This is a genomic window from Novosphingobium naphthalenivorans NBRC 102051 (assembly GCF_001590985.1).
Taxonomy (GTDB): Bacteria; Pseudomonadota; Alphaproteobacteria; order Sphingomonadales; family Sphingomonadaceae; genus Novosphingobium; species Novosphingobium naphthalenivorans.
The window spans coordinates 1-50657 of record NZ_BCTX01000036.1; the positions used below are offsets into that span (position 1 = coordinate 1).

The following is a 50657-nucleotide window of genomic DNA, read 5'->3' on the forward strand; positions in this document are numbered from 1 at the left end:
CAGTAAGACTAAGCACATTGTGCCGCCGGATCGAGACGCACCTTGCGAGCCATTTCCCTGAAATCCGCTTCGTCCTTCGCAGCGAGCGATTTACCGGTGGCCGCAAGATCACGGCCGAAGTTCTCGACGCCCCGGGTGATCTGTCCACGCGCGAAGCGCAAGAGACATTCATCACGACGGTGCGCGATCAGATCGAGCGCTTCGGCTTTTGCCGCACCAACCCGCTCCAGGATTACTGGAACTGCTCGTTCTATGCCGAAGTGGCCATCGGGCAGGCTTACTGGGCGGCGCTTGCGGCCCGGCGCGGGAAGGCCAATCCGGTCGATAATCTCGTCTCGCTCGCCGGCTTCAAGAAGCGCCTCAAACCCGGCGACACCCTCACTCTCGTGCACGCGCCCTTCAACCATCGCGCGCTGGGCGCGGCGCGCAAGGTGATCGAGGTCCGCTCGCGGGATTTCGTGTTCGAAGGGCGCAGCTACTGTGATTTCCCGCGCGCCGCCAATTTTGCCTGCGATGGACGCCTGGTGCGGATCGCGATCGGGAATGAACACGATCCGGATGCTCACCTGCTTTACGAATGGCAAGCCATCGACGGGTGACGCCGTGCGGGACAGGTCCTGCAAGAATGCAGCGAAGGGGAGGAGGTGGGGAAGGGCGAGTGCGGGGCCAGCGCCGCTCCGGCTCATGTCCTATTCCCATACGAGGAGCCCTGTCATGACCACATTCGCCCGTATCATCGAAAACCCTTCTGACGCGCCCGTCAGCACTGGATACCGCGTCGACATCTCGCGCGGCCAGAATATCTCTCGCGTCTCATCCGAATGGTTCTCGCGCCCCGACGATGAACGCTATCTCTCGCTCACCGAACTCCACGCCAGCGTGCGCCGCCGGGCCGACCAGGCGACGACGCGGATCGTCGAAAGCAGGCAGGTGCGTGTCGAGGCGCGCAGCGAGGACCCGGAAATGCTCACGCTGATCGCGCCGGGCGACGATACGCCGATTGCGCCGACCAACTGGTCCTTCGGGCAGCTCGCGAGTCTGGTAGGCGCCCCTGCTTCCTATCTGCGCACGCTGCCGGCAGCGCTTGCCGGGATCAACATGCAGCACGGATTACTCTCCCATCGCGGCGAACAGGTGAAACTGCTCCAGACCGATACTGGCCGCACCGAACTGCGCGCGGTCACCGGCCCTGACTATGGCCGCATCTGGGATCACGAACTGGTGAGCGCCGTAATGCGCATTGCAGGCAACGGAACTGGCGATACCCGCTGGAAGGTCCCTGGTGTGCTCGACTGGGGCTCGATGGTTTACAACCCCCATGTCGATGTGAGCAGCGAAACAACGACGCTTTATGCCTCCGACCGCGATGTCTTCCTGTTCCTGGTCGATGACACCCATCCTATCGAGGCCGGCAAGCTTCCCAATGGCGAGCCCGATTTGTTCTTTCGGGGGTTCTATGCGTGGAACTCGGAAGTCGGCGCCAAAACCCTTGGAATTGCGACGTTTTACCTGCGTGCAGTGTGCCAGAATCGCAACCTTTGGGGCGTCGAAAACTTCGAGGAAATCAACATCCGCCACTCGAAGTTCGCCGCCAATCGCTTCGCGCATGAAGCCGCACCCGCCCTCGCGCACTTCGCGGATTCCTCGCCCAGGAGCTTTGTCGACGGCATCAAGCAGGCCCGCGAGCGCATCGTTGCCCGCAAGGACGAGGACCGCGAGGACTTTCTGAGGAAGCGCGGTTTCTCCAAGACCGAGACCGGCAAGATCATTGCCAGCGTGCTCGCCGAGGAAGGTCGTCCGCCCGAGAGCCTCTATGACTTCGTGCAGGGGATTACCGCCCACGCGCGGAGCAAGACCAATCAGGATGCGCGGCTCGAGATCGAGGGCAAGGCGCGCAAGATCCTCGAAAAGGTCAATTGAACCGCCACGTGCCGGCCACGCGATCGTCGCATCGGCCGGCACGTCCCCATTTTCATTATCGTTGGAGGTGCCTGTGGAATTCGGGCGCTATCTCGTGCTCAGCACATCGCATGTGTGCCTGAGCACAGCCGACCGGCTCGATGCCTGGGCCGCGCTCGACCGCTCGCTTCGGCCACTGGCCGTCGCATCGACCCATGAAGGCTGGTTCGTGGCCAGCCGCGAAATCCCCGAACCCTACTGCCGGAAGGTTCCCCTGGAGCTTCTGGCGGCCATGCGCTTCGCCCGGGATCTGGGGTGCAGTTACCTGCTGTTTGACTGCGATGCCGACACCATTGATGCCCTGCCGGTGTTTCCGTGGTGACTCCGGCCCTGCGTTTGCCAGGAGCGCGAGGCACAGTGTGAGCGGTGAAACCATTACAGCCCTGCCGGCATGCATGACAACAAACCCACATTTCTGTAAATGGTCGTTTGTAGAAACTTGCGAGGCCCCCCATGAGTCGGCTCACCATCGATATCTCCGAGCAGCAGCACCAGAGCCTGAAGGCCCTGGCGGCCTTGCAGGGCAAGACGATCCGGCAGTATGCGATCGAGCGGCTTTTTCCGGCCGATGGTGACACCGATCAGCCTTGGGCTGAACTGAAAGCGCTTCTGGGCGAACGGATCGACCAAGGCCTTGCGGGCGGTATTTCAGGCAAGAGCATTGGTACGATACTTGATGAGGAGCTCGGCGAGGATCGCCGGGATTGACGATCAGCCCGTTCGGGCGACATTGATGATCGCGGCGAACCCTGGATTGGAGAAGCTCCATGCACAATGCCGATACCGGCTGCACGCTATCGCCGCGCCGGGCAGAACTCACAAATTTTGATCGGGCTTATAATGTTGCCCTCCGCGCGCGCCAGCAAACGGGTCTGCGCCAGTTTATCGTCAGGACCGGCAATCCATTTCAACCGATCCGCACAAGTTGTCTGGCGCCTGGCAACGACGAAATCATTCTCGCGCTTGTCGCATGAAGCGGCGGCCATTCGCCGCGCCTGCTGCCGTCAACCATTGCCGCGTTGGGCGGTGATCTGCGACGCATGACAAGAGGTGTAAATTGTGCCATGTATTCTAAATTATGTCACAATGTTGATCATCAGCCATATGGGCCTGCGCTATGACAATCCAGATTTCGATAACACCCAGCGGCAGGCTGAGCTTGCCCGCCGATATCCGCAAGCGGCTTGGCCTTGCAGGTGGCGGCTCGCTGATCGTCGAGGAAACCCCTGACGGCGTGATCTTGCGCACTGTCGCCCAGTCGGTCGCGCACGCCCGCGCGCTCGCCCGAAAATATACCGCTGACCGGCCTGATGCCTCAGTCGATGCGTTTCTCGCAAACCGGCGTGAAGACAGCGGGGCATGAGCGCATTCATTCTCGATGCGTCCGCGCTCCTGGCCATGCTCCGGGAGGAGCCTGGCGGTGACAAGGTGGCCGAAGCGCTTGGCGATGCGCGCATGAGCGTGGTCAACTACGCGGAAGTCGTCAGTCACTTCATTCACAATGGTATGCCCCCACACAAAGTGGATGACATGCTGCATCCCTTGCCAATCTCCCTTGTTCCGGCTGATGCCGATATCGCGCGGCTTGCAGGGCACTTGCGTGCCTTGACTGCTGACGCCGGACTGTCTCTGGGCGACCGCTTCTGTCTGGCCCTGGCCTCGATTGAGAATGTGCCGGCCTGGACATCGGACCGACAGTGGAGCGCAGTTGCCGAAAAGGTAGGTGTTGAAGTGGTCTCCATTCGGTGAAAGCGGATGGAACGGGCCGCCGACCCTATCGTCGATCCGCCAGCGATAGCCTTGGTTTGGCCAAGGAACTGGAAGCAACGCGTCAGGTGCGGCTCCATGCGCTTCGCGCCGAGATCGAGCATGGCGCCACCAGCGGCCCCGGCATTTCCGGCGATCAGGTATTCGCGAACGCCCGCAAGTGCATCGCCGGCATCGCCGCCGGCGCTACGAACAGTTGATCGATCTGCAGCCTTCTTCTGCGCCGCGACGCGGAAACACCAGGATAGCATCTGCCATATGTTAAGCCTTGATCATTGCGGAGGATCGCCGGACAGGGGGCGCATGGTCTTGCCGCGAATCAATTGCTGGACGTTCCGTGCTCACACTGGCGCACACGGTGCGCTGCGCTTGAAAGCCATGGTTTGATGGCGTCGCACCATCCTACCTATCGCCGCCTTACTGGCCTGCTGCGCCTCAACGGCCGCAGCGCCGTTCTCGAAACGGGCGATGGGGATTTGATCTTCCTCGTTTCCGAGGACGATCTTGCCCCATTCCATGACCAACAGGTTGTCGCCGAGGGCCAGATGGCCGGACCAGACCGCCTCACGTTGACCTGGATTGCTCCAGCTTCAGCCTGACCTCGGCATGCACCGTGTGATTGGAAACTGAGGTGCGGTGATCCGGAACGCGACCGGATAGCCCCTTCATCCCCCAGGCGCTGATCAGTTCCGCCTTCGCCGCGAACCAGCAGTGCGCTCAAGTTCGGCCGCGGAAACTTCGAGATCCACAGCAAGCTGGGTGAGGGCGCGTGCTGCGCCCAGCCGCATCATGCCGTCGTCTTGCGCGCCTGAACACCCGCGCGCTGCGCGCTTGCGCGTAAGGTCCGCCACGGTGCGAAGCGTTTCCGAGTCCATAGCGGAACAATACCCCTGAAATAGGGAGCGAGCCAGTCCGCCCAGGTTGGCGGACGGCGTGGCGCGAGAGGGAAGGGTGTTGCGCCCGGCCACGCAAGGATGAGGCCGCTACGGCGGGATACAGAGGAGAGGAGGTCCGGAGAAGGTGTCGCGAAGAAATGGTTCGAGAGCGACATCATCAAGGAGTGAAGATCATGAACATTGGAGAAGTTCGCAGCGTCAATGGCCGCCTTACCGGGGCCATCGCCACCCGCACCATCGACCTGCCGCGTATCGGTTTGCGCAAGGTCGAGAGCATGAGCGACCGAGCGCCTGCTTACGAGATCCTGGCGCTCAACGTCGCCCGGCGCTGGGTGCAGATCGGGGCGCTGTGGGAGGCCTTTTCAAAGAAGACCGGGGAAGCGTTCCTTGCCGGATCGGTCGATGATCCGGGCCTTCCCGAACCGCTGCCCGTCGCGCTCTTCCCGACCGAAGATGGCGGCTACACCATCGCCTGGCGGCGCGAGACCATGCGGTCCGAGTTTGCCGGTGGCTTCGGCGGGATGCAGCGCTCCTACGACGAGCGTGGGCAGGAAGGCTTCGGTGGCAGCACTGCAGGAGCCGATGGCGCGCTGATGGCCGCCGGTGCCGATGAGGGCGACGAACCGCTGTTCTGATCCTGCACGAACAGCACCTTGCGAAGGCCGGGGCGCAATCAGCGCCTCCGGCCTTTTCTTGTTCAGATCCCGAGATGTGAAAGGCCTTGCCATGAACAGCACACCGCCCACGCGCAGCGTCGATCGCTTCGCCGACCTCAAAACCCTCTATGCCGAAATGACCGCTACCCCGGAATTCCAGGCGGCGTTCGGCGACCCGCTTGCTGTTTCCATCACCCAGCCGGGCGAGGAACCGGGTGAACATGATATGCCCGAACCCTTCGCGGCGCAGGCCGAATGCGGCGGTGTCATCGCCGCGATCTTCGACCTGTTCACCGGCACTCGGCTCGAACCGCTCGCCCCCGAAATTGCCTGGGGTTTCGTCAACAGTTTCCACTTCGTTGCCGGAAAACTGGAACGGCGCGAGGACGCTATTGCCCTCGAACTGGGTGATCTGGCGCGCCATCCTGACATGAGCGAGGTCTACAACAACGAGCTCGAAGAGAAGCAGCTGCTGTGCCAGTCGCTCGCCGAGCAGCGCGCCGCTATCGAATGCATGCGCGATTACGCGGCGGAGATGTACCGGGTGCAGTCGGGCTGGCCCTGGTCTCCGGCGCGCGGCAGCAAGGCCTCCTCGGCCTCGTCCGCGAGCCAGATCGCGGCGCTCGATTTCCTGCGAGCCCGCGAACTGGCCGCGCGCGAGAAGCACAGTCCCAAGGGACCTGTTGTCGTGTTTTCGGGTCCCGCCCAATGGCACGACTGGGAAACGCTGTGGGCGCGGCTCGACGAGATCAAGGCGCGCGTGCCGCACATGACATTGGTGACGACCGGACAGCGGAAGGGCGCCGATGCCATCGCGGCGGCCTGGGCCGCGCGCCCGGAAAACAGCGTGCCGCTGGTTGCCTACGGGCTCTACGGTTCGGGCCGTAAGACGGCCTTCACCCGCAACCGCAAGCTGGCGGAACTGAAGCCGGTCGAAGCGCTGCTGTGCGAAGGTTCAGGCCTTCAGGCGAATCTCTATCAGGTTCTGCGCGAGGCCCATGTTCCGATCCATGCGTTCCGCAAGACGGACCAGATCGATGACACCGCTGTCCCGTGTATGCGGGCATGACGCCGGCCTGATCATCCGGGGCAGGGCCTTTGGCCTGCCCCATCATATTCCCAGGACAGGAGGTTCGCATGGCAATCCCCGAACCCTATCGCCGCAATTTCGAGACGCTCCTTCGCGCTGCGGCCGATGGCAATCTCGCACTGCTGGAATGTACCGATGCCCTGACCGGCGTTCCTCGCTACGTCGTCACGGCCGTGGGCCGCGACGGAGACGATTTCGTTATGACGCCCTTCGGGCATCTCCATGACGGCAACCCTTTTGACGCCTACCTTCCGCCTGATCCGGGCGATGGCCCACTACCACGAGCATGACGAGGGCAGCGCGGACAGGATTGGTCCGCGCGACTGAACCGAACAATTCGGGCTGGCCGCACTCCTCGCGCGCCAGCCCATTTTTGTGCTGCCGGGGAATTCACACCTTCCGCTGATCCCACCGGTAAAGACGCACCCGCGAACCATGCAAAAGCCCCGCCATGGGCATCGAGCCCATGCCAGGGCTCGGGCGTATGGGGCAGGCGCCCGTGTATTATTCTCTCTTCCAACAAGTCCAAGTATGGCACGGGGTCAGCCCCGGCCTCAAGGATCGACGGCCCCTCCAATTTGCTGCGCAAATCGGTTCCTCCGTCGCCCGCTTCGCGGCCGGGCTGCGCCCGGTCCTTGACCCCGGCGCTCGCAGCCCGTGCCCGAGGGGAAGCCTCTTTTCCTGAATTCAAGGAGGCTACGATGAACACCAAGCGCACCATTCGCGACTTTTCAGAAATCGCCGATCTCATCGCCGCGGAAACCATGACGCCGGCGGATGGCTTCTCCACCGCTTTCGAAACCGGCCTCGATGCGAGCCGCATGGGTATCGCCGAAGACGAACTGACCTGCGACATGCCGGATGCCATGCAGGCCCAGCTCGCCACAGAAATGCTGGTCGCCACGCTCTTCGATGTGCTGCGCGATACCCGCATCGAAAGCCTTGCGCCGCGTCTGGCCTGGGGGATCGTCAACTCCTTCCACAAGGTGGCTGAACAGCTCGACGGCGAAGCCGACCGGGCGGCGATGAAGGTTCGCGATCTCGCCCGCGATGCCGATGGCAGCGAGGTGCTGATGGGCGAACTGGAGGAAGCGCAGGTGCTCTGCCAGTCGCTGGACGAAGCACGCGAAGCGGTGGCCTGCATGCGCGATCACGCGGCGGCAACCTACCTTGCCGAAAGCGGGCGGCCATGGTCCTCCCCGAGGGGCTCGCTGGTCTCCTCCAAGCGCACCGCCTCGGTGGTCGCCGCGCAGGACTTCCTCGCCGCGCGGCGGATCCGCAAGGCCGAGACGCACGCACCGAAAGGTCCGGTGGTGGTCTTTTCCGGAGGACAGGTGTGGGAGGATCACGAGCTTCTTACCGAAGCGCTGGATGCGGTGAAGGCGCGGGTCCCGAACATGGTGTTGGCGACCACAGCACAGGACAAGGGCTGCGATGCGATCGCGGCGGCCTGGGCGGCGCGGAGCGGCACCATGCTCATCGCCTTCACGCTCGACCGGCGTCTCGGCAAGCGGGCGGGGTTCGCGCGCAACGAGCAACTCCTGGCCCTGCGTCCGGTTGAAGCGATCGTGTGCGAAGGCTCCGGGCTGCAGTCGCATCTTGCCCGTGAGGTGAGGGCCAAGCGGATACCGGCGCACTTCTTCGCGCTGAAGGACCAGCGCTCCAATCGGGCCGCAGCGTAAGAGGGGAGCAAGGACCGGTCGGGCTTCGGCTCGGCCGGTCTCTCTTTTTGCCAGCGAGGATATCGCCCCCGCTCAGGGACCCGAAGCCTTACGGCTTCGCGCCCGTCGCGGGGCCGATGCGGAGCCACGAGTGTGGCTCCGGCCTCCTGCGCGTGGCTACGCCATGCTCGTCGCTGGGCCATCCCTGCGGGATGACTTGGTATTCGTGGGAGTACCCGGCTGGGACGAGGTGCTTGCCTCCGGGAGGGCGCGAAGGGCGCTCACGGCAGCCGCGCCGCCACACCGGACCGCGGCGACAAGCAGGTCGCGAAATTCCCGTTCGGTGAGGACCTCGACGGGCAGCTCGGTGACGATTTCGGCGTATTTGCCGCGCAGGGCGCGGCGGGTCTTTTCCACCTCTTCGGCCATCATGCGCTGGCGTACTTCGAGGTCGGCGAGGCGTTCACGGTCGGTCTTCCTGGGCATGTCCATCGCTCCTTCGATGGTCTACCCGCCGTCTCCATTATCGGCCGCCAGGAGGCGGCCTGCAATCCCTGGACGGGGAGGTCATCATGAAATCGAAGCTTCCCCTATGTGGCACCATGATCAGCCTGCCGGTGTCCCACCGGCGAAAGGACAAGGCCCCCTTCGGGGGAGCCGCGCCCCTTCCGGGACGTGGCGACGCAGCGAGAAATCGCTGCGCAAGAAAGGACGCACGGACGTGGCCGTTTTGTAATGCACCGTACGCACGGGTGCTGCGCGCGTTTTCTCGGCTTGTTCAGTGGGTTGCAGCGGGTGCCGTGTCATTCGCTGGACCGGGTTGGCGTCATACCGGTAGTATCGCGATTGAGCCTCTCCTCGCGAACCCCTTGGGCTTCCTCGTTTTTCCGGCGTGTGCCACGGCGGACAGCGGCATTTCTTGAGTTTTCTGCCGGTTTGCGGTAGAAAACTCCTGCTTCATGACATTCTAACGCCGGGCTTCGCACAGCGGAGCAATGGCATGCACAGAATAAGCGTCCGGGTGGACGACACCCTTTTCCGGCAGCTTCAGCGCCGGGCCTACGGAGCAAACCTCACCTTGTCTGAGTTCGTCCGCCAGGTTCTGGGCGAGGCGGCCGATCCCGATGGGCGCTACATCTATTCCTCGCAGGACGAGGTTCTGGCGACTTCGATCCAGATACTGACCTTGCTCGCGACTTCGATCGGCGCCCGCGCGCCCGAACTTCTCGAGCGGGGGATGCTCGATGCCCGCGCGATCCTCGGCGAACGGGGCCTCCTCGATCCGGAGCAGGACCGATGAAGGGGGGCATGTCAGGAGGCCGGCGGCACCCAAAGCGTGCGGTTCGGTTGTCGCCGGCTGCTCCACAGTTCGGGCACGGCGCTATCCCCGAACCAGTCCAGCCGGGGCTGCGTTTCGGCGCTGAAGCGCTCCCTTTTGCGCAGGAGGGAAGGCGCTCATGAGCATCTTTCGCAGCGATACCCTCGGGAGTTGGACCCGCGGAGGGCAGTCGATCGTCCATAATGTCCGCATGACCACGCAGGTCTTTTTCCAGACCGTAATGGCCGGGCTGGGATTGTGGGTGATCCTGACGGTGTGGTGGGTGCTGGAGCATATCAGCGACTATCAGCGCTTCGTGCTCCTCAAGCTTCTTGAAGCGAGTATGAAGGTTCAGGCGGCACCCGGAACAAACGACCCCGTCCTCTTCAAGACGCCCGCCGGCTATCAGTACTGGACCTCGGCCGATTGGCTGCTGGCATCGCCGATCGCGGCGAAGACACTCCATGCCTTTGAAGCCGAATGCATCCGGGGGGCCATATTGTCGGGAGCAGGTTCGCTCGTCGTGCTCGCCTGCGCCTGGTATGCCTTTACCCGCACGGGCAGGGGGCTTGGCTCGAACGAATACCTGCGCGGTGCAAAATTCGGAACGGTCAGGCAGGTCAGACGGGTGCTCTCCAAATTCGAGCGAGGAAGTTTTCGGATCGGCGGTGTTCCGGTGCCCGATGCCTTCGAACCGGAGCATATCCTGCTGTGTGGAGCCCCCGGCACGGGTAAGACGAACATCATCGTCAAGATGCTCGAAGGCATTCGCAAGGAGGGCAAGCGCGCGATCGTCTACGATACGGCAGGGACCTTCGTCGAGAAGTTCTACCGCCCGGGAAAGGACATCATCCTCAATCCGCTCGACGCCCGCACCGCGCACTGGTCGCCGTGGGGGGACGTTCCGCGCGAATATCACTACGACCAGATGGCGGAATCGACGATCCCCGACAAGGCGGGCGATCCCTTCTGGGCAAGGTCCGCGCGCGGGACCCTGGTCGCGGTCCTGAGGAAGCTTGCACGCGAAGGTGAGATGCTGGTCTCGGTGCTTCTCGACCGCCTGCTGCGTTCCCGGCTCAAGGATCTTGTCGCCTTTGCTCAGGATACCGAAGCGGCCGCATTCATCAGCCTCGAAGGGGACCGGACATCGGCCGGAATCCAGGCTGAACTCGCTTCCGTAATGCGCAGCTTCTCCTACCTCGACGACACACGCACCGGGCTATCGATCCGCGACTGGGTTACCAACGAGGAGGGAGACAACTGGCTCTTCATCACCGTCAAGGCCGACCAGCTTCCTTCCTTGCGGCCGCTCATCACCGTCTGGATCGACATCGCGATCTCGGCAATCATGAGCATGGCGCCGGATCACCGGCGTCGTCTCTACTGCGTGGTCGACGAACTCCCCACCCTGCAGAAGTTGCCGTCCCTGTCGGACTTCCTTGCCCGCGCACGCAAGTACGGCGGCTGCGGTATCCTCGGCTTCCAGTCCTACCCGCAATTGGAAGCGACTTATGGGATCCAGGATGCCGCGGCGATCACGGGCTATTGCTCGACCTGGGTCGCGCTACGGGCGAACGACACCCCCACAGCCAAGCACGTTTCGGAAAACCTGGGGCAGGTCGAACAGATCGAGGCAAACGAAGGCATGTCCTACGGCGTCAACGACATGCGCGACGGGGTGAACCTCTCGCGCATGCAGGTGACGCGCCCGCTCGTCATGCATACCGAGGTCACCAACCTGCCCAATCTCTCGGGGTATTTGCGCTTCGGCCGGGACCTGCCGGTGGTGCGCTTCAAGGACAAGTTCAATTCCTTGCCGACGATTGCCCAAGGCTTTGTGGAGCGTAACGATCCTCCCCTGCGCGACGGAGAAGGTGCTGCGATCATTGCTGCCCTGCGGGCGGCGGAGAAACCAGATGCGTGCTCCGAACCCGGTGAAGCGGGCACTGCGAATGGCAAAGCAGAACGGCGTGAGAAGCGACGCAATCCAGGCGGGAAGTCCGGCGATGCAGGTGGGCAGCCTGATCTATTCGAGAACGCCCCTCCTTCGGATGGCCTGCCTTCCCCCGAACCTGTTCCGCCCGTGTCGCCGGATAACGGCGAGGTGGTCCCGGACGGCAATCCGGACCAACCACGCGAAGTGCAGGACTTCACACTCGGCGCGAAGCGCGGCCGTCCGCGTATCGAGATCAATGTCTATAATCGTTCTGGCGGACCTTCGCGCAAGGCCCGGCCGGCATGATCCATCCCCGCCGTCTCAAGGGCACTTCGGGCAATATCGCGCGCTACTATACGGTGGGCGACTATTACACCAAGGGTGGTGCCGAGCCCAGCCAATGGGGAGGGCGCCTCGCGCCCGAGCTTGGGCTTGAGGGCAAGGTCGATCCGCATGTCTTTGCCGAACTGCTTGCCGGGCGCGTGGCGGGCCAGCAGCTTGGCCGGCATCGCGGGGACGGGGAGATCCAGCACCATCCCGGATGGGACTTCGCGGTCAATGCGCCCAAGTCGGTTTCGATCATAGCGCTCGTCGCGGGCGATGACCGGATCATCGCCGCACACGAACGCGCAGTGACCACGGCTCTCTCCTATCTGGAAGAACATGCTTCGCTCCGCCGGCGCGAGGACGGTGAGATCATCCACGAGACAACCGGAAGACTGCTGTTCGCCCGTTTCACCGAGCATGCGAGCCGGGACCTTGACCCGCACCTTCATACGCATGTTGTCGTCCTCAACATGACCAATCGTGAAGTGGGCGGCCCCATGGCGAGCCTCGAGACCCGGGCCATGTTCGCCGAGCAGATGGTGGCGGGACAGGTCTACCGCAACGAACTCGCGCGGGACCTGCGTGAACAGGGCTTCGAAATCGAATTCGATCCGCGCCGGGGCCTCTTCGAGATCGCTGGCGTGCCCAAGGACTTCATCCGCGACACCTCGCAGCGTTCCCGAAAGATCGATGCTCACGCCCAGGAACATGGCCTGGCAGGGCAGGCCGCGCGCAGGGCCTCGTTCTACGAAACGCGCGGAGCCAAAGTGAAGGTGGGGCTCGGCGACCTGAAAGAGCAATGGGCCGAGCGCGCAAAACCTTATGTGAAGGATCTGGCTGACCTTGGTTCCCGAGCGGCAGAACGGGAACGAGAGGGGCTGCAGCGCGATCCTATGGCAAGCCGGCGCGCGGCCCTGTTCGGGATCCGCCAGGCAGAAACCCGCGAGGCCGTCTCCAACCTGGGCTCACTCTACCGTCATGCGCTGGCAAGCCATGTCGGGGAGGTCCGTCTCGCCGAAGTGCGGCCACTCATCGGTGAGCATGAAGCACGGCGCAAACTGTTCGCGGTGCGCGAGCCGACCGGCGATCATCCCCTGACCCGGGGGCGCACAACGCGGCGCAGTGCACGCCTCGAGCAGGCCTTGTCGCGCGAACTCGCCCTTGCACTGGATGATGGCCGGCCCATTGCTTCGTCCGATCGCCTGCTGGCACGGCTCGAACACGCAGGGCTCAATCCGGCGCAAGAGCAGGCGCTGGTCATGCTCGCGTCGTCGCGCGATCGTGTCATGGGTCTCCACGGCGTCGCCGGTGCAGGCAAGTCGACCTTGATGCGAACGCTTGCCGAGGCGGCCGAACCTGGAACGCGCTTTCTTGCTCTGGCGCCGACGTCCTCGGCCGCCGCCAATCTAGGCGACGGGGCACGCGTTGATGCCAGAACCGTGGCCAGCCTGTTGGCAGGCGGCGGGCACGGGATCACTCATACCCACGTCCTGCTGGTCGACGAGGCGGGGCAACTGGGGAACCGGCAGGCTCAACGCCTGCTCCAGATAAGCCGGGAGACAGGCGCGAGGCTCATCCTGCTGGGGGACAACCGGCAGACTGGCGCGATCGAGCAGGGCAAGCCGTTCTGGCTCCTTCAGCGCCTGGGACTTCCGACTGCGGAGCTGACGGAATCGATGCGGCAGGAAACGCGCACGATGAAGGCCGCGGTGACCGAAGCCCGGGCAGGAAACTACGCCGCCTCACTCGAAAGGCTCGACAAGGTGGTGAGCGGGGCAAGCGCTGAGCGCCTGGCGAGGGGACTCGTCGAGGAATGGACCCGGCTGGGGCCGGAGACGCGCGCGACGACCAATATCCTCGTGCTCGAGAACGAAACGCGGCTCCTGGTCAATGCAAAGATCCGCGAAACCCTCAAGTCTGAGAGTGCGATTGCGGCCGAGGATACCCGCCTCTCGGTGCTCACCCCCGCAGGCATGACCGCCCAGGAAAAGCACTTCGCGCGCTTCTATTCTGGTGGGCAGGTTGTCACTTTTGCTCGCGATTTGGCCGGTCCGGGCATCGCCCGCGATACCGAGTACCGGGTGGCCGGTCTCAGCCAGGATGCCAATGGCAGACAGGTCGTTCGCCTTGTCGATGAGAATGGCCGGATGATCCGGTGGGATCCGCGCCTGGGGCAAGCGCGTCACGTCAATGTGTTCCACCGCCAAGAGCGTGATCTTGCGCAAGGCGACCGCATCCAGTGGAGGCTCGTCAACCGCGAACTGGACCTGAAGAATGCCGAGCGCGGTTCGGTCGAGAAGCTGGAAGGGAGCCTGGCCACCATCCGCTGGGACCGCGGGGAGCGCGTCCAGACCATCGACCTATCCCTGCACAAGACCTGGGACCACGGTTATGCCGAAACCGTCTATTCCGCGCAGTCGAAGACCTATGCGCGGGTCTATGTCCTGGCGCCGGTCAATTCCGCACTGGTCAACGGCCAGAACTACTACACGGCGATCACCCGCGCGCGTCTTGGCGTGAAGCTCTGGACCGAAAACGAGAAGAAGCTGGTCGAGAAGTTGGAAGCGCGATCCGGGGAGAAGACTTCGGCGCTGGAAGGGCTCGGCCGGCTCGATCGAGATGCCGCGCGCGCTCTTGGCGATCGTCATGCGGGACGCCTAGCGCAGGCGCGTGACGATCAGCAGCGCTTGCGACAGGACCGGCGCGACCAGCTGCTGGAACGCCAGCTTGATCAGCGCCGCTCCTCGGAGGGATTGAGTGAGCATCTCGCAGAAGGTGCGCGCGGCATTGCGGAAATCATGGATCGTATCCTGAAAGCGGCACTTGATCGCCGTGCCAGCTCCGGGCGCCGTCATGTTGATTCGGGCAGGAGCCAAGCTTCACCGCCCGCCGATCAAGATCACCAGAAATTCAACGATCGATCCGGTTTTGACCGCTGATACCATTGCTCAACCGTGAGGGAGTTCGCACATGACCACCAATTTCCTTGGGTCCACGCTATTCGGGCAGGCGCCTCGGCTTTGGCTGCCCGCGTCGGCGTTCATGCTTATTGCCACGCCGGTGCATGCCGCGGTGCGTAAGGCCGATGAAGCCCGTATTGCCGGTTGCATCCACGACGCTGCTGCGGGCCGTCCCTGGCTTGAAAAGACCCTCTGGGGCCTGCGCGATCAGGAGGCGGGCTGGATCGGTGCCGAGGTCCGCAACACCAATGGCACGTATGATCTTGGCCCCTTGCAGATCAACAGTTGGTGGGTGCCGAAGATTGCACAGCTAATGGGCAGGTCAGGCCCTGAGGTCCGCAATTGGCTCCGCTTCGATGCCTGTTTTAACGTGGAAGCGGCCCGCTGGATATTTCTCGCGGCGCTGCGTGATACAGGAGACTTTTGGCGGGCGGTCGGGGTCTACCACAGCCCGACAGCCTGGCGGCAACGACGCTATTCGCTGAGCGTGGCGAAGCGCATGCAGCAAAGATTTGGCAAGGATTGAATAGCCCCTAGTTTTCTAGGGTCCGGACCCAATAACTGGATTCCCACCACGACAGGATTGTGATTCATTGCCTCTGCGAGGAGGCGGTGAGATGTCTGATTTCTTTTGGTTTTCCGATGCACAGTGGGCTCGGATCGAGCCGCTTTTGCCAACGGATGTTCGCGGCAAGCCACGCGCGGATGATCGTCGAGTGTTGAGCGGGATTGTCCACGCGCTTCGCTGCGGCGGTCGCTGGGCGGACTGTGCTGACGTCTATGGTCCGAAGAAGACGCTCTACAATCGGTTCGTCCGCTGGTCGGAGCGCGGCATCTGGGAAGGCATTTTCAGCGCGCTGGCGGGAGCCGGCGGCGCTCCAGATCGACTGTTCATCGACAGCAGTTGCATCAAGGTCCACCGCTGCGCCGGCGGTGGAAAAGGGGGGCCTTGGCTCATGGTATCGGCCGCACCAAAGGCGGACGCAACACCAAGCTCCATGCCGTCTGCGACGCGAAAGGCCGCCCCGTCGTCCTGCTCCTGACGCCCGGCAACGTCCACGATTGCAAGGTCGCGCAGCTTTGCATCGAGGCGATGCCGCCATCCACCCAACTCGTCGCCGACAAGGGCTATGACAGCCAAGCTCTGCGCGAGTGGCTCGACAAGCGCGGCACCGAGGCCGTTATCCCGCCGCGCAAGAACCGCAAAATCCAGTACGACTACGACAAGGCCATCTACAAGCAGCGCAACGTCATCGAGCGCATGTTCTGCCGCCTCAAGGACTGGCGCCGCATCGCCACCCGCTTCGACCGCAATGTCAAAAACTTCATGGGCGCCATCGCCCTCGCCGCCGCCGTCATCTGGTGGCTGTAACGAGTCATCGTGTAATTGCGGCTGCTTCCCTCGGACCTCGGTAGAGGCGCACACTTCTGGTTGTCGAATCCTGAAGGAAGGAAGCAGCCATGAAGCATTATGCCGGACTGGACCTGTCGATGGAAACCACGCAGGTCTGCATTGTTGACGAAAACGGCCGAAAGCTTGTGTCGGAAAAGGTGGAGAGTTCTCCGGAGGCGATCGCCGCGATACTGAAGCGCGATGGCCCCATCGAGCGTGTAGTGATCGAGACGGGGCGCATGTCGCCGGCGATCTGTCTTGGCCTGCGCGAACTCGGCGTGCCGATCGTGTGCATCGATGCCCGGCAGGCGCACCAGAGCCTGAAGGCGATGAAGGCGAACAAGACCGACCCGCATGATGCCGCTGGGCTCGCGCAATTGGCGCGGACGGGGTTCTACAAGGAGGTGCACGTCAAATCCCCGGCAGCCCATGGCGTGCGCAGCGTGATCACCGCGCGTAGCCACTTGGTCGAAGCACGTGTCCGGCTCGACAACACGATCCGCGGTCTTTGCGCCACGTTCGGCTATCGTCCCGGTACCGGTCAGGGGAAGGCATTCCTCGAGCGCATCATGCAGGCTGCCCACATTCCCGGCTTGGGCGAGGCCATCGCGTCCCTGCTGGCGGTACGCGCTGAACTGGTCGAGCAGATCAAGGCCATGGATTGCCGGCTGCGCATCATCGCCAGCCAGTCGCAGGCCTGCGAAATCCTGATGACCATACCTGGCGTGGGCGTGCAGACATCGGCCGCCTTCGCAGCTGCGGTCGATGAGGCGGGGCGCTTCCGACAATCACGCAATGCCGGCGCCTACTTCGGCCTAGTGCCCAGACGCCATCAATCGGGCGAACTCGACTGGACGGGCCGGATCACCAAGCAAGGCGACGGGACCGTGCGCAAGTTGTTGTATGAAGCCGCCAACTCGATCCTGACCCGAAGCCGGGAAACCTTCGCGCTCAAGACGTGGGCTATGAAGATCGCCAAGCGTCGCGGCCTGAAGAAGGCCCGTGTCGCCCTTGCTCGCCGCCTTGCGGTCATCATGCACGCCATGCTTCGCGACGGCACTTTGTTCCAAGCATGAGATAGAGTAGCATCTGTTTGCCAGCGGTGAAGCGTCAAAGCTGATCCGAGGGCGGTGTCCCGCGAGGGAACGCAGGGACGAACGATCTGCGAAGGTAGTCAGATGGGCGGAAAAGCCCGCATCGAGTCAATGCAACGTTCGCCTCTGTGAGACCCGATACAGCACGACCAGCCTGCGGCTCGGCCAGTGCGGACAGATCCATGAAACCCTCAAGGGATCACACCGCCTAGCTCTGCAATTACAGATCCGGACCCTAGACGCCTTCCGCTTTCAAAAACTGCTGCCGTTCAAACTCGACGGGCGACAGCATCCCGTTCCTGACCTGCTTGCGCACCGGGTTGTAGAACATCTCGACGTAATCGAACACGTCCTGTCGGGCTTCCTCGCGTGTTTTGTAGGTCCGGCGACGGATGCGCTCACGCTTGAGCGACGAGAAGAAGCTCTCGGCCACAGCGTTGTCGTGGCAGTTGCCACGTCGGCTCATCGAGTGCTTCAGATTGTGAGCCCGGATGAACGCAGCCCAGTCCATGCTGGTGAACTGCGAGCCCTGGTCCGAATGGATCAGCACCCGCTGCTTTGGTTTGCGCCGCCATACCGCCATGTGCAGTGCCTGCAGCACCACATCGGTGGTCTGCCGGCTCTGCATCGACCAACCCACTACCCGACGGGAATAGAGATCGATCACGACGGCCAGATAGGCAAAGCCTTCCAGGGTGCGGAGTGGAGTAGGAAGCGCATAAGCGCTTCCCCTCCCCGAACCGTACGTGCACCTTTCAGCGCATACGGCTCTCCATTCAACCTTGGCCCATGGCCATGGCGACATCATGATAGCGAGAAGTGACGGTGTTTCGGAGTTCGTCCCTGAAGATGTAGGGATTTCGCTCCGGGTTCCGCCACCGGAACTGCATCTTCTGGCTGGTGACCAGTCGTCGCAGCGCCTTGCCGACGGCATTGCCCTGATTGCTCCGGTCGTAAATCAGCCACGTCTTTGCTTGGCCGATTGCCGGCACGCGGTACCATTTGCGCATCAAGGGCTTGATACGGGATCGGTACTTCTGCGCCAACCAGTGCGCCATTTTCCAGAACACGACGGTGTCGATGCGCCGGAATGTGCGCGCCGTGAAGTCGGTGAACTTATAGAACGCAGCCCAGCCCACCAGTTGGCGGTTCAGGCTGTCGATCATGTCCACCGCGGCAACCTCATGATTGCCGGAGAGCGCCTCGACCAGTCGGCGAGCGAAGGTCTTGGCTTTCTCCTTGGGTATCGTCGAGACCACGGACATGCGTCCGCTCGATCCCCGCCTGCGGATAATCCGGTGCCCGAGGAACACGAACCCGTCGTTGACGTGGGTGATATGGGTCTTGTCCATATTCAACGTCAGCTTCAGGCCGTCTTCCAGAAAGGCCCGGCATTCCTCGCGGATGGCCTCGGCATGTGCCTTGGTGCCCTTGACGATGACGACGAAGTCGTCGGCGTAGCGGCAGTAGGCGACAGCAGGTTTCCATTGCCGGTTCTCGCGAACCGTGATGGGGCGTCCCTGCTGGATGCCGAAGTTCCATGCCCAGCGATCCTTTCGCGCCTTGGCGCTCAGGTATTTCGCCTCCAGCCACGCATCAAACTCATGGAGCATGATGTTGGACAGGAGCGGCGACAGCACGCCGCCTTGCGGAACACCTTCACTTGAGGCGACAAACAGGCCACGGTCAATGTGGCCTGCCTTCAGGAACCGCCAGAGCAGATCGACGAACCGATCATCCCGGATACGCTGCCGGACGCAGCGAAGCAGAAGCCGGTGGTGGACGGTATCGAAGTAGCTCGCCAGATCACCTTCGATGATCCAGCGGCCCCGCGTTCCGGCGCCAGTATCCTGCAACTGTATCTTCACTGTCCGGACAGCGTGATGCACGCTGCGCTCCGGCCGGAAGCCGTAGGAGAGGCGATGGAAGTCGCTCTCCCAGATCGGTTCCATGGCCATCAGCATCGCACGTTGGACGATGCGGTCTGTCAGGGTCGGGATACCCAGTGGACGTTTCTTGCCATTGGCTTTCGGGATATAGATTCGCCTGACCGGCTGCGGGGCGTAATTCCCCGTCAGCAAATCCGTCCGCAGACTGGCCAGATGTTCTGCCAGTCCAGCCTGCATCCGTTGCTTGTCCATTCCGTCGATGCCCGGGGTTTTGGCGCCGCTAGACGCCAGCACGATCCGGGCCGCCTCGGCAAGCCACGCCCTGTCAGCAATGAGCCGGAGTAGGCGGTCGAACCTGCGGTTCGGATCGCTCTCGGCCCATGTCGCGAGCTTGTGCTGCATTTCACTGATTATCAAAGGTCTTCACCTCGTTTGGTCAGGTAGTTTGCACTTCAAGCAGATTGAACTGTCCCCCTTCGCCATGTGACAGGCTTTCCCTGTCGCGGACTACTACGGGGACTCCGCCAGCATGGTGGACATCGGGGCCAACTCCCTTGGCATTCCATCATGCCTTCCCTCGTTCATATGCTGGACTTTCGCGCGCTGGGGAGGCTGCCGGTCGCAGTCCTTGTCCTTGCGTCCCGCAAGTCGATGCCGATGCCATGGTCTGGCTGCATTCTCTCCATGGCTCCCTGCGGGCGACCTACATGTACGCCCGCATTCGGATGCCGCCGACATACGTCTCCGGCGCCATCATCAGCATTCCGCCTGTTAAGCCGTGTAGGCGAAGGCGACATTTCAGCCCTCGGATGCGGATTAACCGGTTCGTGTTCCTCAACCTTCCAGCGCTACAGCCTCGGGGACCATCTCGGCGTAACGGCTTCGCCTCAATCCCCTTTACCTGCGGGCTACGTCACCCTGCCAGTTGACAGCAGGTCACCGCCGCTTGGGCTCATGCCCCCTCACAGCAGAGGGCAAGGCATTCGTTCAATTCCTCCTTTCTCTTTTGCATTCCAACATACGCCTCCCGGACCATCCGGGACGAGGCGCACTGTAGGTGATGTCTGTCACCCAGGCCCGATCTGGCGCAGCCACGTCGAACTGGCGATCCAGCGTGTTGTCGATTACCAAGGAAGGTTTGCCGCCATAGCTGCCGGGCCGCCGCTTGTAGCCGACCTGCGCCTTGATGCCCGCCAGCCTGGTCAACCGCGCAACACGGTTGGGGCAGCAGGTCTCGCCGTGATCCAACAGGTCATCGTGCAGCTTGCGGTAGCCATAGACCTTGCCGCTGTCGTTCCAGGCCTGTCGTAGCAGCTCCGTCTGCCGAGCATCTTCCCGAGCCCGCTGGCTCAGCGGGCTCTTCTGCCAGGCGTAGAAACCACTGGGCTGGATGCGCAGGCACCGACACATCGACCGAACCGGGAACTGGCCACGATGCTCGGCAACAAACGCGTATCTCACTTTGCATCCCTGGCGAAATACGCGGTGGCTTTTTTTAAGATGTCGCGCTCCTCGGTCACCCGGGCCAGTTCGCGCTTCAACTGGCGGATCTCGGCATCCTTGCCGGCATCGCCAGACACCACCTTCGCCAGTTGCCGCTTCCATGCATACAGCGAATGCTGACTGACGCCGAGACGCTCAGAAACCTCCGCTACCGGATACCCTCGCTCGGTGATCTGGGCCACCGCATCACGCTTGAACTCATCACTGAAATTGGGCTTCCCCATCGTCGTCTCCTGTCCTCAAAATTAGGATAGAAGGCGTCCAGAAATCTAGGGGCTACTCAATCTTCGCCAGCGGATCTGGATCGTGCCAGCTGAGCGTATGAAGGCTGAGCGTGAGCATCGGGTGCCATTGTCCGAGGCAGCGCTTGAAATTCTCAAGGCCACGCCTGCGAAGTCGCGGTCCGGTTTGATCTTCAAGAATTCGGCGATGGGCAATGCCCTCAGTATCATGGCGATGCCCATGCTGCTGCGACGGATGGGCATCGAGGAAACCGTGCACGGTTTTCGCTCTACCTTTCGGGACTGGGCATCGGAGACTACCAATTTTCCGAATGAAGTATGCGAGATGGCGCTGGCGCACACCATTCCGGGCAAAGCGGAGGCCGCTTATCGAAGAGGAGACCTGTTCAACAAGCGCCGTAAACTGATGGACGCTTGGGCCAAGTATTGCGGCTGCAGCGCTGATTCGCTCGCCAAGTGATGTTGAAGGCCCGGTGCATTTAGCAATGTGCCGGGTCTTCAATTGTGTGCTTTGGGGGTTAGACAGCGGGGTTAGACCTGCGATCTGGATCGTTTGTTCGGCTTATTGATGTCAGTAGAAAAATGTTCAGGACGCTTGCCTGCTTGAAGCGGGCGATGAGGCGCCGCCTCAATAGACGCCCCATGAGGCGTATTCGTCGTAGTTCGGGGTCTCGGTGGCATTGACGACTTTGTCGACCGGGACCAGGATCACGGCGGGCTTTCCGCGCGCCAGCGCTCGGGCGATCGCTGGGCCGATGTCCTCTTCGCGCTCGACATATTCGCCGTAAGCGCCGAATCCTTTGGCGACCATGTCCAGTCTGACTCCGTCGCCCCAGTGTGCCTCCGTTTCGGGAGAATTCGGACCGAGCGTTCGGCGATAGACACCGACTCCAAGCCCTCAGGCGTAGTCGCAACTCACTACGCAGATCACCGGGGGCTGCTTGCGAACGGCTGTTTCGAGTTCGGAAATGTGGAACATGAACGAGGAGTCGCCCGTCAGCAGCATCACCGGCCTCTGCCGCTCTGCGGCGAGGGCAGCGCCGATCGCATAGGGCAATCCGGTCCCGAGATGTCCGAGGTTCTGGTTCCACAGCACGTCGCACGGTCGCGCCTGCGAGTAGGTCCAGGTAAAGATCGTGATGGCACCGCCGTCGCGCACCATGATGCCGTTGTCGGGGAATGCGATTGTTGCCTCGACTGTAGATTTCCACTGAGAGTTGGCCCGGGATTTCCATCGAGAAGTGGCTCGGCGCGATAGATGCTGCGCAGGGAAGCTGCGATGGCCTTCCGGTCCGTCCACAACGCAAAGCCCATCGAGTTACGGATCAGATGCACAATGCAGGTCTGGACCACCGTTTGCGGGAACACGGCGTTGATGGCATCGGGGAAGCCCTTCAATCCGTCGACGACGGCAATGAGGATGTCGGCCACACCCCGGTTCTTGAGCTCGTTCATGACGCGCATCCAGAACTTCGCCCCCGCGGTCTGCTCGATCCACATCCCGAGGATTTCCTTGGTCCCGTCGGGCAGGATACCGAGCGCGATGTACACCGCCTTGTTACGGACAAAGACCTCATCCCGGATTTTGACCCGGATCGCGTCGAAGAAGACCAGCGGGTAGCAGGCATCAAGCGGCCGTCCTTGCCATTCAGCGACGGTTTCCAGCACGGCGTCGGTCACCGTCGAGATTAGGTCCGGCGACACATCGATGCCGTAAAGCTCCTCCAGGTGTCCCCGGATCTCACGCACCGTCATGCCGCGCGCATACATCGAGATGATCTTGTCGTCGAAGTCCGGGAAGCGCCGCTGGTATTTGGCGATCAACTTGGGATCGAACGTGCCCTGCCGGTCACGCGGAATGTCCAGCGTCAGCTTCGAAGAACCGGTCAGCATCGTCTTCTTCGAGGTGCCGTTGCGGCGATTGCCGATCCCCACCTCGGCTTCCGATTCGAGATGATCGTCCAGTTCGGCGGCAAGCATCCGCTCCGAAAGCGCCTTCTTCAGTTCAGCAATCAAGCCGTCCTTGGCAAACAAATCCTGCGGATCACGCCCTGACAGCAACTGATCCAGTAACTCCTTGTCGATCGCCATATCGATGGTCCTTTCCATTCCATCTATATGACCTCGCGCACAAAATTACTGACAGGCCCCGCTCAGGTGTCGCTTCATTCGCGGAAAACCCGCAGAAACTGCGAAAGGAGGCACGATTGTCGAGCGCTTCGGCCAGCTTCATGTCGAACAGGTCGTACCAGATCGAAAGAAGCAGGGCCCTGAACATCGCTATTGGAAGGCAGGAGGCTCCCCCTTGGCAGCCCGATAGAGAGGATCAAGAAGCACCGCGACCGAGTTCCAGTCGATCAGCCTGCCAAGCTCGTCGAGCGTTGATGAGGGCCGCGTCCGTCCGGCAAAACCAAACTGCTGCTGACCGATCGAACGCTGCGCCATGGCCACCCCTCATCCTTGGAAAGCCGATAGAATCAGCGTTCAACGCTCCTGTCTACGCCCATCCGCGCAAAGGTCTCATTAGCCATCCAGATCCGAATCTGTTCCATTAACACCTCGCTCAAGTGAGTCCTAGAGCGAGGTCACTTGGGCGCCTCGCGATGTGTGAGTGGAGCGCCACGTTGCCGTTCCACCATAGAACCTTCTTGCCAGAGCACCTTGCAAATGACCGTTTCATATGCGGATTCTAGAAGGCCGCGTCCGATTTCGCGGTGAATGTGAAAGACACAATTCACCGCAATGCGAGGAAGGCGGTGAATGTCCCAATGACGCGGCATCTTGGCGCCTTGGCGGGAGAATTAATCCATCAGCCCGTGCGCGGCCTCGGGCTCGACCGACCAGGTCTGGCCCTTGGACAGCAGCTTGCCGAGATCGGCGGTCTTGCCTTCGATCAGCTTGGCGCGTTCGGCCACGACTTCGCTCTCGAAGGTCGGGCGCGGATCGTCGTAGATCACGCCGAGCGCCATCGGGAAGGCACCGAAAGGCATTTCCACCAGCATGTGGGCGAGGCCGCGGTTCTTGACGTTGTGCACCGCGACGCCCGCCGCCTGCCAATCGCCATCGGCCACGTCGACGACCTTGAGCGAAAGCGTATCGCAATCGAGCGCAAGGCCCTGTGTGCCCTTGGCGAACAGCAGCGGCTCGCCATCGCGGCACCAGACCTGCGTATCATCGGCGACTTTCTTCTGGGTGAAGTCGTCGAAGCGGTCCTTGTTGTAGACGATGCAGTTCTGGAAGATTTCCACGAACGCCGCGCCCTTGTGGTTGTAGGCCGCGATGAGAACCTCGGGCAGGTCCTTCGAGATGTCGTAGCCGCGCGCCACGAAGCGCGCGCCCGCGCCCAGCGCGAAGGCGCAGGGCAGCGCCGGACGGTCGACCGAACCGATCGGGCTGGTCGGCGAATTGGTGCCCACACGGCTCGTCGGCGAGTACTGGCCCTTGGTGAGGCCGTAGATCTCGTTGTTGAACAGCATGATCTGGCAGTCGAGATTGCGGCGCAGCACGTGCATCGTGTGGTTGCCGCCGATCGACATGCCGTCGCCGTCACCCGTCACCAGCCAGACGTCGAGGTCCGGGTTGGCGAGCTTGATGCCGGTCGCGAACGCAGGCGCGCGGCCGTGGATGGTGTGGAAGCCGTAGCTTTCGACATAGTACGGGAAACGGCTGGAGCAGCCGATGCCCGAGACGAACACGGTATTCTTCGGATCCGCATTCACCATCGGCAGCGTGCGCTGCACGGCTTTCAGGATCGCATAGTCGCCGCAACCGGGGCACCAGCGCACTTCCTGGTCGGTTTCCCAGTCCTTGAGCGTGGTCTGGATGGGGGTCATGTCGTTCATGGTATTCGGTCCCCTCAGGCCAGCTTGGCTTCAATCGCCGCTTCAAGCTCGGCAATGGTGAAAGGCTGGCCGCTGGTCTTGGTGAGCGGCTGGGCATCGATCAGGAACTGATCGCGCAGCACGGTCTTGAACTGGCCGGTGTTCATCTCGGGCACGAGCACCTTGTCGAAGCCCTTGAGCAGCTCGCCCAGATTTTCGGGCAGCGGCCAGATATGGCGGACGTGGACGTGCGAGACGGAAAGGCCCTTCTTGCGGGCGCGGCGCACGGCCTGATGGATCGGGCCAAAAGTCGAGCCCCAGCCGACCACCGCCAGCTTGCCGGTGTCCTCGCCCAGGCACACGTCCTGCGCGGGGATCGCCTTGGCCACGCCGTCGATCTTGGCCTTGCGGGCATCGGTCTGGGCCTGGTGGACTTGCGGCGCATAATCGATGTTGCCGGTGTCGATGGCCTTCTCGATGCCGCCGATGCGGTGCATCAGGCCGGCGGTGCCGGGCTTGATCCACGGGCGCACGCCGCGCTCGTCGCGCTTGAACGGCAGGACATGGCCCTCGCCATTGTTGCTCTCTTCGAGGAACGTGACCGGGAACGGCGTATAGCTCGCCGGATCGGGCACCTTCCACGGCTCGGAGGCATTGCCGATATAGCCATCGGTCAGCAGGATGACGGGCGTCATGAACTGCACCGCGATGCGGCAGGCCTCGATCGCGCAATCGAACGCATCGCCTGGCGAGCGCGCGGCGATCACCGGTATCGGCGCATCGCCGTTGCGGCCATAGACCGCCTGATAGAGGTCCGACTGCTCGGTCTTGGTCGGCAGGCCGGTCGACGGGCCGCCGCGCTGCGAATTGACAATGATCAGCGGCAGTTCGGTCATCACGGCAAGGCCCATTGCCTCACCCTTGAGCGCGATGCCCGGGCCCGACGACGAGGTGACGCCGAGATGGCCGGCATAGCTGGCGCCGATCGCCGCGCAGATCGCCGCGATCTCGTCTTCCGCCTGGAAGGTGGTGACGCCGAATTCCTTCATCTTCACGAGGTTGTGAAGGATCGCCGAAGCCGGCGTGATCGGATAGCCGCCGAAGAACATCGGCAGGTGCGCGAGCTGCGCACCTGCGACCAGGCCGAGCGATACGGCTTCCGCGCCGGTGATCGTGCGGTAGAGGCCGGGTTCGGACGGAACCGGATCGACGTGCAGCTTCTTGAGCGGCCCGGCCAGTTCCGCCGTCTCGCCATAAGCATGGCCCGCATTGAGCGCGGCAATGTTGGCATCGGCCAGGATCGGGTTCTTGGCGAACTTGCCCTTGAGCCAGTCGATCAGCGGCTGGCGGTCACGATCGAACATCCACAGCGCAAGGCCAAGGGTCCACATGTTCTTGCAGCGCAGCGCTTCCTTGTTGCCGAGGCCGAAGGGCTTCACCGCTTCCAGCGTCAGCGCCGAGATGTCGAACGCCAGCACGTCCCACTTGGCCAGACTGTCGTCGTCCAGCGGACTGACCTCGTACTTGGCCTTTTCGAGGTTGCGCTTGTTGAACTCGCCCGTGTCGATGATCACGAGGCCGCCGGGCTTGAGCGCGGGGACATTGGTCTTGAGCGCCGCCGGGTTCATCGCCACCAGCACGTCGGGCGCGTCGCCCGCCGTGGTGATCTCGCTCGAACCGAAATTGATCTGGAACGCCGAGACACCGAACAGCGTGCCCTGCGGCGCGCGGATCTCTGCGGGAAAATCCGGAAAGGTGGCCAGATCGTTGCCGGCCAGTGCGGTCGATAAGGTGAACTGACCGCCAGTGAGCTGCATGCCGTCACCCGAGTCGCCCGCGAAACGCACGACGACGGCTTCGGGGGAAGTTTGGCTTTCTTGACGATTCACGGAATTCATCAACATAAATCTGTGGTCTCGGGCAGAGCACAGGTCATTGCCTATCTTCTGACGGCATGGCCCGCGGCAGGTTCGATATGTTTGGAGCGATTCGGAAAAGCGTTTACGCTCGGAAATCAAAAAAACAAACACTTGTTTTCTTTTTGGTGTGCGATTAATGGTTCATCGGATTGATCAAACAAGGAGAGGTATGCATGGGCAGATTGTCGGGAAAAGTTGCGATCATCACAGGCGCGGCGCAAGGTATGGGCGCATCCCATGCCAAGGCTTTCGTTGCTGAAGGGGCCAAGGTCATTCTGACCGACATCAACGTCGAGGCAATTCAGGAACTGGCCTCAAGCCTGGGAGATTCCGCAATTGCCGTAAAGCAGGACGTCTCGAAGCAGGCGGACTGGGACGAGGTCATAGCGAAGGGTGAGGCCGCGTTCGGCTTGGTCAATGTGCTCGTCAACAATGCCGGCGTGCTCGGCAAGATCGCAACGACGCTCGATTTCAGCGAAGAGGATTTCAACTGGGTCTGCGCGATCAACCAGACCGGCGTGTTCCTTGGCATGAAGGCCGTGATCCCATCGATGATCAAGTCCGGCGGCGGAGCGATCGTCAACATTTCCTCCATCGCGGGCCTGGTGGCAATCTACGGCGCGCCCAACGCGGCCTATGTCGCAAGCAAATTCGCCGTTCGTGGCATGACAAAGCAAATCGCGGTCGAATACGGAAAGCAGAACATCCGCTGTAACTCGATCCATCCGGGTTACATCAGGACGCCGATGATGGCGGCCGCGACCGACGAAGAGGGGGGCGAAGCCCTGAGCATGATCCCGCTCGGTCGCCTGGCGGAATGCAGCGAAGTTTCCAATCTTGCGATATTCCTGGCATCCGATGAATCGTCATTCATCACGGGCATGGAGCATGTCATCGATGGCGGGATGACCGCTCTCTGACAACTGTCGAGGTGGCATGCCGGATGATCTTGTAATTGCCAGATAAAGTACCCCGGCATGGCGCACTGCCATGCCGGGGTCAGTCTGGGTGGAACTGCCAATTCGATTTCAGGCCTTCTGGAATTCCACTTCCATCAACCTGCGCATTTCGTGTTTCTGGACTTTGCCGGTGACGGTCATCGGGAAGGATTTTACGAAGCGTATGTACCTGGGGATCTTGTGCCGGGCGATCCTGCCCTTGCAGAAAGAGCGGAGCGCATCGGCATCTTCGGGGCAGTCTGCCCGCAGTGACACCCGCGCGCAGAGTTCCTCGCCGAATGTGTCGTCGCTCACGCCAAAGACATGGACATCGAGAATGTCCGGGTGGCGGCGCAGGAAATCTTCTATCTCCTTGGGGTAGAGGTTCTCACCGCCGCGAATCACCATGCCCTTGATCCGTCCGACTATCCGTAAGAAGCCATCGTTATCCAGCGTGCCAAGGTCTCCGGTGTGCATCCAGCCAGCGGTGTCCAGGGCCCCTGCCGTCGCATCGCGATCGTTCCAGTAACCGGCCATGGTGTTGTAGCCACGCACGCAGATCTCGCCGGGCGTGCCCAGCGGCACGGTTTCGCCCGAGTCCGACACGAGCTTTACTTCGATGTTGGGTTGCACGGTACCGACCGTTTCCATTCGCTGGTCGATCGTATGTCTTGGCGATGTCTGGAAACTGACCGGTGCCTCGGTCATGCCGTAACAGATGGCTAGATCGGCGACGTGCATGCGCTCCATGACGTTTCGCATGAGGGGAGGCGGGCAAAGCGAACCGGCCATGATGCCTGTCCGCAAGGCGCGTAGATCGCGCTGGGCAAATTCTGACGATTCGAGCATCGCAAGATACATGGTCGGCACGCCGTAGACCGCCGTGCAGCGTTCATTTTCGAGGGCCACCAGCGTTGCGTACGGATCGAAGGCTTCGCCGGGAAGGACAATTGCCGCACCGGTGGTGACGCAGGCAAGCACGCCGGTGACCATTCCGAAACAGTGATACAGCGGAACGGGAAGGCAGAGACGGTCGGTTTCGGTAAGCCCCAGCGCCTGTGCGGTGAACCACCCGTTCTGAAGGATGTTACGATGGCTGAGCGTCACGCCTTTAGGCTGGCCTGTCGTGCCGCTGGTGAACTGGATGTTGACCGGTTGCAGTTCGTCCATGGCCGCTTCGGACCGATCAAGTGCTTGGCGCGAACTGGCCCTCCCTATTGCGCGTACTTCATCCCAGTTCGCAATACCGGGCAAGGCCGGAATTCCGAAGCCAATGGCCACCTGCAAATTCGGAAGCTTACGAGATCTTTCATGCAAGGCCAGTTCGGGCGCAACCTCAAGTAGCATACCGGCGAAGTCGCTGGACTTGAAGGCCGGGCCGACGATGATCCCCGTGCAGCCAGCGGCCTGCATGGCATAGCGGAATTCCGTGACCCGGTACGCGGGATTGATGGTCACAAGGATCATGCCTGCCTTGGCTGTCGCGAACTGCGCGATGATCCATTCGGCACAGTTAAGCGCCCAGAGTGCGACTCGATCGCCTGAGGCCAGGCCGAGGGCGAGAAGTCCCTTGGCCAAGTGTTCGGCTTCCCTTTCCAGATCCGCCCAAGAGTATTGGCCGCCCTGAGCAAGCGAAACCAGGGCGTCGCGCTCGGGCCAGAGGATGGCGGACCGAGTCAGTGCGCTGCCAAACAGTCCGGGCGAAAAAAAGGCTTCGCTGCGCCCTTTTACGTGGCTGGCGGCTGCCATCACACCCTTGCAACCCTTATGGCAGCGGGCGCGCTTCCTGCCGGGCTACGGCATGTCGCCAACTGTGCTTGCGAGGCACGGCTCCGCCCGATTGCCGGGCTTGAGGAAAATCCGAGGGCCACTAATCTACCTCTTGACCAACGCGTCTCGCGATGACAAAAACAAATGATTGTTTGCCGGGTTTAACTGGCGGGATGAGGAATTGCAATCATGAATGACGGCGAGTCACGGAATGACACGTATCCTAGGGCAACCCGGGAAGAGATGATCGAGCGCTTTGGCCGCGACCTGGTCAATGATTTCGACCTCGACGATCCGCGCTTCAACGACCAGTTCAACGAAACGCTCAACTACATGGTCCGCAAGTGCCCGGTCGCGCATTCGCAAGTTGGTCGCGGCTATTACGTTCTCACTACCCAGGACGATGTCCGCGCGGCGGCCCAGAACTGGAAGACATTCAGCGCAGCGAAGGGATACATGCCCAATCGTCCCGACGGCATCCCGTACCTGATACCCGAAGAGAGCGACCCGCCGTTGCACACGCGCTGGCGCCACAAACTCAATCCGCATCTCAGCCCCAAGGTCTGTGCCGCGATGGACCAGCCGGTGCGAAACGACGTCAACGAGCTGATCGATCGGTTCATCGAAAAGGGCGAATGCGAATTCATCAGCGAATTTGGTGCACTTCTGCCGGGCTGGGCATTCTTCAAGAACGTGCTGGGCGTGCCGCTCGAAGATCTTCCCGCCCTGGTCAACGGTGTTGAGGAAGGGACCTTCGCTCCCGATCTGGACGAGCGCGCTAGACATTTTAGCGGTGTCTTTGACTATCTCGAAAAGCACCTCAAATGGCGTTCTACACAGCCTGCGCGCGGTGATCTCATCGATACGATCCTGGCGGGGGTGACCTATGACGATGGCACCGAGGCGCCTTGGGAGCACAAGGTGAGCGTCCTGGTCGACCTTACTTTCGGCGGCATTGCGACAACGACTTTCGTCATGGCGTCGGCCCTGCATCACCTGGCAACGCACCGTGACCAATTGCAGCTCCTGCTCGATGATCCCTCGCTGATCGAAAACGCGGTCGAGGAATATGCCCGCTACTTCCCTCCGGTCGTCGCGCTCGGCCGCACGACCACTTGCGATGTGGAGGTCGCCGGAACGCAAATCAAGGAAGGTGAATTCGTGATGCTAGGCTATGCCTACGCCTCGCGCGACCCCCGTCACATGGACGAGCCGGAAAAGATTGATGTGCGGCGGCAGGGCATACCGCATTCGACCTTCGGTGTCGGTCCGCATCGCTGCATCGGCTCGAACCTGGCTCGCGTGGAGCTTCGGGCTACGCTGGAAGAATGGCTGAAGCGCATCCCGGACTTCCACGTCAAGGAAGGGACGGCCCCGACCTACGTCACCGGGTATCTGCGCTCGATGCGTTCGCTCCACCTGGTGTGGTGAGACCATGAGTCGACTTGCCCCAAAATTTGCCGACTACAAGGATCGGTATGGCAATGTGGCCCTTGAGCGAGATGCTGACGGCATTCTGCTCATGCGGTTGCACACGCGCGGCGGCTCGTTCGTGTGGAGCGAAGAGAGCCACGAAGAGCTTGGATACTGCTTTGCCGATGTCGGAGCCGATCGTGGAAACCGGGTCATAGTGCTGACGGCTACGGGCGATTCCTGGTGCGAAGAGATCGACTTCGCCAGCTTCAAGCTGAACAACCCTGCGGAATGGGACCACACTTTCTTCGATGGACGCAAGTTGCTCAACAACCTGCTGGACATCGAAGTGCCGATCATCTGCGCTGTCAACGGACCCAGCCGCTTCCATCCCGAGATTCCGGTCATGTCGGACATCGTGCTGGCATCGGAAACGGCGCTGTTCCAGGACGCGCCTCATTTCATGGGCGGCATCGTGCCTGGCGATGGCGCACACGTGGTGTGGACGCATCTCCTCGGGCCGAACCGCGGCCGCTATTTTTTGCTCATGGGGCAGGAACTCAATGCTGCCAAGGCGCTGGACTTCGGGGTTGTTGGCGAAGTGTTGCCTCAGGGACAGGTGTTCGACCGGGCGATGGAAATCGCCAGGATGTTTGCCGCCAAGTCCGATCTCGCCCTGCGCTATACCCGGGTGGCCCTTACCCAGCGTTACAAGCGCCTGATGGACGAAGGGCTGAGCCTTGGTCTTGGCCTCGAAGCGCTTGGGGTGATCGATCTGCTTTCGAGATCGAAAGCCTGAGCTAAAATATAGAATAAGGACTGGAGACGAACTCATGAAAGTGCATATCGACGAAGTGAATTGCAGTGGTCATGGGCGTTGCGCCAAGTATGCTCCGAACGTGTTCCGTTTGAACGACGAAGATGGCTACAACGCTGACCGAGGTCAGACGATCGAGGTTCCTGCCGGCGAAGAAGCCAACGCCAAGCTCGGCGTGAAGAGCTGCCCCGAGCGCGCGATCACGATCGTCGAGGACTGACGGGCGCCGAGCGCCGTCTTCCTGTACCTGGCCGTTCTTCAGGCTGATGAGCGGCCAGGCGCAGGTGCTGCTTTTCTTCGGCTTGTTGCGGAGACGTGCGAAGAGATGGCGCATCCACCGCCGCATTCACACTAGAGAGCGGTATTGCCGCACCGCGCCGGTTTTTGCGCCGGCAAGTGATCGACAGGATCGATCGACAGAGTGCTTAATGGGAAGGGATCGAGGATGAGCCGGCCAATATTTGTCGCGATGACGAACAGCGTGTCACCTGAACGTGACGATGAATTCAACCACTGGTACAACGAAGTCCATGCGAACGATCTCCTCTCGCTGCCCACCATGCGATCGATGACCCGATATCGCGCACTCCAGCAGATTACGCCCGGAGGCCAGGAACCGCACCACAAGTACCTTGCGATATACGATCTCGACGATCCGCAGGCCGCCTATCAGGCACTTGTCGAAAGGCGTTCCACCTTCACGATGACCGATGCGATCGCAGATCCCCTGCTGGTCAGCTATGTGCCATTTTTCACCAAGACCCGGGATTGAGGCAGGGCTCAGGTTCCATGGTGGATTGGAAATCTCTCGAACCGTATCCCGTCGTCCATGATGAGAAGGTCAGGTGGAGCGATACGGACGGCAACCAGCACGTCAACAACGTGGCTTTTTCGTTCTTCTACGAGGCGGGACGGGCGACGATCGTCTTGGAGACGCCCAATCTGCTTGAGCCCGACTGCTTCTTCGTCATCATTACGACCACGATCGATTTTCTCGGTGAACTGCACTACCCCGGCACAATCCAGGTGGCGAACGGCATCGAGAAGATCGGTAACAGCTCGATGCAATTGCGTCAGGCGCTGTTCCAGAACGGCAGGTGCGCTTCGATCTCGTACAGTACGATCGCGCAAGTGAACACCAAGACGCGCAGCGGCCATCCGCTGTCCGCTTCGACCCGTGCTTACCTCGAAAGCGTCAAGATACGCGGCACCGAATAGGGCGGAGGTGGCCCGGATGTTCGAGAGGATGAAAAATCCCCTCGAACATCTGGGCTGAATCATGCCTCTGTAGGCACGGTAAGCGGCCAGAGTTCGGAATCGTCCACGATCAGGACCGCGACGTGCACGAAGCCGTGCATCCGGTCGATATGGCCTTCGCCCGTCTTGTCCTGGGCAAGGCAGATATCGCCCTCCCGGAAGACCTGAACCCGCCCCGCGCCCCCGCCGACTTCAAGCTCGAGCGCGCCAGACAGGACCAGCACGAGATTGTTGACGATCTCGGGGTGCCAGTCGATGAAAGTGTCTTCCGCCATGCCGATGAAGCGGAAGCCGACCAGTGGCGTGGTCGCGCTCCATGCGCCGGGCGTGCCGAAAATTTCGGGAAAAGCGTGGAAGTAGGATTTTTCGTCTGGCGCCCGGACCATTCGCTTGAAATTACATGGTTCATTTTGGCGAGGGTGGGTCGATGCGTGGTCCACCGGCCTGACCTTCGCCCCGGGCCAGTCGGGCTCGACAAGGACCTGCACCAACCGGCAGTCCCCATTGGGCATGATCGCATCCCACGCGGCATCCTGCGTGGTCAGGAAGAGGTCACCGGGCAAGAGCGACACCGTGCCCCGGTTCACAGTCTGGGCTGCCAGTTCTCCGGATATCACGAACGTCAGGAGCGGCTCGTCGAGGCCGAGCGCGGGCGCCGCCATGCCATCAGGCAGGTGAAGCGTGCGCATCCCTCCCGACGTCGCAAACGCCTCGGCAAGGGCAGGCCCATGAACGGCGCGGTGGCGGAAGGGTTCAGGGTCAATCACCCCGGATGCCCGGGGAATGCGCAGTGGCAAGCTGCTGGCCTGCAAGTCAGTGCCGTCCGACAGCTCAAGACGCAATGATAGCATGTGCAATTCCTGTCCGCTGCAGCAGCGCTCCGGGCAGTCGCCCTATTTCCGGTTGTAGACCGGGGTGCGCTTCTCCAACCCGGCGTTCACACCTTCACGCAGATCGTCGCTGTACGTCAGCGTGGCGACGGCCCAGAAGGCATTGTTCATCGTACCCTGCAGGTCCGTATGCCAGCTCTGGCGCAGCTGCTGCTTGGTTGCCTCGATAGCGAGGCGAGGCCGTTCGGCAATCCTGGCGGCCAGGGCTACGGCTGCCGGGATGAGCTCGTCCGGCTCGACGACGTTGTTCACCAACCCGATATCAAGCGCGCGCTGGGCGTCGATCAGATCTCCGGTCAGCGCCAGCTCCGCCGCCATGCCACTTCCTACCAGTCGCGGCAGGAAATAGGAGCCGCCATTGCCCGGCGTCAGGCCGAGCTTGATGTAGGTCTCGCCCAGCTTGGCTTTGCTTGAAGCTATACGGATATCGCAGGCCAAGGCAAAATCCAGACCGCCCGCAGTAGCACCACCGTTGATCGCGGCAATGACTGGAAGGCGGCTCGTCGCCAGCTTCTGGGTCACCGGATGCAGCACGCGGGCGTTGTATGGTTCCTGCGAGGCGGCATGCTGCGTTTCGAGGTAACGCTTGAATTCTACGAGATCGGCTCCTGCGCAGAACTGCTTTCCGGCGCCTGTGATGACAAGTACGCGAACTGAAAAATCGGCCTCGATGGTGTTCATGGCATGGAGCAGGTCGGAGACCAGTTCCGGCACCACGCCGTTGCCGCGGTCTGGCCGGTTAAGCGTAATCAGCGCAACGCCATCGGCGGGATACTCAAGGATAATTGTGTCGTAGGTCATGGCCGTTCCGCCTAGAGACGTTCAAGGATGGTCGTGATCGCCAGGGCGTAGGCTCCATCCATGAACCCGCCGCCGTTCACGCTCATGGCAAGACGAGGACTGTCGACTTGCCGGGCATCAGCCTCGCCGCGAAGCTGCGTCACCAGTTCATGGATCTGTGAACACCCTGTGGCGCCCAGCGGATGGCCGCGACTGAGCAGGCCGCCACTGAGATTGACCGGATATTGGCCACCCAGTTGCGTGATGCCTTCGCGGATCAGGCGGAAACCGTCACCTTCGGCGCACAGGCCGATTTCGTGGTACTGTGTCAGCTCCGCCGGAGCTGCTGCGTCGTGCAGTTCGAACAGATCGCAATCCGTTACCGCAACGCCCGAGTATTCGACGGCCTTGTGTACGGAATCGGAGACCGGCTCGCCACTGGCGCCCGATGCATTCTGGCAGGCCCGGACGACAATCTGCGGAATGCCAAGCTCCTTTGCGCGATCGAGTGAACACACCAGGACCGCGGCCGATCCATCCGTCACCGGCGAGCACATAGGCAGGGTGAGCGGCGGCACGATCATACGCGCATTGAGGACATCCTCAAGCGATTGCGGCGTGCGCATGTGGGCCAGCGGGTTCATTTCCGCATGACGCCGATTCTTCACCGCAACACGTGCGTAGTCCTCGACGCTGGCGCCATAGCGGTCGAGATAAGCCTGCGCGACGCCGGCATAGTAATCCATCATGACCGAATTGGCGCTTTCCACGCCCGGTTCGACTTCGCCGATATCGTCAATGTCCGTAGCGCCGCGGAGCGCGTTGAAGGCGCGATTACGATCGATGTGGTTCATCTGCTCTGTGCCAACCGCGAGCACGACATCGGCGCATCCCGAAGTCACGGCCTCGACGGCCAGCAGAAACGCCGAACCTCCCGAGGCACACGCATTCTCGACATTGATAATCGGTAGAAGACCGAGTGGATGGTGCCGAAACACCACCTGCCCCTTGATCATGTCCTGCTGCACAACTGTGCCGGCAATCGCATTTCCGAAATAAACCCGATCGACATCCGAATAGGTCAGCCCGGACGACTTAAACGCTTTCTCCACGGCATCCATCGACAGGCTCCGCAGTCCCCTGCCGATCTGCTTGCCGAACTGGCTCATACCGACGCCGGCGACCGCTACTTTTCTCATGTTGTGGAAACCTTCGCTGCGGAGCCACCGCCAATGCGGCCGGAATGACCTTGCCAATAGGAATCGCGAACCTCCCGGCGAAGGATCTTGCCGTAGCCGCTCACCGGCAACTCATCGACAAAATCGACTGCCTTGGGCTTCTTGTATCCCGCCAGATGTTCGCCGCAGAAGTCGATGACTTCGCGCGCCGTCATGTTTTCGCCCGGCTTGGTGACCACCACGGCGTGAACCGCCTCGCCCCAGTAGTCGTCCGGGATGCCGAAAACCACGCACATGGCGATCTTCGGATGCTGGATGAGCACTTCCTCGACTTCCCGGGGGTAGATGTTGTTGCCGCCGGAGATCACCATGTCCTTGGCGCGATCGAGCAGGAACAGGTAGCCCTGATCGTCGAAATAGCCGATATCGCCGGTGTGCAGCCAGCCGCCGCGCAGTGCTTCGGCCGTTGCCTCGGGATTGTTCCAGTATCCTGGCATCACGACATCACCGCGCGCGACAACCTCGCCGGCCATGCCTGGCGGCAGGGGATTGTCGTTCTCGTCGACGCAGTGCGCTTCCACATCCGTCCGGACCTGTCCGGCCGAACCTATCCGCGGGTCTCCGGCGGTGACCAACTCGGCGTGAAGTCCGGCCCCCATGCCGGTGATGGTTATCGGGCTTTCGCCTTGTCCGTAGAGTTGCACGAAGATTGGCCCAAAGGTATCGATCGCCTGCCGCAATTGATCGACGTAGATCGGGGCGCCGCCATACGTGATCGCGGTGAGCGACGAGATGTCGTGCTTGCCCGGTTCGTAATCTTCCAGCAACTTTACGATCTGCGTCGGGGCCATGAAGGCAATATGCGACACCTGGAGGCGCGCAACCGTCGCCAACAAGGAATCGATCTCGAAGCTGCTCGTCTCGGTCATCGCGTTGGTCGCACCGCGAGCCACGGCGGGAAGGGCGATGATCCCGCTGCCATGCGACATCGGCGCGCAGTGCAGCACAGTTTCACCGGGCTGGATGTTGTGAAGATCCGCCAGGTAATTCATGATGACGCACTTCACCATGCGGTGATTCCACATCGCGCCCTTCGGTTTACCGGTGGTGCCCGAGGTATAGAACAGCCAGCACAGGTCATCCGGAGCCGCGTCAACAGCGCGGCTGAGAGCATTCGCGCTTTCTAGGAGTTCCGCGAAGGGCTTGGCGCCGTCTGCTGGTTCGGTGCAGTAGCGTGAGACCCCCGCAAACAAGTCGGCGTTGGCGGCTATCCCGGCCTGATATTCGCCGCCGTGCACCAGCACCTTGGCGCCGCTGTTGCCAACGATGTAGGCCATCTCGCGCGCGTGGAGCCGCGCATTGACTGGAACGACAATGAGACCCGCGGCAAAGCAGCCGAAGATGAGCTCCATGATGCGCGGCGAATTGGCGAGACAAAAGGCGACACGGTCACCGGGTTCGCAGCCCTGCGCCAGAAGGTTGCCGCCGATCGCCAACGCCCGTTCATGGAACTGACGATAGGTCACCGTTTCGCTGCCCTGAACCAGCGCGGCTTGATCCGGGCGATGTCGCGCCGACTTTTCGAGGAAAGCGAAAGTATTCATAGCCTGTCAGCCGCCCACCCTGCGGAAGGAGGCGCATTCACGCCCTGATTCCTTGCCCACGAATTCAACCTGATCATCGCACTGATACGACGACCAGTCTTCGGACGCATCCGGCACCAGGCGAACCGCCAGCTGAACGCCTTCTTCAAGCTTCACGACGCCGATGGCATAGGGCAGGTCCTCTTCGAAACCTTCAGGGGCGCCCTGACGCAGAACGCAGAAGCTGTGCAGGGTGCCCTTGCCGTTCGCTTCCTGCCAACCGAGGTTCTCGGATTGGCAATGGGGGCAGGCATAGCGCGGCCACATGTTGACCTCGCCGCAATCGCCGCACTTCTGGATGAGGAGCTTTCCCGAGGCCAGGCCGGCGCGGAAATCAGAGACGATAGTAGGATTAGGCATTGATCAAGCCCCCAGCTTCGTACGTTCGAGCAACAGTACTTGGGCGTCCATGTAGCTGCCGCCCGATCCGCCGATGATTGCGCGTTGGCAGTTTTCGATCTGCCGCTTGGAAGGCGCCCGATGAAGAAGTTGACGGATACCTTCGACCAGCAGCGCAGTCCCGCCGCCAACGCCAGTGTGGCCAGCAGAAAGCAGACCGCCGTTGGTGTTCATGGGAAGCTTGCCGCCAGGATTGCCGTGGCCTTCCGCGAACCAGCGGGCACCTTCGCCAACCGGACAAATGCCAAGGCCTTCGAGGGCAATCGTAGTAACGGCAGCATAGCTGTCATAGATTTCGCAGAAGTCCGCGTCTTGCGGCCCCCAGCCGGACTGTTCCCAAGCGCGCTCCGCGGCCACAGGCCAGCCAAGCACTGCCTGGTCGCGCTCCTGGCTAAGGCAGTAGTGGCTGACACACCCACCCGTGCCGGCAACGCGAACCGCATTGCTGATGCCGCGTTTCTTGGCGTTTCCAGTGCTGGTCATCACAAATGCGCACGCGCCGTCAGCCATTGGAGGGCATTCATAGGCGTGCAGCGGATCGGCCACCATGCGCGAGGCGAGGATCTGCTCGACTGTCAGCGGCTTGTGGTAGAACATCGCGTTTTCGTTGAGGTTGGCCCAGTTGCGCAAGGTTACGCAAACTGACGCCATTTCCGCTGGCGTACTGCCCGATGCGTGCATGTAGCGACGGGTGATCATCGCGCCGATTGCGTTGAACTGGATGCCCGTCGGTAGTTCCCACTCGCCCGGAATGCCGTTCTTGGACAGCATCGTGATCATCTCGTTGAGGTCAGCTGAACCCCAACGTTCGCTCTGCAACACCAGAACGTTATGGGCATGTCCGGCCGTGATCAGCGCGTGCGCGGCGCGCGTGGCATTGTCGCTCGTCGAACCGCCGGAATGGACCATGTAGCTCGATTTGCAGGTTCCGTGAATTCCGAGCTCTTCTACCATGCGGGAGAAGACCAGGTCAGCCTGATCCGCGACGGAGTGAAGGTTCGGAATGAGGATGATCGTGTCAATGTCGGCGGGAACCATGCCCGCGTCCTTGATGGCCAGCAGTGCGACCTTGGTCAACTGCTGGATAAAGCCGCGTTCAGGGAACTTGCCAGAAGGGATTTCACCGACGCCGATGAATACCGGATCGTTTTCCGCGCCAGGGGATACATGCAATTGCCATTTTTCGGACATGTTATTGTTCTCCTTGCCGACGCTTGGCCAGCATGGTTTGCAAAAAGGTCATAACTTCGTCGTCGTGCTGGTTGCGCACCGAATAGGTGACGCCCAGCGTGCCGTACTTGGGGCCGGAAGCATCGTGCGTCGTAACGGTCGCCACGACGTGCAGGGTGTCACCGGCAAACACAGGCTTGGTTGCCTTGAGACCGGTGATTTCGATCAGCGCCACAATCGCGTCGCCGTAAAAGCCGCTGAGGCCGACCAGCCCGACGGCCAGCGAGAAGGTGAGCGGGCCATGCGCGATCCGTTGGCCAAACCGATTGTTCGCCATGAAGGCAGCATCGGTGTGCAGTTGATAGTGATCGCCAGTGAGGCCGGCATAATTGGTGATGTCGCCGATATCCACCGTCCGACCTCGGGTGGTCATGGTATCGCCTGACTCAAAATCCTCGAACCACTTGGGTTCTGGATCGACATAGGATCTAGGCATCCCGACTCCTTAAAACAATCATTTGTTTTTTGCTAACGTGACAACGACGGCAAGTCAAGTGCAGGAGGCTTCCTGTTTTAGGCCAGAATGCCGCCGAGGAGGGCGTCAGCCATCAAGTCGCCGATTTCCCTGGCGTTAAGCTTGCCATCAGGGGAAAACCATTCAGGCGTCCAGTTCAACGCGCCAAGAATTGTCAGAACGGCGATGCGTAGATTGATGTCGGAGCGAATGAGTCCAGCATCCACGCCTTCCTGGATTACCTGAATGAAGCAGGCTTCGTACTTCCGTCGGCGCTCGATTGCTTTCGGCAAATTGTTTTCGCCAAGGAAGCGCCATTGATGGAAGACCACCTGCGACCGCTCGGGATTGTCGGCTACGACCTCGACATGCGCAACAATCATCCTGCGAAGCCGTGAAATGGCATCTGTCTGTGATTTGGTGAACGGATCCACCGCGGCAATGAAGCGACCAACTCCATCTTCTACAATCTCGAGAAGCAACGCTTCCTTGTTCTCGATATGCGCGTAGAGGCTGCCAGGCAGGAGCCCTACAGCGTTGGCGATATCGCGCATCGACGTGCCGTTAAAGCCCTTCTGGCCGAAAAGGTGCATTGCGACATTCATGATCGCTGCACGTGGCTTGCCATTTGCCTCGACATTCTGAGCCGCAGTCATGCCTTGTTCTACTCCGCCAGTTTGAGAGCCGCGAGCTATTTCAAAGGCCCATGGATTTGGCAATGATGCTGCGCAGGATTTCGTTTGTCCCGCCGCCTACCATTCCGTGCTTGGCCTCGCGAAAATAGCGTTCCATGTGGTATTCCGGCAGCTGGGCGTAGCCGCCAAGGGCCTGCATGCCGTTCGTCGCGATATCGAAGAACGTCTGCGAAGTGATCAGCTTGGCCTGCGAGACCAGCGAGGTCGCATCTTCGCCCCGCGCCATCGCGGAGGCTGCGGCATAGACGAGATAGTACGCGGCGGAAAGGCGCGCCTGGTCTTCCGCAAGACGGTGCTTGAGCACCTGGAACTGGGAAAGCTTCTTGCCAAAGGCTTCTCGTTCGCTGAGATAGCGAACGGTATCGTCGAGGCAAGTACGGGCATTGCCGATCTGCGATGCCGCGATCGAAAGACGCTCGAAGTTCAGGTGTTCGCCGATGTACTTCCAGCCCTTGCCGACTTCGCCCAACAGGGCGTCCTTGGGCAGGCGCAGGTCATCCATGAACAGCGACGTCGTGCCCAGGCTGCGGCGCACAAGCGTATCCATCTTCTGGACTTCGAGGCCCGGTGTGTCGTTGGGGATGAGCAGTACGCTGAAATCGTAGCGGCCTTCGCCAGTGCGCAGCATCATGGCGATGCAGGTGTTGGGATGATGGGCGCCCGAGCACCAGACCTTGCTTCCCTTGACCACCCATTCATCGCCATCGAGTTTGGCGGTGGAGCGGGCGCCTGCTGCATCCGATCCCGACTGGGGTTCGCTGATCGATATGGCGAACTTCGCCTCGCCGGCCAGGAAGGGGTCAAGATAGCGGGCGCGTTGCTCTGCGGTGCCGTGACGGGCCACGTTCGTTGCGGTGAACATGGAGGTCATGATGCAGGCCGCGGTATCGAGGCTGTACTTGCCGATCGCTTCGCAAAAGATGGCGAACATGACGGGGTCGCTATCCATGCCAAGGCCGCCGAGTTCTTCGGGAATGAGCAGGCCCAGCCAGCCTTCCTTGGCCATCTTGCGATAGAGTTCTTCGGGGAATTCGCGGGCCTGGTCGTGCTTGAGGGTCAGTTCCTGACTAAACTCGCGTTCCATGAAGCTGTTGACGACGTCGCGCCACATCTGCTGTTCTTCGGTAAAACTGAAATCCATAGCCCTCGTTCCCTCTTGCGGCGAACCTGCTCTCCGGCGGTTGGCCGACTTGCATATAAACAAATGTTTGTTAAATTGAATTCAAGCGAGGGTCAATCCGGGGAGTGAAGGAAACTTGAAATCGCCAGAACATAGGCGCGCCGCCATTCTCGATCGCTTTCCACGGTGGCCGAACCTCACGATAGCCGGACTTTTCGACCTTGCCGCAGCCGAGCATGGCGCGCGGCCTGCGATCCTGACCGTGGACGAGGAATTTACCTACAACCGGCTGCAGGAAGAGAGCAGGGCGCTGGCCTCGGGGTTGATTGAACTGGGCCTTCAGCCTGGCGACCATGTCGCGATCGTGATGGCAAACTTTCCCGAGTTTCCACTCGTCAAGCTGGCCCTCGCCCGAATTGGTGCGGTAGCGGTGCCGGTGAATTATGCGCTCCGACGGGACGAACTGCGGTATGTCGTCGAACAGTCGCGCAGCCGGTTCCTTGTCGGTATGGCGATGTATCGGGACCGAGACTACCTGGCGGATTTCTTGGCAATCCGAAAGGATGTGCAGGGCCTCGAGCGAATCATCATCAGGGAGACGAATGCTTCTGCCGGTGATGGCGTGCTGGTGCTGGACCAGGTTCGGTCGATGGCCTCGCTCGAATCGGACCGCGATCTCGCCCGCTGCGAAGCGGCGGCATCAGGCTGCGCCTTGTCGGACATTGTTTATACCTCGGGCACGACCGGACATCCCAAAGGCGCGATGGTGACCCATGACATGGTGCTGCGTGCAGCGTTTTCCTCTGCGTTGACGCGGTCGTTCGAAGACGGGCGACGGATCCAGTTCGCGCTGCCGATGTATCATGTGTTCGGGTACGTCGAGTGCTGGATAGCCTCGCTCTTCGTGGGCGGCTGCATCGTGCCGCATCCTGTTTTCGATGCCTCCACGATGCTGGACTGGGCAGAGCGCCTGGAGACGACGGACATGGTCTGCGTTCCAGTCATGACCGAAGCGCTCATCCAAGAGGCGAGGGCGCGCACGTTCCACTCGCCCGCCCTGCTGTCGGTGTTCAACAGTGGGGGCGTCAATCCGCCCTCGATATGGCAGTACATTCGAGAGGATCTGGGCGCGCGCGAGATCCACACGGCCTACGGCATGACCGAAACCACGGCCTCGGCGATGTGCACTTGGACAGAAGATCCGGAGGAGTGTCTGCTCGAAACGAACGGGAGAACGAAACTGGCCGGTGTGGCCGGGGACGAATCGCTTGGAGGCCGGGTTGCGCTCTATCGCGCCGTGGACCCGGAAACGGGCCTCGAAGTGCCCATCGGGGTGGACGGCGAACTGCAGGTCAGAGGGCCGATCGTGACCCGCGGCTATTATGAACGGCCTGACGAAACCGCCGCCGCCTTCACCAGTGATGGCTGGTTTCGGACGGGCGACCTCGGGCGGCTGATCGAGGGTGGGTACCTGAGGCTGACGGGAAGGATCAAGGAAACCTACCGCTGCGGCGGCGAAATGGTCATGCCGCGAGAGATCGAAACCCTCCTGGCCGACTTCCCCGGCACGTCGCAGGTCCTGGCCGTCGGGATTCCCGATCCGCGAATGGGGGAGGTCGGGTGCCTTTGCGTGGTGCCTGAACCCGGACTGGTGCCGGATACCGATGCCATGATCGCACTGTGTGCTGAACGCCTGGCGCGCTTCAAGGTGCCGCGTCACGCAGTGTTGATCCGGGCCGAAGACATTCCCGTCACCGCAACCGGGCGTCCGCAGAAGTTCCGATTGGCGAAGCTGGCCGCCGAACTGGTGTCAGTACGGATCACCTGAAGTCCGGCGCGAGCGGACTGGACGGATGGGGCAGCCCCAGGTCCATGCCGAATTCTTCGAACCGGTTTTCATCTGTCGATGGAAGCGGCGGTCAGAAATCCACGCTGGCCAGCGTGCGCTTATAGGTTCCGCGCGCGATCCACAGCAGAACAAGCGCCACCGGACCACTGATCCCAATCGACAGCGCCAGGGAGCTTCCCAGGGCCATTTCATCCCGGAAAAGGTGATCGGTGAACAGAGCGGTCAACGTCGGGCCAAGCCCAATGCCGAACATGTTGGTTGTGAACTGGTAGATGGCGGTGACCTGTCCGCGCATCTGGTTCGGCGTGATGTCCTGCAGCGCTGCCGCAGCAGCGCCGAAGGGCATGGCGCAGCCGAACTGGAAGACAAAGACAGCGGCCAGGATCGGCCACGCGTCCTGAAGCAGGCCGCTCGCCAGTCCCGCCGGTAACGCGATAAGGCCGGCAACGATCCCTACCAGGATGTTGCTGTCCTTCAGGCCGTGATCGCGCAACCGGGTTGCGAGAATTCCGCCACACAGCACGCCAAGGGCGCCGGATACCATGATCACCAGTCCGAAACGGGTGCCCACTTCGGTCGTCGACCACCCGTGAACGCGCATGAAAAGGGTAGGGTACCACGCTATTGCGCAGTTCCACATCAGCGTCAGCAGTGCATACCCCATGATCATCACCGAATAGGTCCGGCCGTTGTCGGCCATGTATCGCATGGTGGCGCCGATGGTGGGGACCATGTCTGCTTTTTTGCCGGTGCGGGCCGGCTCGCGCATGGTCATGACCCACAGCGCCACGAGCACACCCGGGAGGCCGATGGCGATGAAGACGCCTTGCCAGGGTTCCAGGTGACCGACCACCGGCAGTTCCATGGCGGGCATTATGGCGATGATGGTGCCGCCAATGATCGTTGCCAGCCCCGAACCGACGTAGATCGCGCTCAGATACAGGCTGAGCGCCACGGGGCGGGTGCGCGGCGGAAAGTAGTCGCTGATGAGCGAGTAGGCGCCCGGTGAGAGCGATGCCTCCCCGACGCCCACGCCGACCCGCGCGAGAAACATGTGCGTGAAGTTCTTCGCCAGCCCGCACAGCGCAGTCATGATGCTCCAGACCCCTACGCCGGCCGCGATGATCGTGGTCCTGCGGTGCTGATCCACCAAGCGGCCCAGCGGCAGGCCAAGCACGGTGTAGAAGATGGCAAAGGCAAAACCGTGCAGCAAACTGAGCTGGGTATCCGAGATATCCAGCGATTTCCTGATCGGGCCGACGAGAAGAGTCAGCGCCTGGCGATCAAGATACGAGAAGGTGTAAGCGATGATGAGAATGCCTAGCGCATACCACGCATAGGCCCCGCCCTGCCGTGCTGCCGACGGTCCGCCCTGTTCGCCATGCGTTTGCTGCACGAAGTCCTCTCCCGCTCAGCTTATTCTTTTCTGGATGCACGGTTCAGCGGCAATCGGCCGCTAGTGCAGAGGCTTGCCCAGAACGCCCGCGTCCACCAGTTCCTGCAATTCGTTTCCTTCGATTGCAAGCTCATCGCGCAGGATGCTTTCGAGATCCTGGTTCCATTCTGGCGGAGGGCCGACCGGACGAGCGGGCGTCCTGCTCATGTGCTGCAAGGGATTGGCGATGAGCCGGAGTGAGTTGCCCATGTTCCAGACCAGGTTGCGTGCCGCGCTCTGCTCTTCGGCAAACGCCTCGGCAACGTTGAAGATCGGGCTGAGGGGGACCATGGCGGCCTTGAAGCAAGCTTCCCATTCCCGCGTGGAGCCTGCCGCGAACTTTGGCGCCAGGATCGCTGAAAGCTCGGCGCGATTGGTGACACGAGCCGTGTTGTCCACAAATCGCGGGTCGTCGGGCAAATCTGGAAGGGCCATGGCGTTGCACATCCGTCGGAACTGGTCATTCGTGGCGACCGCCAGAGTAACCCAGCCGTCGTTCGTCTGGAAAGGCTGCCCCGGCGAGAAGTTGCGGTTGATCCCGCCGAGCCGGCTCTGGACGTGATCGTGATCGAGATAGTCCTGACCGGCATCGACCAGCATCATGATCCCGACATCGAAAAGCGAAATGTCGATGTGCTGTCCCATGCCGGAGCGTCCCCGTTCGTGCAACGCTGCAAGAATGCCGACGGATCCGACCATGCCCGACATGATGTCAACCATGGGCAGGCCAGCGCGGGCAGGCGGACGATCGGGTTCGCCGCACAGCGTCATGATCCCGGTCATGCCTTGGATGATCGTGTCGTAACCGGGCTGGCTGCTCCGCGGGCCGGTCTGGCCGAAGCCCGTGACCGAAAGGTAGATGAGGCCCGGGTTGCTCTGACTCAAGGTGGGATAATCGAGCCCGTAACGGGCGAGGTCGCCGACCTTGAAGTTTTCCAGCAGGATGTCTGATCGCAGGGCCAGCCTACGCACCAGTTCCTGTCCGCGCGGGTCCTTGAGGTTGACCGCAATGCTCTTCTTGCCGCGATTGATCGCACGGAAATAGTGCGTGCCCCACGTGCGGGTATCATCACCCCCCATGGACTCGACCTTGATGACTTCGGCTCCCAGGTCGCTCAGCATCTGGCCGGCAAATGGCGCGGCGAGCACCCTCGACAGGTCGAGGACCTTGATGCCCGAAAGCGGTTGCGACGACATTTTGTCTTTCCTCTCGAAACTGGCTCTTGCCGCGTCAGATACGGTACAAACCGCGAGCATTGCCTGCGAAGAAGGCGGCTTGCCCGGACGGCGGCAGATCGGCAACCAGCCGCTTCATGCCGTTCACCAGTGTCCGCATGGGTATGGCCACCTTGTCGACCGGGAAGTTGCTGCCGAAAAGGCAACGTTCGGCACCGAACTCACGAAGACAATGATCGACCCAGGGGCGACAGATGTCTGCGAGTTCCTCGGAGGAGACAGGGCGTTCGCGCCCGTCGGCCGTGACGATGCCCAGGCGCGAAATCGCAAATCCGCCGATCTTGACGCTCACGTTCGTGCAGCAGGCCACTTCGCTCATGCCGGCTTTCCAATCGGCGATGACTTGTTCGCGCCTGTCGGCGTAGGGGCCTACGCCCAATGGCCCGCCAATGTGGTTAAGGGCGATGGGCAGATCGGGGAAGGCTCGTGCGAGATCGGCTACCTCGCCTAGCTGCGTGTGGAATGCGTACAGGTCCAGCACATACCCGTCGGTGGCCAGACGTTCCACGCCGCGCCGAAAGGCATCCTGTCCCATGAGGCCGGCCGGTGCCCCCTGATCGCCATATCCTGCGACCGCATCGGCATCGTAGGTCGCACGGGTTCGCACGCCGCGAAACCGGCCGCGACCGGCCTGGTTCAAAGCCTCGAGCACGGGCTCTACTGCATCGCCCAGCGAAAGATCGGCCCAGCCGATGATCGCTGCTGCCACGTTTACATCGCTTGAGTTGCCCAGCGCCTGTTGGCTCGCGAATTCGACTTCGCCGACCGGTTCAAGTTCGATCGGACCCTCTTCGCGATAGGCCATGGTGCAATCGACAAACACCGACGCCGAAATGCCCGCTGACCTTGCGTCCTGCTCGTAGGCGGCCCGGAAATAGGCGGGCTCGGAAAAGTCCCACAGATGGATGTGCGAGTCGACTATGTCGACATCGGACCCGATCGGCGCCTCTTCGCCGAGGGCGAGCCAGGCTTCATCGATGGGGTGGACGTGGGGTTTCTTGTGCTTGGACATGGATCTTGTGTCCTGGTCAGGCCAGCAGGCCGCCGTCGACCGGGACAGTTTGCCCGGTCACCATTGAGGCACCTTCCCCCGCCAGGAATGCGATGACCCAGCCGATTTCCTCCGGCTCGGCAAATCGGCCAAGCGGGACTTTCTCGGCTGTGGCCGCCTCGCGCGCGGGATCGTTGGTCAGGCGGGCAACCATTGGCGTGCGGACATAGCCAGGCGCGACGGCGTTGACCCGGATCTTCTGGGGTGCCCATTCGACCGCAAGTGCGCGCGTCAGGTTGACGACGCCGCCCTTGCTGGCGCGGTAGGACGGGTTGGCATTGCCGCGCCCGGTAATCCCGGCACTCAGTCCGCCGACCGAGGCGACGTTGATGATGGAACCACCGACGCCGCGTTCTATCATCGATCGTGCCGCCAGACGGCAACCCAGAAAAAGTCCTGTCAGGTTGACGTTGAGTACGCACTGCCAGGTATCCAGATCGTAATCGACGCTTGCCCCGGCAACATTCATCGCGGCGGAGTTCACCAGGATGTCGATGCCGCCACACTGTTCGACGATGTCGGCGAAGACGGCCTCGATCGAGTCCGTGCTGGAAAGATCGACCTCGAAGGAGAGCGCGCGGCCCGCAAAGCCGGCGATCTGCTCCAGCGCGGCCTGCAACCCTTCCTGGTTGCGGTCGAGCAAGGCGACCTGTGCACCCAATTGACACAGGAGCCTTGCTGTCGCGAGGCCGATGCCGCTGGCCGCGCCTGTCACTACTGCCGTCTTGCCGGACAGAGACAAGCGGGCTTCAAGGACATCGGCAACTCTCATGCGGGTTCCTTGATCTTGTCGGCAGGGACGCCGTCAAACAGGAAGCCGCGCCAGTTGTCGGCCTCGATGTCCTTGCATAGTAGCTTGAACTCGGGATTGCCGCCCGCATAGAAAAGGACTTCGCGCTTCTGCGCGCCTTCCACGTTCTTGTTGACGCCGGTGAACCAGGAATTGGTTTTCCCGATGAGCCCCTTCGAGAGCAGGTCCATGCACAACTCGTTCCACTCGTCTTGGGCCTTGGGATCGGCCTCGAGCACCTTGATGTCATTGTCCTTGATGAACTGCATCAGGTTTGTGTTCCAGTCGATCGCCGTCGCCGAGCAGCGCGGGATGTTGCAGAACACCGTGCCGTTCTGCGGCCCCACAAGGGTGAAGAAGTTGGGGAAGCCGTCAACGGTCAGGCCAAGGTAAGTGCTGACGCCCTCTTCCTTCCAGACCTGGTTGAGCGAACGTCCATCCTTGCCATAGATTTCCACGCGGCTGAGCGATCCGCGGATGGCGTAAAACCCGGTCGCATAAACGATGACGTCAACGTCATAGAGATGCCCGTCGTTCGTGCGAATGCCCTTGGGTTCGATCTGCTCGATCGGCGTCTCACGCAGATCGACAAGGTGAACGTTATCCTGATTGTAGCATTCGTAGTACTTCGTCTCCATGGGCACGCGGCGGGTGCCGTAGCCATGGTCCTTCGGGATCAGCCTGTCGGCTACAGCCTGATCCTTGACGCGTTCGCGGATCTTGCGCGTGACGAAATCCGTGACAATCGCGTTCGCTTCCGGGTTCTCGAGATAATCATGGTAGTTGCCCAGCCAGAGCCGGAACCCCGGTCCCTTGTAAAGCTCTTCGTACTTGGCCTCGCGAACGTCGGCGGGAACGTCGAGGGTGTTTTCCGGCATCCACTTGTGGGGAAAGCCCGAAAGCGTGGTGTCGCAGAAGTTGTTCAGTTCGGTGTACTTGGCCTTGATTTCGTCCATTTCCTCCTGGCTCAGCGGGGCATTGCCCAGCGGGTTGCACCAGTTGGGCGAACGCTGGAAGACGTAAAGGTCCTTCGCGACCTTGGCCATCTCCTGGATTACCTGAACGCCGGAAGCGCCGGTCCCGATCACCGCGACGCGCTTGCCCGAGAAGTCAATGTTTGCGCCTTTGTTGCTGTTCGGGTCACGCGGCCAGCGGCCGGTGTGCCACCAGTCGCCTTCGAAGGTGTAGATACCCGGCACGTTCGGCATCTGGGGAGCGGAAAGAGGCCCCATCGCCGAGAAAAGGAAGCGTGCGGTCATCGGGATTGACCCGCCTTCCTCAAGCTGGATGACCCAGTACTGGTTCTCCGTGTCCCAGCGCGCACTGCGCACGCGTTGATTGAAGATGTAATCCTTGCGGATGTCCATGTGCTCAGCAGCGGTCTGGAGGTAGGATAGAACTTCCGGCTGCCCCGCGAAGCGTTCGGTCCAGTTGAACTTCTGCAGAAGTTCGGGCGACCAGAAATAGCTGTAGGTATGGCTTTCGGAATCTACCCGGCATCCCGGGTAGCGGTTCCAGAACCACGCCCCGCCGACATCGGGCGCAGCCTCGATGCCGCGGACATTGTAGCCCTGCTCACGCAGTTTGTAGACTTGGTACATGCCGGATATGCCGGCGCCGATCACGACTGCATCAAAGTCGGGTTGTTTACCCATTTTCATCTCCTAAGGATCATGCTGCTATGCGTTGGGCCGGTTTGGCCGCATTCTCCCCCTCGTCAGTATTTAAACGATGCCTGAAGCATGATTTCCCGTCCGCGCGACACCACCGCGCGCTGCTCGCCGATCGCACCTGGAATGCTGGCGCCACCGGTCCGATCCATCGCGAAGCTCAGGTAGTACTCGTTGCTCAGATTCTTGCCGATTAATGCAAGTTTCCAAAGATCATTGTCGCTCGTATAGCTCACGCTACCGTTGAGCAGCCAGAATGCATCCTGCTTGCTGGCCTCCACCAGTGTATCAGCCGCATAGTAACTGTCGGAAAATTGCCCGTCAGCGGTGAACTCAAGTTTGCCCGTCCCTAGTGGGACGGTTGCGACGGCGCCGATATTGCCCGACCATTCAGGCGAGCGTGCGGGGGCTCGCCCTTCGAAATCCTGCTGCAACGTCAGTGCGGTCGAGTTGATGAAGGAGCAGTTCGGCGGAGGAGTGGCCGTTGCCCTGACCGTTCCCGTGGGGAAGGTATAGGCGTAGCACTGGCCCACGAAATTATGGAAGCGATTGTGCACATAGGCCACCGCGCCGTGGAACGCCAAGATGTCGTTCACTCGCAGGTTAGCCTCCATTTCCGCGCCCGTCTGCTTGAGTTCGCCCGCGTTGTTGATGTTGTAGGCAAGCGCGGCAGGGTCGTATGTGTTCACCTGAAGATTGCTGAACTTGTAGCGGAACGCTGCGACGCTCAGTCGAAGCCTGTTTTCCAGGAAAAGGCCTTTGGCGCCGATTTCGAAGCCTTTCGCCTTTTCAGATTCGAAGTTGATCGAATCAATGGTGGACGACACCAGCATGGGGTTGGTGAGTCCGAACCCTCCCGCCTTGAAGCCTGTTCTGTAGGCAGCGAAGACGGTCTTGTTCGGTTCCGGATGCCAGGTGAGCGTCAGTTCGGGGGAGACGTTCTCATCCACGAACCGACCCGCAAGAACGCCGGGTGTCTTGTCGATCGATGTTGCGAAAACAGTATTCTGCGTTGCAAATGGACCGACGCCAAAGCTGTTGTACTGACTCATGCGCTTTTCTTCACGCGACCAGCGAACGCCACCTGCGAGTTCTACCTCGGGGACTAGATTCCAGCGCACCTGCGTGAAGGCAGAAAGGCTTTTGCCCTTCTGACTGGGGACATTGGCAAAGGAGTCGAAACGATCGAGCGCAGCCGAATAGTTCGACGTCCTCAGGGAGACGTCGTTGTTCATGTTCAGCTCGGTATGGCTGTAGTAGGCCCCGATCATGAAATTGAGGGGACCTTCAAGCCGACTCGTGAGGCGAAATTCCTGCGAAAAGGCCGTTTCGTCGGTATGCTCGTACATCGCAAGCTGCGAGAACACAGTATGATCCAGGCCGCCGAACCACTCGTACTTGATGTTGCTGTAGCCGCTCAGCGAGTTCAGCACGAACAGGTCGCCAAGGCCCTTTTCGATGCTCAGTGAAGAGGTGAATGCACGCAAGTGACCCTGGTTGATCCCCGAGCCGGAAAATTTGGGCATGCTTGCGCTGACAGCTGTGGGAACGTCGCCCGTAGAGACATAACGGTCAGGCCGGCAATCGCCGCTCGGATCAGGAATTCCGTAC

General features: G+C 61.4%; 50 protein-coding genes and 4 pseudogenes. 27 read left to right on the forward strand and 27 right to left on the reverse strand.

What is annotated here, in order from left to right; genetic code table 11:
- From NN5_RS26340 to NN5_RS13175, 13 genes are all read left to right on the forward strand, one after another.
- A partial coding sequence (locus tag NN5_RS26340; RefSeq protein WP_067734600.1) for a hotdog family protein occupies window positions 1-599 on the forward strand: 599 nt, incomplete at its 5' end.
- Between the two features lie 115 nt (window positions 600-714).
- The gene (locus tag NN5_RS13110) at window positions 715-1920 is read left to right on the forward strand and encodes a hypothetical protein (RefSeq protein ID WP_067734558.1); all 1206 of its coding nucleotides are present in this window, start codon (window positions 715-717) and stop codon (window positions 1918-1920) included.
- 67 nt (window positions 1921-1987) lie between these two features.
- Window positions 1988-2281, forward strand: a complete 294-nt coding sequence (locus NN5_RS13115; RefSeq protein WP_245656469.1) for a DUF5983 family protein — start codon at window positions 1988-1990, stop codon at window positions 2279-2281.
- A gap of 131 nt (window positions 2282-2412) precedes the next feature.
- Window positions 2413-2667 (forward strand): type II TA system antitoxin, ParD family, encoded by a 255-nt coding sequence (locus NN5_RS13120; protein WP_067734560.1) that lies wholly within the window; start codon window positions 2413-2415, stop codon window positions 2665-2667.
- A 59-nt stretch (window positions 2668-2726) separates the two neighbouring features.
- Entirely contained in the window at window positions 2727-2933 is a 207-nt protein-coding gene (locus NN5_RS13125) for a hypothetical protein (RefSeq protein ID WP_067734561.1), read from the forward strand.
- Window positions 2934-3076: 143 nt separating this feature from the next.
- Complete coding sequence (locus NN5_RS13130; RefSeq protein ID WP_039286629.1) at window positions 3077-3322, forward strand: AbrB/MazE/SpoVT family DNA-binding domain-containing protein; 246 nt, start codon at window positions 3077-3079, stop codon at window positions 3320-3322.
- Window positions 3319-3708: a type II toxin-antitoxin system VapC family toxin gene (locus NN5_RS13135; protein WP_067734562.1), complete on the forward strand. Its 390-nt coding sequence runs from the start codon at window positions 3319-3321 to the stop codon at window positions 3706-3708. The genes NN5_RS13130 and NN5_RS13135 overlap by 4 nt, the downstream gene beginning before the upstream one ends.
- Window positions 3709-3764: 56 nt before the next feature.
- On the forward strand, window positions 3765-3926 hold the full coding sequence (locus NN5_RS13140) for a hypothetical protein (protein ID WP_174523894.1): 162 nt from the start codon (window positions 3765-3767) through the stop codon (window positions 3924-3926).
- Between the two features lie 186 nt (window positions 3927-4112).
- A complete protein-coding gene (locus NN5_RS13145; RefSeq protein WP_054946280.1) occupies window positions 4113-4325 on the forward strand; it encodes a DUF5818 domain-containing protein in 213 nt (70 codons plus the stop codon).
- Window positions 4326-4795: 470 nt separating this feature from the next.
- The gene (locus NN5_RS13155) at window positions 4796-5257 is read left to right on the forward strand and encodes a DUF736 domain-containing protein (protein WP_067734601.1); all 462 of its coding nucleotides are present in this window, start codon (window positions 4796-4798) and stop codon (window positions 5255-5257) included.
- Between the two features lie 91 nt (window positions 5258-5348).
- Window positions 5349-6347, forward strand: a complete 999-nt coding sequence (locus NN5_RS13160; protein WP_067734565.1) for a DUF2493 domain-containing protein — start codon at window positions 5349-5351, stop codon at window positions 6345-6347.
- 68 nt (window positions 6348-6415) lie between these two features.
- Complete coding sequence (locus NN5_RS13165; RefSeq protein ID WP_067734566.1) at window positions 6416-6658, forward strand: DUF6117 family protein; 243 nt, start codon at window positions 6416-6418, stop codon at window positions 6656-6658.
- A 411-nt stretch (window positions 6659-7069) separates the two neighbouring features.
- On the forward strand, window positions 7070-8050 hold the full coding sequence (locus NN5_RS13175; RefSeq protein ID WP_067734568.1) for a DUF2493 domain-containing protein: 981 nt from the start codon (window positions 7070-7072) through the stop codon (window positions 8048-8050).
- 156 nt (window positions 8051-8206) lie between these two features.
- On the opposite strand, the gene NN5_RS13180 is transcribed toward NN5_RS13175, so the two are convergent.
- The gene (locus tag NN5_RS13180; protein WP_067734602.1) at window positions 8207-8515 is read right to left on the reverse strand and encodes a hypothetical protein; all 309 of its coding nucleotides are present in this window, start codon (window positions 8513-8515) and stop codon (window positions 8207-8209) included.
- Between the two features lie 514 nt (window positions 8516-9029).
- Here NN5_RS13180 and NN5_RS13185 point away from each other — a divergent pair.
- The 6 genes from NN5_RS13185 (at window position 9030) to NN5_RS13210 (ending at window position 17039) form a co-directional block, all read left to right on the forward strand.
- Entirely contained in the window at window positions 9030-9329 is a 300-nt protein-coding gene (locus tag NN5_RS13185) for a CopG family transcriptional regulator (protein ID WP_067734569.1), read from the forward strand.
- Between the two features lie 157 nt (window positions 9330-9486).
- Entirely contained in the window at window positions 9487-11589 is a 2103-nt protein-coding gene (locus NN5_RS13190; protein ID WP_067734570.1) for a type IV secretion system DNA-binding domain-containing protein, read from the forward strand.
- On the forward strand, window positions 11586-14549 hold the full coding sequence (gene mobF / locus NN5_RS13195) for a MobF family relaxase (protein WP_067734571.1): 2964 nt from the start codon (window positions 11586-11588) through the stop codon (window positions 14547-14549). The genes NN5_RS13190 and mobF overlap by 4 nt, the downstream gene beginning before the upstream one ends.
- Window positions 14550-14580: 31 nt before the next feature.
- Window positions 14581-15096, forward strand: coding sequence for a lytic transglycosylase domain-containing protein (locus NN5_RS13200; RefSeq protein ID WP_306305105.1), 516 nt, complete (start codon window positions 14581-14583; stop codon window positions 15094-15096).
- Window positions 15097-15187: 91 nt separating this feature from the next.
- A protein-coding gene (locus NN5_RS25160; protein WP_373280339.1) for an IS5 family transposase occupies window positions 15188-15942 on the forward strand; the annotation gives its coding sequence in 2 pieces (ribosomal slippage) (window positions 15188-15529 and window positions 15532-15942; 753 coding nt in all).
- Between the two features lie 89 nt (window positions 15943-16031).
- Window positions 16032-17039 carry an IS110 family RNA-guided transposase gene (locus tag NN5_RS13210; RefSeq protein WP_067734572.1) on the forward strand — a complete coding sequence of 336 codons (1008 nt, stop codon included), beginning with the start codon at window positions 16032-16034 and terminating at the stop codon, window positions 17037-17039.
- A 253-nt stretch (window positions 17040-17292) separates the two neighbouring features.
- Here the strand turns inward: NN5_RS13210 and NN5_RS13215 are convergent.
- The 3 genes and pseudogenes from NN5_RS13215 to NN5_RS25165 form a co-directional block, all read right to left on the reverse strand.
- Window positions 17293-17766, reverse strand: a pseudogene (locus tag NN5_RS13215) (IS3 family transposase); the annotation flags it as partial.
- A 67-nt stretch (window positions 17767-17833) separates the two neighbouring features.
- Window positions 17834-19348 carry a group II intron reverse transcriptase/maturase gene (ltrA, locus tag NN5_RS13220; RefSeq protein WP_067734573.1) on the reverse strand — a complete coding sequence of 505 codons (1515 nt, stop codon included), beginning with the start codon at window positions 19346-19348 and terminating at the stop codon, window positions 17834-17836.
- 627 nt (window positions 19349-19975) lie between these two features.
- Window positions 19976-20673, reverse strand: a pseudogene (locus tag NN5_RS25165) (IS3 family transposase); the annotation flags it as partial.
- Window positions 20674-20770: 97 nt separating this feature from the next.
- Here NN5_RS25165 and NN5_RS13235 point away from each other — a divergent pair.
- Window positions 20771-21151 (forward strand): tyrosine-type recombinase/integrase, encoded by a 381-nt coding sequence (locus NN5_RS13235; RefSeq protein WP_174523896.1) that lies wholly within the window; start codon window positions 20771-20773, stop codon window positions 21149-21151.
- Between the two features lie 168 nt (window positions 21152-21319).
- Here NN5_RS13235 and NN5_RS27295 read toward each other — a convergent pair.
- The 7 genes and pseudogenes from NN5_RS27295 to NN5_RS13255 all read right to left on the reverse strand — a co-directional run bounded on the left by NN5_RS27295 (window position 21320) and on the right by NN5_RS13255 (window position 26401).
- Window positions 21320-21853 (reverse strand): annotated as a pseudogene (locus NN5_RS27295) (thiamine pyrophosphate-dependent enzyme).
- Between the two features lie 86 nt (window positions 21854-21939).
- Window positions 21940-22782 (reverse strand): annotated as a pseudogene (locus NN5_RS13245) (IS256 family transposase); the annotation flags it as partial.
- Window positions 22736-22969, reverse strand: a complete 234-nt coding sequence (locus NN5_RS27300; protein WP_084384916.1) for a transposase — start codon at window positions 22967-22969, stop codon at window positions 22736-22738. The gene NN5_RS27300 and the pseudogene NN5_RS13245, both read right to left, overlap by 47 nt.
- Window positions 22970-22971: 2 nt before the next feature.
- Window positions 22972-23136 carry a hypothetical protein gene (locus tag NN5_RS25870; RefSeq protein ID WP_157081130.1) on the reverse strand — a complete coding sequence of 55 codons (165 nt, stop codon included), beginning with the start codon at window positions 23134-23136 and terminating at the stop codon, window positions 22972-22974.
- Window positions 23137-23276: 140 nt separating this feature from the next.
- The gene (locus NN5_RS27305; RefSeq protein ID WP_084384917.1) at window positions 23277-23471 is read right to left on the reverse strand and encodes a GxxExxY protein; all 195 of its coding nucleotides are present in this window, start codon (window positions 23469-23471) and stop codon (window positions 23277-23279) included.
- 21 nt (window positions 23472-23492) lie between these two features.
- On the reverse strand, window positions 23493-24533 hold the full coding sequence (locus NN5_RS13250) for a 2-oxoacid:ferredoxin oxidoreductase subunit beta (RefSeq protein WP_067734576.1): 1041 nt from the start codon (window positions 24531-24533) through the stop codon (window positions 23493-23495).
- Between the two features lie 14 nt (window positions 24534-24547).
- On the reverse strand, window positions 24548-26401 hold the full coding sequence (locus NN5_RS13255; protein WP_245656473.1) for a 2-oxoacid:acceptor oxidoreductase subunit alpha: 1854 nt from the start codon (window positions 26399-26401) through the stop codon (window positions 24548-24550).
- A 203-nt stretch (window positions 26402-26604) separates the two neighbouring features.
- Between NN5_RS13255 and NN5_RS13260 the strand changes: the two genes are divergently transcribed.
- The gene (locus tag NN5_RS13260; protein WP_067734578.1) at window positions 26605-27351 is read left to right on the forward strand and encodes a glucose 1-dehydrogenase; all 747 of its coding nucleotides are present in this window, start codon (window positions 26605-26607) and stop codon (window positions 27349-27351) included.
- A gap of 108 nt (window positions 27352-27459) precedes the next feature.
- On the opposite strand, the gene NN5_RS13265 is transcribed toward NN5_RS13260, so the two are convergent.
- A complete protein-coding gene (locus NN5_RS13265; RefSeq protein WP_067734579.1) occupies window positions 27460-29118 on the reverse strand; it encodes an AMP-binding protein in 1659 nt (552 codons plus the stop codon).
- 264 nt (window positions 29119-29382) lie between these two features.
- Here NN5_RS13265 and NN5_RS13270 point away from each other — a divergent pair, with 264 nt between their 5' ends.
- The 5 genes from NN5_RS13270 (at window position 29383) to NN5_RS13290 (ending at window position 32587) form a co-directional block, all read left to right on the forward strand.
- Window positions 29383-30570, forward strand: a complete 1188-nt coding sequence (locus NN5_RS13270) for a cytochrome P450 (RefSeq protein WP_067734580.1) — start codon at window positions 29383-29385, stop codon at window positions 30568-30570.
- A gap of 4 nt (window positions 30571-30574) precedes the next feature.
- Window positions 30575-31351 carry an enoyl-CoA hydratase/isomerase family protein gene (locus tag NN5_RS13275; RefSeq protein WP_067734581.1) on the forward strand — a complete coding sequence of 259 codons (777 nt, stop codon included), beginning with the start codon at window positions 30575-30577 and terminating at the stop codon, window positions 31349-31351.
- Window positions 31352-31385: 34 nt separating this feature from the next.
- Window positions 31386-31589 (forward strand): ferredoxin, encoded by a 204-nt coding sequence (locus NN5_RS13280; RefSeq protein ID WP_067734582.1) that lies wholly within the window; start codon window positions 31386-31388, stop codon window positions 31587-31589.
- A 225-nt stretch (window positions 31590-31814) separates the two neighbouring features.
- Window positions 31815-32141, forward strand: a complete 327-nt coding sequence (locus tag NN5_RS13285; protein ID WP_169800988.1) for a DUF4286 family protein — start codon at window positions 31815-31817, stop codon at window positions 32139-32141.
- Window positions 32142-32161: 20 nt separating this feature from the next.
- Window positions 32162-32587, forward strand: a complete 426-nt coding sequence (locus NN5_RS13290) for an acyl-CoA thioesterase (RefSeq protein WP_217998647.1) — start codon at window positions 32162-32164, stop codon at window positions 32585-32587.
- Between the two features lie 59 nt (window positions 32588-32646).
- Here the strand turns inward: NN5_RS13290 and NN5_RS13295 are convergent, their stop codons facing one another.
- From NN5_RS13295 to NN5_RS13335, 9 genes are all read right to left on the reverse strand, one after another.
- Entirely contained in the window at window positions 32647-33477 is an 831-nt protein-coding gene (locus NN5_RS13295; RefSeq protein WP_157081132.1) for a cupin domain-containing protein, read from the reverse strand.
- Window positions 33478-33519: 42 nt separating this feature from the next.
- Window positions 33520-34317 carry an enoyl-CoA hydratase/isomerase family protein gene (locus NN5_RS13300; RefSeq protein WP_067734586.1) on the reverse strand — a complete coding sequence of 266 codons (798 nt, stop codon included), beginning with the start codon at window positions 34315-34317 and terminating at the stop codon, window positions 33520-33522.
- 11 nt (window positions 34318-34328) lie between these two features.
- Window positions 34329-35495 (reverse strand): thiolase family protein, encoded by a 1167-nt coding sequence (locus NN5_RS13305; protein WP_067734587.1) that lies wholly within the window; start codon window positions 35493-35495, stop codon window positions 34329-34331.
- The gene (locus NN5_RS13310) at window positions 35492-37078 is read right to left on the reverse strand and encodes an AMP-binding protein (RefSeq protein WP_067734588.1); all 1587 of its coding nucleotides are present in this window, start codon (window positions 37076-37078) and stop codon (window positions 35492-35494) included. Before NN5_RS13310 ends, NN5_RS13305 begins: the two co-directional genes overlap by 4 nt.
- A gap of 6 nt (window positions 37079-37084) precedes the next feature.
- Entirely contained in the window at window positions 37085-37477 is a 393-nt protein-coding gene (locus tag NN5_RS13315; protein ID WP_067734589.1) for a Zn-ribbon domain-containing OB-fold protein, read from the reverse strand.
- A 3-nt stretch (window positions 37478-37480) separates the two neighbouring features.
- A complete protein-coding gene (locus NN5_RS13320; RefSeq protein WP_067734590.1) occupies window positions 37481-38707 on the reverse strand; it encodes a thiolase family protein in 1227 nt (408 codons plus the stop codon).
- Window position 38708: 1 nt separating this feature from the next.
- Window positions 38709-39182 carry a MaoC/PaaZ C-terminal domain-containing protein gene (locus NN5_RS13325; protein ID WP_067734591.1) on the reverse strand — a complete coding sequence of 158 codons (474 nt, stop codon included), beginning with the start codon at window positions 39180-39182 and terminating at the stop codon, window positions 38709-38711.
- 77 nt (window positions 39183-39259) lie between these two features.
- Window positions 39260-39856: a TetR/AcrR family transcriptional regulator gene (locus tag NN5_RS13330; RefSeq protein WP_084384918.1), complete on the reverse strand. Its 597-nt coding sequence runs from the start codon at window positions 39854-39856 to the stop codon at window positions 39260-39262.
- Window positions 39857-39896: 40 nt separating this feature from the next.
- Window positions 39897-41036 (reverse strand): acyl-CoA dehydrogenase family protein, encoded by a 1140-nt coding sequence (locus NN5_RS13335; RefSeq protein WP_067734592.1) that lies wholly within the window; start codon window positions 41034-41036, stop codon window positions 39897-39899.
- 115 nt (window positions 41037-41151) lie between these two features.
- Between NN5_RS13335 and NN5_RS13340 the strand changes: the two genes are divergently transcribed.
- On the forward strand, window positions 41152-42843 hold the full coding sequence (locus NN5_RS13340; protein WP_067734593.1) for a class I adenylate-forming enzyme family protein: 1692 nt from the start codon (window positions 41152-41154) through the stop codon (window positions 42841-42843).
- 91 nt (window positions 42844-42934) lie between these two features.
- On the opposite strand, the gene NN5_RS13345 is transcribed toward NN5_RS13340, so the two are convergent.
- The 6 genes from NN5_RS13345 to NN5_RS13370 form a co-directional block, all read right to left on the reverse strand.
- Window positions 42935-44260: a spinster family MFS transporter gene (locus tag NN5_RS13345; RefSeq protein ID WP_067734594.1), complete on the reverse strand. Its 1326-nt coding sequence runs from the start codon at window positions 44258-44260 to the stop codon at window positions 42935-42937.
- 60 nt (window positions 44261-44320) lie between these two features.
- Window positions 44321-45496: a CaiB/BaiF CoA transferase family protein gene (locus NN5_RS13350; RefSeq protein ID WP_067734595.1), complete on the reverse strand. Its 1176-nt coding sequence runs from the start codon at window positions 45494-45496 to the stop codon at window positions 44321-44323.
- A 34-nt stretch (window positions 45497-45530) separates the two neighbouring features.
- Window positions 45531-46547, reverse strand: coding sequence for an amidohydrolase family protein (locus NN5_RS13355; protein WP_067734596.1), 1017 nt, complete (start codon window positions 46545-46547; stop codon window positions 45531-45533).
- A 16-nt stretch (window positions 46548-46563) separates the two neighbouring features.
- Window positions 46564-47358, reverse strand: coding sequence for an SDR family NAD(P)-dependent oxidoreductase (locus NN5_RS13360; RefSeq protein ID WP_067734597.1), 795 nt, complete (start codon window positions 47356-47358; stop codon window positions 46564-46566).
- Entirely contained in the window at window positions 47355-49031 is a 1677-nt protein-coding gene (locus NN5_RS13365; protein WP_067734598.1) for a flavin-containing monooxygenase, read from the reverse strand. Before NN5_RS13365 ends, NN5_RS13360 begins: the two co-directional genes overlap by 4 nt.
- A 62-nt stretch (window positions 49032-49093) precedes the next feature.
- Window positions 49094-50657 (reverse strand): TonB-dependent receptor (locus NN5_RS13370; protein WP_217998649.1); only part of this gene is annotated, 1564 nt, incomplete at its 5' end.

Excerpts from the sequence above, each read along its gene's own strand:
- NN5_RS13365 (WP_067734598.1), bottom strand. The coding sequence starts at position 49,031 with ATGGGTAAACAACCCGACTTTGATGCAGTCGTGATCGGCGCCGGCATA.
- NN5_RS13275 (WP_067734581.1), top strand. The coding sequence starts at position 30,575 with ATGAGTCGACTTGCCCCAAAATTTGCCGACTACAAGGATCGGTATGGC.
- NN5_RS13310 (WP_067734588.1), bottom strand. The coding sequence starts at position 37,078 with ATGAATACTTTCGCTTTCCTCGAAAAGTCGGCGCGACATCGCCCGGAT.
- NN5_RS13320 (WP_067734590.1), bottom strand. The coding sequence starts at position 38,707 with ATGTCCGAAAAATGGCAATTGCATGTATCCCCTGGCGCGGAAAACGAT.
- NN5_RS13265 (WP_067734579.1), bottom strand. The coding sequence starts at position 29,118 with ATGGCAGCCGCCAGCCACGTAAAAGGGCGCAGCGAAGCCTTTTTTTCG.
- NN5_RS13145 (WP_054946280.1), top strand. The coding sequence starts at position 4,113 with ATGGCGTCGCACCATCCTACCTATCGCCGCCTTACTGGCCTGCTGCGC.
- NN5_RS13130 (WP_039286629.1), top strand. The coding sequence starts at position 3,077 with ATGACAATCCAGATTTCGATAACACCCAGCGGCAGGCTGAGCTTGCCC.
- NN5_RS13165 (WP_067734566.1), top strand. The coding sequence starts at position 6,416 with ATGGCAATCCCCGAACCCTATCGCCGCAATTTCGAGACGCTCCTTCGC.
- NN5_RS13325 (WP_067734591.1), bottom strand. The coding sequence starts at position 39,182 with ATGCCTAGATCCTATGTCGATCCAGAACCCAAGTGGTTCGAGGATTTT.
- NN5_RS27300 (WP_084384916.1), bottom strand. The coding sequence starts at position 22,969 with ATGTTCAGGGCCCTGCTTCTTTCGATCTGGTACGACCTGTTCGACATG.
- mobF (WP_067734571.1), top strand. The coding sequence starts at position 11,586 with ATGATCCATCCCCGCCGTCTCAAGGGCACTTCGGGCAATATCGCGCGC.
- NN5_RS13280 (WP_067734582.1), top strand. The coding sequence starts at position 31,386 with ATGAAAGTGCATATCGACGAAGTGAATTGCAGTGGTCATGGGCGTTGC.
- NN5_RS13190 (WP_067734570.1), top strand. The coding sequence starts at position 9,487 with ATGAGCATCTTTCGCAGCGATACCCTCGGGAGTTGGACCCGCGGAGGG.
- NN5_RS13270 (WP_067734580.1), top strand. The coding sequence starts at position 29,383 with ATGATCGAGCGCTTTGGCCGCGACCTGGTCAATGATTTCGACCTCGAC.
- NN5_RS13300 (WP_067734586.1), bottom strand. The coding sequence starts at position 34,317 with ATGACCTACGACACAATTATCCTTGAGTATCCCGCCGATGGCGTTGCG.
- NN5_RS13260 (WP_067734578.1), top strand. The coding sequence starts at position 26,605 with ATGGGCAGATTGTCGGGAAAAGTTGCGATCATCACAGGCGCGGCGCAA.
- NN5_RS27305 (WP_084384917.1), bottom strand. The coding sequence starts at position 23,471 with ATGCCGCGTCATTGGGACATTCACCGCCTTCCTCGCATTGCGGTGAAT.
- NN5_RS13360 (WP_067734597.1), bottom strand. The coding sequence starts at position 47,358 with ATGAGAGTTGCCGATGTCCTTGAAGCCCGCTTGTCTCTGTCCGGCAAG.
- NN5_RS13355 (WP_067734596.1), bottom strand. The coding sequence starts at position 46,547 with ATGTCCAAGCACAAGAAACCCCACGTCCACCCCATCGATGAAGCCTGG.
- NN5_RS13160 (WP_067734565.1), top strand. The coding sequence starts at position 5,349 with ATGAACAGCACACCGCCCACGCGCAGCGTCGATCGCTTCGCCGACCTC.
- NN5_RS13295 (WP_157081132.1), bottom strand. The coding sequence starts at position 33,477 with ATGCTATCATTGCGTCTTGAGCTGTCGGACGGCACTGACTTGCAGGCC.
- NN5_RS13185 (WP_067734569.1), top strand. The coding sequence starts at position 9,030 with ATGCACAGAATAAGCGTCCGGGTGGACGACACCCTTTTCCGGCAGCTT.
- NN5_RS13155 (WP_067734601.1), top strand. The coding sequence starts at position 4,796 with ATGAACATTGGAGAAGTTCGCAGCGTCAATGGCCGCCTTACCGGGGCC.
- NN5_RS13335 (WP_067734592.1), bottom strand. The coding sequence starts at position 41,036 with ATGGATTTCAGTTTTACCGAAGAACAGCAGATGTGGCGCGACGTCGTC.
- NN5_RS13330 (WP_084384918.1), bottom strand. The coding sequence starts at position 39,856 with ATGACTGCGGCTCAGAATGTCGAGGCAAATGGCAAGCCACGTGCAGCG.
- NN5_RS13315 (WP_067734589.1), bottom strand. The coding sequence starts at position 37,477 with ATGCCTAATCCTACTATCGTCTCTGATTTCCGCGCCGGCCTGGCCTCG.
- NN5_RS13110 (WP_067734558.1), top strand. The coding sequence starts at position 715 with ATGACCACATTCGCCCGTATCATCGAAAACCCTTCTGACGCGCCCGTC.
- NN5_RS13285 (WP_169800988.1), top strand. The coding sequence starts at position 31,815 with ATGAGCCGGCCAATATTTGTCGCGATGACGAACAGCGTGTCACCTGAA.
- NN5_RS13120 (WP_067734560.1), top strand. The coding sequence starts at position 2,413 with ATGAGTCGGCTCACCATCGATATCTCCGAGCAGCAGCACCAGAGCCTG.
- NN5_RS13125 (WP_067734561.1), top strand. The coding sequence starts at position 2,727 with ATGCACAATGCCGATACCGGCTGCACGCTATCGCCGCGCCGGGCAGAA.
- NN5_RS13235 (WP_174523896.1), top strand. The coding sequence starts at position 20,771 with ATGAAGGCTGAGCGTGAGCATCGGGTGCCATTGTCCGAGGCAGCGCTT.
- NN5_RS25870 (WP_157081130.1), bottom strand. The coding sequence starts at position 23,136 with ATGGCGCAGCGTTCGATCGGTCAGCAGCAGTTTGGTTTTGCCGGACGG.
- NN5_RS13350 (WP_067734595.1), bottom strand. The coding sequence starts at position 45,496 with ATGTCGTCGCAACCGCTTTCGGGCATCAAGGTCCTCGACCTGTCGAGG.
- NN5_RS13175 (WP_067734568.1), top strand. The coding sequence starts at position 7,070 with ATGAACACCAAGCGCACCATTCGCGACTTTTCAGAAATCGCCGATCTC.
- NN5_RS13200 (WP_306305105.1), top strand. The coding sequence starts at position 14,581 with ATGACCACCAATTTCCTTGGGTCCACGCTATTCGGGCAGGCGCCTCGG.
- NN5_RS13305 (WP_067734587.1), bottom strand. The coding sequence starts at position 35,495 with ATGAGAAAAGTAGCGGTCGCCGGCGTCGGTATGAGCCAGTTCGGCAAG.
- NN5_RS13210 (WP_067734572.1), top strand. The coding sequence starts at position 16,032 with ATGAAGCATTATGCCGGACTGGACCTGTCGATGGAAACCACGCAGGTC.
- NN5_RS13250 (WP_067734576.1), bottom strand. The coding sequence starts at position 24,533 with ATGAACGACATGACCCCCATCCAGACCACGCTCAAGGACTGGGAAACC.
- NN5_RS13180 (WP_067734602.1), bottom strand. The coding sequence starts at position 8,515 with ATGCCCAGGAAGACCGACCGTGAACGCCTCGCCGACCTCGAAGTACGC.
- ltrA (WP_067734573.1), bottom strand. The coding sequence starts at position 19,348 with ATGCAGCACAAGCTCGCGACATGGGCCGAGAGCGATCCGAACCGCAGG.
- NN5_RS13135 (WP_067734562.1), top strand. The coding sequence starts at position 3,319 with ATGAGCGCATTCATTCTCGATGCGTCCGCGCTCCTGGCCATGCTCCGG.